Annotated in this window: 37 protein-coding genes and 1 pseudogene (1 of these 38 running past the window's edge); 24 read left to right on the top strand and 14 right to left on the bottom strand. The window is 74.6% G+C overall.

Features of this window, described 5'->3' with window-relative positions; translation table 11 throughout:
- The 3 genes from I6A81_RS14745 to I6A81_RS14735 all read left to right on the top strand — a co-directional run.
- Positions 1–962 carry the 3' portion of a glycosyltransferase family 4 protein gene (locus I6A81_RS14745; RefSeq protein ID WP_203000609.1) on the top strand. The gene continues 307 nt to the left of window position 1, outside the view, so 962 of the gene's 1,269 nt are visible here — the last part of the coding sequence; the start codon falls outside the window, past its left edge; it ends in the stop codon at positions 960–962.
- A gap of 23 nt (positions 963–985) precedes the next feature.
- A complete protein-coding gene (locus I6A81_RS14740; RefSeq protein ID WP_203000610.1) occupies positions 986–2,065 on the top strand; it encodes a lysylphosphatidylglycerol synthase transmembrane domain-containing protein in 1,080 nt (359 codons plus the stop codon).
- A 147-nt stretch (positions 2,066–2,212) separates the two neighbouring features.
- On the top strand, positions 2,213–3,121 hold the full coding sequence (locus I6A81_RS14735; RefSeq protein ID WP_203000611.1) for a sulfite exporter TauE/SafE family protein: 909 nt from the start codon (positions 2,213–2,215) through the stop codon (positions 3,119–3,121).
- 64 nt (positions 3,122–3,185) lie between these two features.
- Here I6A81_RS14735 and I6A81_RS14730 read toward each other — a convergent pair whose 3' ends face one another.
- The gene (locus I6A81_RS14730; protein WP_203000612.1) at positions 3,186–3,716 is read right to left on the bottom strand and encodes a DUF779 domain-containing protein; all 531 of its coding nucleotides are present in this window, start codon (positions 3,714–3,716) and stop codon (positions 3,186–3,188) included.
- 213 nt (positions 3,717–3,929) lie between these two features.
- Positions 3,930–5,453, bottom strand: a complete 1,524-nt coding sequence (gene adh / locus I6A81_RS14725; RefSeq protein WP_203000613.1) for an aldehyde dehydrogenase — start codon at positions 5,451–5,453, stop codon at positions 3,930–3,932.
- A gap of 294 nt (positions 5,454–5,747) precedes the next feature.
- Here adh and I6A81_RS14720 point away from each other — a divergent pair, with 294 nt between their 5' ends.
- The 5 genes from I6A81_RS14720 (at position 5,748) to I6A81_RS14700 (ending at position 10,666) form a co-directional block, all read left to right on the top strand.
- Positions 5,748–7,097: a sigma-54-dependent transcriptional regulator family protein gene (locus I6A81_RS14720; RefSeq protein WP_203000614.1), complete on the top strand. Its 1,350-nt coding sequence runs from the start codon at positions 5,748–5,750 to the stop codon at positions 7,095–7,097.
- 135 nt (positions 7,098–7,232) lie between these two features.
- Entirely contained in the window at positions 7,233–7,829 is a 597-nt protein-coding gene (locus I6A81_RS14715; protein ID WP_203000615.1) for a sulfite oxidase-like oxidoreductase, read from the top strand.
- Positions 7,830–7,908: 79 nt separating this feature from the next.
- Positions 7,909–8,673 carry a ferredoxin reductase gene (locus tag I6A81_RS14710; protein ID WP_203000616.1) on the top strand — a complete coding sequence of 255 codons (765 nt, stop codon included), beginning with the start codon at positions 7,909–7,911 and terminating at the stop codon, positions 8,671–8,673.
- A gap of 173 nt (positions 8,674–8,846) precedes the next feature.
- Entirely contained in the window at positions 8,847–9,851 is a 1,005-nt protein-coding gene (locus tag I6A81_RS14705) for an ATP-binding cassette domain-containing protein (RefSeq protein WP_203000617.1), read from the top strand.
- Positions 9,848–10,666 carry an ABC transporter permease gene (locus I6A81_RS14700; protein ID WP_203000619.1) on the top strand — a complete coding sequence of 273 codons (819 nt, stop codon included), beginning with the start codon at positions 9,848–9,850 and terminating at the stop codon, positions 10,664–10,666. The genes I6A81_RS14705 and I6A81_RS14700 overlap by 4 nt, the downstream gene beginning before the upstream one ends.
- 129 nt (positions 10,667–10,795) lie before the next feature.
- Here I6A81_RS14700 and I6A81_RS14695 read toward each other — a convergent pair whose 3' ends face one another.
- The 3 genes from I6A81_RS14695 to I6A81_RS14685 all read right to left on the bottom strand — a co-directional run bounded on the left by I6A81_RS14695 (position 10,796) and on the right by I6A81_RS14685 (position 15,990).
- Positions 10,796–13,975, bottom strand: coding sequence for a BTAD domain-containing putative transcriptional regulator (locus I6A81_RS14695; protein ID WP_203000621.1), 3,180 nt, complete (start codon positions 13,973–13,975; stop codon positions 10,796–10,798).
- A gap of 114 nt (positions 13,976–14,089) precedes the next feature.
- Positions 14,090–14,947: an MBL fold metallo-hydrolase gene (locus I6A81_RS14690; RefSeq protein ID WP_203000623.1), complete on the bottom strand. Its 858-nt coding sequence runs from the start codon at positions 14,945–14,947 to the stop codon at positions 14,090–14,092.
- A complete protein-coding gene (locus tag I6A81_RS14685; protein WP_203010209.1) occupies positions 14,944–15,990 on the bottom strand; it encodes a cyclic nucleotide-binding domain-containing protein in 1,047 nt (348 codons plus the stop codon). The genes I6A81_RS14690 and I6A81_RS14685 overlap by 4 nt, the downstream gene beginning before the upstream one ends.
- 370 nt (positions 15,991–16,360) lie before the next feature.
- Between I6A81_RS14685 and I6A81_RS14680 the strand changes: the two genes are divergently transcribed.
- From I6A81_RS14680 to I6A81_RS14660, 5 genes are all read left to right on the top strand, one after another.
- Positions 16,361–17,902: an adenylate/guanylate cyclase domain-containing protein gene (locus I6A81_RS14680; protein ID WP_238428416.1), complete on the top strand. Its 1,542-nt coding sequence runs from the start codon at positions 16,361–16,363 to the stop codon at positions 17,900–17,902.
- Between the two features lie 164 nt (positions 17,903–18,066).
- The gene (locus tag I6A81_RS14675) at positions 18,067–18,873 is read left to right on the top strand and encodes an ABC transporter ATP-binding protein (protein ID WP_203000628.1); all 807 of its coding nucleotides are present in this window, start codon (positions 18,067–18,069) and stop codon (positions 18,871–18,873) included.
- A gap of 7 nt (positions 18,874–18,880) precedes the next feature.
- Positions 18,881–21,382 (top strand): ABC transporter permease, encoded by a 2,502-nt coding sequence (locus I6A81_RS14670; RefSeq protein ID WP_203000630.1) that lies wholly within the window; start codon positions 18,881–18,883, stop codon positions 21,380–21,382.
- A 66-nt stretch (positions 21,383–21,448) separates the two neighbouring features.
- Complete coding sequence (locus I6A81_RS14665; protein WP_307874669.1) at positions 21,449–23,863, top strand: ABC transporter permease; 2,415 nt, start codon at positions 21,449–21,451, stop codon at positions 23,861–23,863.
- A 6-nt stretch (positions 23,864–23,869) separates the two neighbouring features.
- The gene (locus I6A81_RS14660) at positions 23,870–26,029 is read left to right on the top strand and encodes a sensor histidine kinase (protein WP_203000633.1); all 2,160 of its coding nucleotides are present in this window, start codon (positions 23,870–23,872) and stop codon (positions 26,027–26,029) included.
- Between the two features lie 45 nt (positions 26,030–26,074).
- On the opposite strand, the gene I6A81_RS14655 is transcribed toward I6A81_RS14660, so the two are convergent.
- Together I6A81_RS14655 and I6A81_RS14650 are read right to left on the bottom strand one after the other, a co-directional pair.
- A complete protein-coding gene (locus I6A81_RS14655; protein WP_203000635.1) occupies positions 26,075–26,515 on the bottom strand; it encodes a response regulator in 441 nt (146 codons plus the stop codon).
- Positions 26,516–26,609: 94 nt separating this feature from the next.
- On the bottom strand, positions 26,610–27,299 hold the full coding sequence (locus I6A81_RS14650) for a response regulator transcription factor (protein ID WP_203000637.1): 690 nt from the start codon (positions 27,297–27,299) through the stop codon (positions 26,610–26,612).
- Positions 27,300–27,500: 201 nt separating this feature from the next.
- Between I6A81_RS14650 and I6A81_RS14645 the strand changes: the two genes are divergently transcribed.
- From I6A81_RS14645 to meaB, 6 genes are all read left to right on the top strand, one after another.
- Positions 27,501–29,087, top strand: coding sequence for a phytoene desaturase family protein (locus I6A81_RS14645; protein WP_307874668.1), 1,587 nt, complete (start codon positions 27,501–27,503; stop codon positions 29,085–29,087).
- A 300-nt stretch (positions 29,088–29,387) separates the two neighbouring features.
- Positions 29,388–30,161 (top strand): class I SAM-dependent DNA methyltransferase, encoded by a 774-nt coding sequence (locus I6A81_RS14640; protein WP_203000640.1) that lies wholly within the window; start codon positions 29,388–29,390, stop codon positions 30,159–30,161.
- 827 nt (positions 30,162–30,988) lie between these two features.
- Complete coding sequence (locus tag I6A81_RS14635; RefSeq protein WP_203000642.1) at positions 30,989–31,978, top strand: type IV toxin-antitoxin system AbiEi family antitoxin domain-containing protein; 990 nt, start codon at positions 30,989–30,991, stop codon at positions 31,976–31,978.
- A 454-nt stretch (positions 31,979–32,432) separates the two neighbouring features.
- A complete protein-coding gene (locus tag I6A81_RS14630) occupies positions 32,433–34,340 on the top strand; it encodes a methylmalonyl-CoA mutase subunit beta (RefSeq protein ID WP_203000644.1) in 1,908 nt (635 codons plus the stop codon).
- Positions 34,340–36,667 carry a methylmalonyl-CoA mutase gene (gene scpA, locus I6A81_RS14625; RefSeq protein WP_203000646.1) on the top strand — a complete coding sequence of 776 codons (2,328 nt, stop codon included), beginning with the start codon at positions 34,340–34,342 and terminating at the stop codon, positions 36,665–36,667. Before I6A81_RS14630 ends, scpA begins: the two co-directional genes overlap by 1 nt.
- Positions 36,668–36,803: 136 nt before the next feature.
- The gene (gene meaB, locus I6A81_RS14620) at positions 36,804–37,754 is read left to right on the top strand and encodes a methylmalonyl Co-A mutase-associated GTPase MeaB (RefSeq protein WP_238428431.1); all 951 of its coding nucleotides are present in this window, start codon (positions 36,804–36,806) and stop codon (positions 37,752–37,754) included.
- A 110-nt stretch (positions 37,755–37,864) separates the two neighbouring features.
- On the opposite strand, the gene I6A81_RS14615 is transcribed toward meaB, so the two are convergent.
- From I6A81_RS14615 to I6A81_RS14600, 4 genes are all read right to left on the bottom strand, one after another.
- Entirely contained in the window at positions 37,865–40,435 is a 2,571-nt protein-coding gene (locus I6A81_RS14615) for an Hsp70 family protein (protein WP_203000648.1), read from the bottom strand.
- Between the two features lie 230 nt (positions 40,436–40,665).
- On the bottom strand, positions 40,666–43,335 hold the full coding sequence (locus I6A81_RS14610; RefSeq protein WP_203000650.1) for a protein kinase domain-containing protein: 2,670 nt from the start codon (positions 43,333–43,335) through the stop codon (positions 40,666–40,668).
- A gap of 364 nt (positions 43,336–43,699) precedes the next feature.
- A complete protein-coding gene (locus I6A81_RS14605; RefSeq protein WP_203000652.1) occupies positions 43,700–44,782 on the bottom strand; it encodes a hemolysin family protein in 1,083 nt (360 codons plus the stop codon).
- Positions 44,779–46,491, bottom strand: coding sequence for a hemolysin family protein (locus tag I6A81_RS14600; protein ID WP_203010207.1), 1,713 nt, complete (start codon positions 46,489–46,491; stop codon positions 44,779–44,781). Before I6A81_RS14600 ends, I6A81_RS14605 begins: the two co-directional genes overlap by 4 nt.
- Before the next feature lie 776 nt (positions 46,492–47,267).
- Here I6A81_RS14600 and I6A81_RS14595 point away from each other — a divergent pair.
- Positions 47,268–49,580, top strand: coding sequence for a glycosyltransferase (locus I6A81_RS14595; RefSeq protein WP_203010206.1), 2,313 nt, complete (start codon positions 47,268–47,270; stop codon positions 49,578–49,580).
- A gap of 34 nt (positions 49,581–49,614) precedes the next feature.
- Here the strand turns inward: I6A81_RS14595 and I6A81_RS14590 are convergent, their stop codons facing one another.
- Positions 49,615–50,529: a TauD/TfdA dioxygenase family protein gene (locus I6A81_RS14590; RefSeq protein ID WP_238430553.1), complete on the bottom strand. Its 915-nt coding sequence runs from the start codon at positions 50,527–50,529 to the stop codon at positions 49,615–49,617.
- 500 nt (positions 50,530–51,029) lie between these two features.
- Between I6A81_RS14590 and I6A81_RS45560 the strand changes: the two genes are divergently transcribed.
- The 4 genes from I6A81_RS45560 (at position 51,030) to I6A81_RS14570 (ending at position 55,991) form a co-directional block, all read left to right on the top strand.
- Entirely contained in the window at positions 51,030–51,902 is an 873-nt protein-coding gene (locus I6A81_RS45560) for an ABC transporter permease (RefSeq protein ID WP_203006374.1), read from the top strand.
- 236 nt (positions 51,903–52,138) lie between these two features.
- Positions 52,139–53,215, top strand: a complete 1,077-nt coding sequence (locus I6A81_RS14580) for a taurine ABC transporter substrate-binding protein (RefSeq protein WP_203010205.1) — start codon at positions 52,139–52,141, stop codon at positions 53,213–53,215.
- Positions 53,199–54,062: an ABC transporter ATP-binding protein gene (locus I6A81_RS14575; RefSeq protein WP_307874667.1), complete on the top strand. Its 864-nt coding sequence runs from the start codon at positions 53,199–53,201 to the stop codon at positions 54,060–54,062. Before I6A81_RS14580 ends, I6A81_RS14575 begins: the two co-directional genes overlap by 17 nt.
- Positions 54,063–54,452: 390 nt before the next feature.
- Positions 54,453–55,991 (top strand): NAD(P)/FAD-dependent oxidoreductase, encoded by a 1,539-nt coding sequence (locus I6A81_RS14570; protein WP_203006372.1) that lies wholly within the window; start codon positions 54,453–54,455, stop codon positions 55,989–55,991.
- A gap of 313 nt (positions 55,992–56,304) precedes the next feature.
- On the opposite strand, the gene I6A81_RS14565 is transcribed toward I6A81_RS14570, so the two are convergent.
- Both I6A81_RS14565 and I6A81_RS14560 read right to left on the bottom strand, forming a co-directional pair.
- Positions 56,305–57,234: an acyl-CoA thioesterase gene (locus I6A81_RS14565; protein WP_203006371.1), complete on the bottom strand. Its 930-nt coding sequence runs from the start codon at positions 57,232–57,234 to the stop codon at positions 56,305–56,307.
- A 131-nt stretch (positions 57,235–57,365) separates the two neighbouring features.
- A pseudogene (locus I6A81_RS14560) lies at positions 57,366–57,671 on the bottom strand (hypothetical protein); the annotation flags it as partial.

Below are 57,671 nucleotides of genomic sequence, written 5' to 3'. Positions count from 1 at the left end.
GCGTCGAATGGGTGGTGTCGTCGACGCACGGCCACGAGTACGGCTGGTCACATCTGCCCTACGGTTACTCGCTGGTACGGTCGGTGGCGGGCAAGGCTGACGTCGTCACGCACCTGACCGACGTGACACTGCGCCGGTTGCGCAAGGTCGCGCCAGCCGGTACGCGGTTCGAGCGGCTGACGGGCGGGGTCGACGTCGACCGGTTTCAGCCCGGCACCGGTGGGGCCGACATCCGACGCCGGCACGGTTGGGGCGGGCGACCTATCGTGGCGTGTGTCGCCCGTCTGGTCCCGCGCAAGGGCCAGGATGTCCTGATCAGGGGGCTCCCGTCGGTGTTGAGGAACCACCCGGACGCTCTGTTGGTCATCGTCGGCCGCGGCCGACACGAGCGCTGGCTTCGCCGGCTGGCGGCGACCGCCGGCGTCGAGCGGAATGTGGAGTTCGTCGGCGCCGTTACCGATGAGGAGCTGCCCGCCTATCTTGACGCCGCCGACGTGTTCGCGATGCCTTCACGTCCGGCCAAGCTCGGCCTGGACCTGGAGGGACTCGGACTGTCCGCGTTGGAAGCCGCCGCCGCCGGGGTGCCGGTGATCACCGGCGCGGCCGGGGGTGCCCCCGAGGTGGTCATCCCCGGTGAGACCGGCCTGGTCGTCGACGGCGCGAACGTCACCGCCGTCACCGGCGCCGTGAACGAGCTGCTGGCTGACCCGGACCGCGCGCGGCGCATGGGTGCAGCGGGGCGTGACTGGATGAGCTCCGCGTGGACCTGGGAGCACCTGGGTGGCCGGCTCGCGTCGCTGCTCGCCGGTCCGGCGGGCCAGGTCGGGTCCGCGGGCGCGGCGCGCGGGCCGTTCCCGTCCGTTCCGGTACCGGCGGACGAGCCGTCACTGGTGTCGTCCGCGCCGTCCGCCGGCTCGTCGCCGCCTGGGGCGGGGCCGGCACCCACAGAGCGGGCGCCTTAGCGATGACCGAGCCGATCTCCGCCATGACCGCCATGGCCGCGCCGACCACCGCCATGGCCGCGCCGACCACCGCCATGGCCGCGCCGACCACCGCCATGCTCGTGCCGACCACCGCCATGGCCGAGGAGGCCTCCCAGGCGCTCGAGGCCGAGCCCGAGTCCGCGCCGCCGGTCGCGAAGTCGCGCTGGTCCAAGCGCGTCATGACCGCGCTCAGCATCGTCATGCCGGCCTTCGGGGCCGTGTGGCTCGCGACGCACCACGACGAGTTGGGGGCCGCGTTCGAGGCGTGTAGACGGGCCGAAGGAAAGTGGCTGCTCGTCGCGGCCCTTGCCGCGTGCGCCACCTACGTCGCCGCCGCGGCGAGCATGAAGGGCTCGGTCGCCCACAAGCTGCCCTTTGGCCAGCTTGTCGCCGTCCAGATCGCCGGGATCCTGCCCAACACGCTGGCGCCGGCCGGTATGGGCGTCGCCGCCGTCCAGATGCGGTACCTGCTGCGGCGTGGCCTGTCGATGGCCGAGGCGGTGGCCTCCACCGCCGTGAACGCGACGGCGGGGGCGATTCCGCACGGCATCATGCTGGTCGTGCTGCTGCTCGCCGGGGCGGTCCCGCTGCCCCGGCTCGCCCTGGGGCCGATGCACCGCTACCTGCTGATCGCGCTCCCGGTGGCCGTCGCCGTCGTGGTCTGCGTGCCGAGGCTGCGGCAGCTGGCGCGCACGCTGGCGCGCCGGCTGGTCGAGCAGCGCGGCCTGCTGGTCGGCGCCGGCAGCACCAGGAGGGCCGCGCTGCTGTGGGGTGGCTCGATCGCCATCCCGATGCTGCACGCGGCCACCCTGTGCGCGGTGGCGGCCGCGCTGCACGCGCCGCTCGGCCCCGGAAAGATCATGGTGGTCTACCTGGTGGCGAGCGCGCTGGCGGCCGTCATCCCGTCCCCCGGCGGCTTCGGCGGCCTCGACGCCGCGCTCACCGCGCTGCTCACCACCGCCGGTGCCCCCACGACGACCGCGATCGCCGCCGTCCTCGGCTACCGGCTGCTCACCAACTGGCTCCCGCTGGCCCCGTCCGCCGCGGTCTGCGGCGTCCTCATCCGCGCCCGCGTCCTCTGACCACAGCGAGCGGGGCGCGCGCGTCGGCGAGGCTGCCCGGCCGGGGCGGGCGGGAGACGGGGCCGGCCCCGGACGGTCCCGTGAGCTGGGCATGTTTGTGAGCTGGGCACAAGGCGCGCGAACGGCGCGGGCCGGAGGCTGTGGGGCGTGAACGGACTCGACGCGCTGCTGACGGCCGGTGCCGGGCTGCTGGCCGGCGCCGTCAACGCGGTCGCCGGCGGCGGCACGCTGATCGCCTTCCCCGCGTTGCTCGCCGCGGGCCTTCCGGCCATCACCGCCAACATCACCTCGTCGACCGGCCTGGTCACCGGCTATCTCGGCGGGGCGCTGGGCTACCGGCGCGAGCTGGCCGGGCAGGCGGCCCGGCTGCGCGCCCTCGGCCCGCCCGCGGTCCTCGGCGGGATCGTCGGCGCGATCGTCCTGCTGATCACTCCTTCGGACGGTTTCGACCTCGCGGTGCCGTTCCTTGTCCTGGTGGCCTGCGCGCTGCTGGCCGCTCAGTCGAAGCTGTCCGGTGTCGTGGCCCGCCGCCGGGCCGCCAGGACCGCGACGGCGCCCTCGGCCGCGACTGCGACCCCGGCCGTGGCGGGTGCCTCGGCCGCCGGGCCGGCGCCGGCGACGGGGGAGCGGCCTGGCGCCGTGGCGACGGCGAGCGCCCAGGCAGCGGCGGCCGGTCCGGCCGCCGCGGCGCCGTCGGCGGTGACCTGGCCCACCCGGATCGGGGTCTTCGTCGCCGGCGCGTACGGCTCCTACTTCGGCGCCGGGCTCGGCGTGCTGCTGCTCGGCGTGCTCGGGATCCTGCTCGTCGACGACCTGCAGCGGACCAATGCCCTCAAGACCCTGCTGTCGTTCATCGTGAACCTGGTCGGCGTGCTCGTCTTCCTGGCGAGCGCCGAGGTCGCCTGGGCCTACGCCGGCATCCTCGTCGTCGCCTCGGCCACCGGCGGCGTCCTCGGCGCCCGCGTCGCCCGCCGTCTGCCCGCCAGGGCGCTGCGCGTCGGCGTCATCACCCTCGGCGTCGCCGTCGCCGTCATCCTGTTCATCCGCAACCTCTGATCCATCCGCGACCTCCGATTCGACCGCGACCTCTGCCCCAGCCCTTCCAGCGGCCTGCCGCTGGTCAGCGGGTGGGTTCGGGCGTGGTGAGGGGTCCACGGTGGGGTGGGCCGGCGGCGTCGAGGGCCTCGGTCTCGTCCTCGGTGAACAGGCGGGAGCGGGTGAGGAAGCGGTAGCCCTCGGGCGCCTCGAGGCTGAAGCCGCCGCCGCGGCCCGGAACGAGATCGATCGTGAGCCGGGTGTGCGACCAGTACGCGAACTGGGCGCCGCCGATGTAGACCGGGACGGTCACGCCGGCCGGCCCGTCGCCCGCCTGCCTTCCCCTGGCCGGCGCGGGCTCGGCCCGGCCGACCGGGCGGTCCGGGTCGGCCCAGGCCGTTGGGTCGGCGAGGCTCGCGGGGTCGTCGAGATCGAGAACGCCGAGCAGCACGTCCTCGTCGCCGACCAGGAACTCCCCGCGCGGGTAGCACATAGGCGACGATCCGTCGCAGCACCCGCCCGACTGGTGGATCATCAACGGGCCGTGCGCCGCCGTGAGCGACCGCAGCATCGCGACCGCCGCGGGCGTCGCGTCGACCCGCCGGACCTGTCCCATGACGCGCTCCTTCTCGTCGCTCTCCCTGCCTCCGTCGCCTTCGCTGTCCGTCGCGTTCGCTGTCCGTCGCGTTCGCCGCCCGGCCCACGGTGACCCGCCCGCACCCGCGCCCGGGACGCGGCCGGTGGTACCCGGAGCCGGCCGGGGTCCGTGTCCGCCGGCCGGCTCCGGGAGCCCTGGGCCGCCTGCCCGCGGCGCCGGGCCGTCCGCCGGCTAGAAGAACCCCATCGCCTTCGGCGAGTAGGAGACCAGCAGGTTCTTGGTCTGCTGGTAGTGGTCGAGCATCGCCCGGTGGTTCTCCCGGCCGATCCCGGACTGCTTGTAGCCACCGAACGCGGCGTGCGCCGGGTAGAGGTGGTAGCAGTTCGTCCAGACGCGGCCCGCCTTGATGTCGCGGCCGGCGCGGTAGGCGGTGTTCTGGTCGCGGGTCCACACCCCAGCGCCCAGGCCGTAGAGCGTGTCATTGGCGATCTTGATCGCGTCGGCGTAGTCGTCGAACGCCGTCACCGCCACCACCGGCCCGAAGATCTCCTCCTGGAAGATCCGCATCGCGTTGTCGCCGGAGAAGATCGTCGGCTGGACGTAGTAGCCGCCGGCCAGGTCGCCGCCGAGCTCGGCGCGCTCGCCGCCGAGCACCACCCTGGCGCCTTCCTTCCTGCCGATGTCGATGTAGGAGAGGATCTTCTCGAGCTGGTCGGTGCTGGCCTGCGCGCCGATCATGGTCTCGCTGTCGAGCGGGTTGCCCTGGCGGACCGCCTTCGAGCGGATCGCGGCCGCGTCGAGGAAGTCGTCGTGGATCGAGCGCTGGATCAGCGCCCGGCTCGGGCAGGTGCAGACCTCGCCCTGGTTCAGGGCGAACATCGTGAAGCCCTCGAGCGCCTTGTCGTGGAAGTCGTCCTCGGCGGCGGCGACGTCCGCGAAGAAGATGTTCGGGCTCTTGCCGCCGAGCTCCAGCGTCACCGGGATCAGGTTCTGGCTGGCGTACTGCATGATCAGTCGCCCGGTGGTCGTCTCGCCGGTAAAGGCGATCTTGGCGATCCGCGACGAGGACGCCAGCGGCTTGCCGGCCTCCACCCCGAAGCCCTGGACGATGTTGAGGACGCCCGGGGGGATCAGATCCCTGATCAGGTCCCAGAGGACGTTGATGGACGCAGGCGTCTGCTCGGCCGGCTTGAGGACGACGGCGTTGCCGGCGGCGAGGGCCGGCGCGAGCTTCCAGACCGCCATGAGGATCGGGAAGTTCCACGGGATGATCTGACCGACGACGCCGAGCGGCTCGTGGAAGTGGTACGCGACCGTGTCCGCGTCGAGCTCGGACAGCGACCCCTCCTGCGCGCGGATCGCGCCGGCGAAGTAGCGGAAGTGGTCGATCGCGAGCGGGATGTCGGCGGCGAGCGTCTCGCGGATGGGCTTGCCGTTGTCCCAGGTCTCCGCGACGGCCAGCTTCTCGAGATTGGCCTCCATCCGGTCGGCGATCCGGTTGAGGACCAGCGCGCGTTCGGCGACCGAGGCGCGGCCCCAGGCGGGCGCGGCGGCGTGCGCGGCGTCCAGGGCGAGCTCGACGTCCTCGGCGGTCGAGCGGGCGACCTCGCAGAACGTCTCGCCCGTGACCGGGGTCGGGTTCTCGAAGTACTGGCCGCGCACCGGCGGCGTGTACTCGCCGCCGATGATGTTGTCGTAGCGCGACACGTAGCTGACGGCGGATCCGGGCTGGCCCGGACGGGCAAAGACGGTCATCGCGCGTCCTCCGTGTGGAAGAGATCATCCAGCGGCCGCAGGTTAGCTCGCGCGACGTTGCAATCCCGTTGCGCTGTGTCCCTGCTGACCGTTGCGTAGCGCTCCCGCCGACAAGGCGGCGGCACATCCCCGTTCTGGGCGGTTCCGGCAGGACACCGCGCGGCGTAGTGTGACCCTCGTCATAGGTCTCTCGGTGGGGCTGTCGGCCTGGACACCTGGCGACGCGACCGCGGCCGATGACCGGCCGAGAGTCCGCGCGGGAGACGACCTCCCCTCGAGAGACGGGGATCGGGCGTGACGGATGACCTGGGATGCCTGGTCCAGCTGGCGCGTGACGCGGTGGCGGCCGGCGACGACCTGCCGGCCGGCGTCGCGCGGGTGCTCGGGCGGGAGGTCCGGCGGGCCGTCGTCGACTCGTGGACGCGGTCACGCTCGTTCGGCGTCGACCCTGAGCACAACACCCCGCCGGTCCGGCTCGCCGGCGACGGCCTGGCCGCCGCCCGCGCCGCGCACCCGCTCGCGGGCGTGCTGCCGCTGATCCGCGGCCTGCTCGTCGACCAGATCGCCGCCGACGGAATGATCGTCGCCGTCAGCGACGCGGGCGGCACCCTGCTGTGGGTCGAGGGCGACCGCGCGGTGCGCGGGCGGGCCGAGGACATGGGGTTCACCGCCGGCGCGGCCTGGGACGAGGCGCACGCCGGCACGAACGCGCCGGGCCTCGCGCTCGCGATCGACGGCCGGGCCCGGGTGGCGGCGGCCGAGCACTGGGTGCGCACCGTGCGGCCGTGGAGCTGCTCCGCGAGCGCGGTCCACGACCCCGCCGACGGCCGGCTGCTCGGCGCTCTCGACGTGACCGGCGACAGCCGCGCCGCCGAGCCGGCCGTGCTCGCGCTGATCTCCGCGACCGTCGCGGCCGCCGAGCGCGAGCTGCTGATCCGGCGCCTGCGCGAGCCGGGCCGTGACCGTCCCCAGCGGCCCGCGGGCCATCGCGGGCCCCCGCGGTCCCACGACAGCCGGACCCGCGGCGACGACGGCCAGGGCGGGGCGCGGGGCGCGGGCAGCCGGATCCGGCTCGAGGTCGCCAGCGCCGACGCCCCGGCACTGGTCCGCGCGGGCAGGCGGCTGGCGATCACGCCGCGGCACGCGGAGCTGCTGTTGCTCCTCGCGGAGCATCCCGACGGCCTGACCGCCGACGAGCTCGCGGCCGTGATCGACGAGCGGGCGCTGGACCCCGTGACCGTGCGCGCCGAGATGTCCCGCCTGCGCCGGGCCGTCGGCGCCGGGCTGGTCGGCTCCCGGCCCTACCGGGTCGTCGGCCCGCTCGAGACCGACGTCGCCGAGCTGCGCCGCCTGCTCGCCGCCGGCGACCACGCGGGCGTCCTCGACCGGTGGGGCGGCCAGCTGCTGCCGCGCTCCGCCGCGCCGGGCGTCGCCATGCTGCGCGACCGGCTGCGCGCCGAGGTGCGCGCGGGGCTGCTGCGCCGCCGTGACCCGCGCCTGCTGCTGCGCTGGGCGGACAGCGCCGCCGGCGAGGACGACGTCGGCCTCTGGGAGGCCTGCCTGCGGCTGCTGCCCCCCGGCCCTGACCGGGACCGCGCGGCCGCCCGCCTCACGCTCCTGCACCGCGAGCTGTCGGCCCGCTAGCGGCGCGCCGGGCCTTTCCGGACGCGTGGGGAATCTGGTCGGACCTCGCGTGCCGCCGGCCCCGGGCCTGTCCTATGACGGCGGACACGATCCTGGGCTCTCCCGGGGAGGCGGGGCGCGTGGTAGGTGTGGCGGATGGGAATCGTCTCGCCTGGCTTCCAGGGGCGGCGCCGGAGCGGCTCGAAGCTGCCGCCGGGCCAGTACGAGGAAGAGGACTTCCCGGTGCTGTCCGCCGGGCCGACGCCGCGCGTCCCGCTGGACCGATGGCGGTTCATCATCACGACCGAGACGGGTGAGCGGTACGGCTGGAGCTGGGACGAGTTCCAGGCGCTGCCGCAGGAGACGCCGAAGGTCGACATCCACTGCGTCACCCGCTGGTCGAAGTTCGACACCGACTGGCAGGGCGTCTCGCTGGACGTCCTGTTCGCCGACGTCGAGACGACCGCCGATTACGCGATGGTGCAGTCCTACGACGGTTACACCACGAATCTGCCGTTGGAGGACCTGCTCGACGGCCAGGCCTGGATCGCGCACAAGTACGCCGGCGAGGATCTGGATTCCGAGCACGGCGGTCCGGCCCGTCTCCTCGTCCCGCACCTGTACTTCTGGAAGTCCGCGAAGTGGGTCCGCGGTATCCAGCTCATGCTCGAGGACTCCCCGGGGTTCTGGGAGGCCGCCGGCTACCACGACCGCGGCGATCCCTGGCTCGAGCAGCGCTACCAGGGCGACTGAGGAGCAGGGCGACTGAGGAGCAGGGCGACTGAGGACAGGGCGGCCGAGGATCGGGACGACTGGGGAGCAAGGGGCATCCATGGCCGGAACGGCCCGGGTCGCGGCCCGAATGGCCTGGCGGGTGGGCCGTCTCGTCGAGATCGTCGACGAGACGGCGACCGCCCGCACGCTCGTGCTCGACGTGCCCGGCTGGCCGGGGCACCTCGCCGGCCAGCGGGTCGACGTCCGGCTGACCGCCGAGGACGGCTACCGCGCCTCGCGCGCCTACTCCCTCGCCGCGCCCGCGGCCGGCGACCGGGTTGAGATCACCGTCCAGCGCGTGCCGGACGGCGAGGTTTCGCCGTATCTGACCGAGGTCTTCACGGTGGGGGACCCGGTCGAACTACGCGGGCCGATCGGCGGCTGGTTCGTCTGGCAACCGGACGGACCGGCCGAGCCCGTGCTCCTCGTCGCGGGTGGTTCCGGGATCGTCCCGCTGATGGCGATGATTCGCGCTCGCCGCGCGGCGCGCAGCCGGGTCCCGTTCCGGCTGGTCTACTCGCTGCGCGGCCCCGATGAGGCGTACTACGCATCCGAGCTGCGCGGCCGCGGCCGCGGCCCCGGTGACGGCGGCCTCGACGTCGCGTACGTCTACACCCGGTCCGTCCCGGAAGGCTGGCGGGCAGCACCCCGGCGGATCACCGCCGGTGATCTGGCGGCGTCCGGCTGGCCCGCCGACCTCGGCCCCACCTGCTATGTCTGCGGCCCCACCGGCTTCGTGGAGACCGTCGCCAACCTGCTCGTCACCCAGGGCCACGATCCGTCCCGCGTCCGCACCGAACGCTTCGGTCCCACCGGCCGCTGAGACCGGCCGCTGAGTCCGGCCCTGACACCGGCATGAGCCAGCCGAGCATCGAGTTTCGCTCCTGCCCTGGCGCAGGGTGCCCGTGAAACCGCCCTGAGGCCGCCGTGAAACCGGCGGCTCGCAGAGTCGTTCGAGAGGGCGGCCACCGGCGCCGGCCCGGAAGGAGCAACTCGATGACGCTCGCTGTTCATGCGCGCGGCCTGGTCAAGGTGTTCGGCGATGTCCGAGCCGTCAACGGCGTCGACCTCGACATCGGCGAGGGCGAGATCTTCGGCGTGCTCGGACCGAACGGCGCCGGCAAGACGACGATGCTGAAGATGCTGGCGACCCTGCTGGCGATCGACGAGGGCGAGGCGGCCGTCTTCGGCGTCGACGTCCGCCGCGAGCCGCACCGGGTGCGCCAGCTGATCGGCGTCACCGGCCAGTACGCCTCGGTCGACGAGAACCTCACCGCGGCCGAGAACCTCTGGCTGTTCGGCCGGCTGCAGGGCCTGGGCCGCCGCCAGGCCCGCGCCACCGCCGCCGAGCTGCTCGAGCAGTTCGGCCTCACCGACGCGGCGAACAAGCGGATCTCGCAGTTCTCCGGCGGCATGCGGCGCCGGCTCGACCTGGCCGCGAGCCTCATCACCCGCCCGCCGCTGATCTTCCTCGACGAGCCGACCACCGGCCTCGACCCGCGCACCCGCGGGCAGATGTGGGACACGATCCGCGGCCTGGTCGCCAGCGGGTGCACCGTCCTGCTCACCACGCAGTACCTCGACGAGGCCGACCAACTGGCCGACCGGATCGTGGTGATCGACCATGGCCGCAAGGTCGCCCAGGGCACGCCTGACGAGCTGAAGAACTCGGTGGGCGACCTGACGCTGCACCTGCGGCTCGCGGCGGGAGCCGACCTCTCCCTCGCCGGCGACGTGGTGCGCCGCCAGCTTGGCGGGGAGCCCGTCCTCACCCCCGAGTCCGGGCAGCTGAACGTGCCGCTCGCGTCGGCCGACCACGTCGCCGACGTGCTGATCGGCCTGCGTCAGGCGGGTGTGGCGCTGGCCTCGGTGAGTGTCGACAAGCCCACGCTCGACGAGGTCTTCCTCGCGCTCACCGGCCACGACGCCGGCGAGACCGAGCGGCCCGACCCGCGTCCGCAAGCGATCCCCGCGCAGGCTCCCGAGAAGGTGACCCGATGAGCACGATCACGATCGACGCCTGGGCCGCGGTGGCCCGCACCCAGGCCCGCCCGAGCGCCGCGGACACGTTCCGCCAGACGTTGGCGATGGCCTGGCGGGCCACCAAGAAGATGCGCCGCAACCCGGAGCAGTTCTTCGACGTGACCCTGCAGCCCATCCTGTTCACGGTGATGTTCGCCTACATCTTCGGCGGGGCGATCTCTGGTGACGTGAAGAGCTATCTGCCGCTGATGATCCCCGGCATCCTCGCGCAGACCGTGCTGACCTGCTCGATGGCCACCGGCACCCAGCTCCGTGAGGACATGGACAAGGGCGTCTTCGACCGGTTCCGGTCGCTCCCGATGGCCCGGATCTCGCCACTGGCGGGCCCGATGGTCGCCGACCTGCTCCGCTACACCATCGCGGCGACGATCACCTTCCTCATGGGCATCGCGATCGGCTACCGCCCGGGCGGCGGCGTTCTCGGTGTGCTCGGCGCGATCCTGCTGGCGGTCGTCACCGGGTGGTCGCTGGCCTGGGTGTTCACCTGCCTCGGCACGGTCGCGCGCAGCGCCCAGAGCGTCCAGGGCATCTCGATGCTGATCATGTTCCCGCTGACGTTCCTGTCGAACGCGTTCGTGCCCGTCGACACCCTGCCGGGCTGGCTGGCCGCGTTCGTCCGGGTCAACCCGGTGTCGCACCTGGTCTCCGCCGACCGGGACCTGGCCAACCACGCGGAGCTGACCGCGCAGGTCGGCTGGACGCTCGTCGCCTGCGCCGCCGTGATCGCGATCTTCGCGCCGCTGTCGGTGCGTCTCTACAAGCGGCACCTGTGAGCCGAACCCGCCCGATCCCGGGGGCCTCGCCGAGCCGGCAGGGCCTCCGGGAGCCGGCGCGGCGACGGACTGAACTCGCCGACGGGGTGAACCGGACGACGGAGTGAACCCGGGACTGGCGCGGGCGGCTCAGCCGAGCTGGTCGACGACGCGGCGCGCCTCGTCGACCAGCTCGGGCCCGCGCGCCTCGCCGTACTCCGCGCGGATCGCGGCGATCCGGCCGGGTGCCCGCTCCTCGGCGCGGAGCGCGATCCGCTCCCAGGACATCGTCGGGACCATGCGGTTGTAGGCGAACCGCTCGGCGAGCACCAGCAGCCGGACCGCGTCCGCCGCGGGCATCGCCGACCGCAGCAGCCCCCAGGCGCCGAGGGCGAACAGCGCCATGCCGCACACCGGATAGTCGAGGTGCGGCCGGCCCGGCTCCAGGGCGCACGACGTCCGGACGCGGCAGGCCCGGAACAGCTCCGCCCCTTCGGCGGCCTCGGCCTCGCCGGTCGCGTGGTAGGCGAGCGCGGCCAGCAGGCCCGCGTCGCCGAACAGCGTCCAGGGCTCCACGCCGGTCGTCACGTGGCCGGGGATGCACAGGGCGTGCATGCGCGCCGCCGAGGTCCGGTACGCCGCGAGCCCGGCGGCCGGGTCTCCCCGCGCCAGCGCGAGCTCCCCGACCCCGATCCCATGCGCGAACACGCCGCCGAACAGGCCGTCGGGCTCCTTCAGCGTGGCCACCTGGTCGAGCCGGTCCGCGGCCTCGTCGAGGCGTCCGGCGGCCAGCGCGCTCAGTGCCAGGAGCGAGTGGAGCTGGATCAGGTCGTCGAGCGCGCCGAGGCGGTCGAGCACCGGTATCGCCGCGTGGGCGTGCGGCACGGCCGCGGCCGGATTGCCCTGCTGCATGTGGAGCCCGGCCAGATGGGCCCGCAGCAGCGCCGCCTGCCACGGCCCGTCGGTCGGCGGCCCCATCAGGGCCAGCGCCCGCTCGGCCGCGTCGATCGCCTCGGCGGGGTCGCCGACGTTCTCGAGCAGATGGCTCTTCCACTGCAGGGCCGCCGTCGCCACGCACGGGTCCGCCGAGCCGGCCAGCGCGTCCAGCCGGTCCCGCAGCCGCTGACCTGGTACCGGCTCCCGGGCGGGCGAGGTCTCCTGCGTGAGCAGGAGCACCCTGACCACGGCGTTGACCCGGCGGTCGCCGCCGCTGTCCGTCCCCAGCCGGACGAGCAGGTCGCGGATGGGACCGATGCTGTCCGCCGCCCCGATCATCGCGTTCTGCAGGACGACCGCGAGGGCGGCCCGGGTGCAGTCGGCGAGTTCCGGCGGCGGCTCCCAGCCCGACACCGCCTCACCGGTCGCGCCGGCCAGCGCGGCCACCCTGAGGTGCTCGCCCCTGACGGACCACAGCCCGCCCAGGCCGAACAGCAGCTGGACCGCGGCCCGAGGGTCGGCGGCGGCGAGCGCGCGGCGCAGCTCGTCCGCCAGATTGGTCTCCTCGGCGGCGAGCACGTCGATGGCCGTGAACTGGGCCGGGCTGAACAGCTGCTCCGCCGCGGCGCGGGCATAGCGGACCGCCCAGGCGAGCCGCGCCGCGTACGCCTGATCCTGTTCGCCTGACTCGCCAAGACGCAGGCGGCCGAACTCGCGCACCGTCTCCAGCATCCGGTAGCGCACGCCGGCGGTCGTCTCGACGACCGTCAGCAGCGACTGGTCCACCAGCGCCTGCACCGCGGAGAGCGCGTCCGGGCCGAGCACCACCTCGGCGGTGGCGAGGGTGGCGCCGTCCTGGAAGACCGACAGCCAGCGCAGCGCCCGGCGCTCGGGCTCCGCCAGCAGGTTCCACGACCAGTCGATGACGGCGAGCAGCGTGCGGTGCCGGTCGGGGGCGTTCCTGAGCCCACCGCGCAGCAGGGCGAACCGGTCCGCCAACCGGCGGCGGATCTCCTCGACGGACATCACCCGCGCCTTGACGGCCGCCAGCTCGATCGCCAGCGGGAGCCCGTCGAGGCGGGTCACGAGGTCGGCCACCGCCTCGTCAGGGAGCCGGACGTCGGGCCGCGCCGCGACGGCCCGCTGCCGGAACAGCTGGACGGCCGCCGCATGGCCGAGCACGTCGAGGGAGTAGACATGCTCGGCGCTGATCGCCAGCGGCGTCCGCGACGTGGTGACCACCCGCAGGTCGCCGGTGGTGGCCACCAGGAAGGCGACCAGGTCGGCCACCGCGTCGACGAGATGCTCGCAGTTGTCGAGGATCAGCAGGCTGGGCGCCGCGCCGAGCTGCTGGGCGATCCGCCCGCGCGCGTCGGCGCGCTGCTGGGGGGTCATCGTCCGGCGCCCGTGCACCGAGTCGCGGACCCCCAGCGCCGAACCGAGCTCGCCGATCAGGTCCTCCGGCGTCGTGACGCCCACCAGGCCCACGAAATGCACCACCGGGTGCTCGGCCGACCGGCCGAGCGCGTGCGCGAGCCGAGTCTTGCCCAGGCCGCCGGCGCCCACGATCGACACCACCCGGGAGGTGCTCAGCAGCGCGCGCAGGCGCCGCAGGTCATCGTCGCGCCCGACCAGCGGGGTCGTCTCGTGGTGCAGGCCCTCGCGCACCGGCCTGTCGAGGTGCAGCAGCTCCCGGTACACCCGGTCGACCGGATCGCCGGGGCTGGCCCCGAGCCGCTCGCGCAGCTCGGCCCGGTACCGCTCGTACCGGTCCAGCGCCGCGCTCGTGCCGCGCGCCGCCGCCTCGCTGCGCAGCAGGCAGGCCAGCACCGCCTCGTCCGACGGGTCCCGGCCCGCGGCCTCGGCCAGCGGCGGGAGGGCGGCGGCGTGCTCGCCGGCCAGGCTCAGCGCGCGGCCCAGCAGCCCGACGAGCTCGGCGCGGCGCGCCGCGGCGTCGCGGTGCAGCCCCGCCAGCGGGCGGTCGTCCCCGTCGGGCGGCGCCACCAGCGCCTCGGTGAGCGCCAGTGCCTCGGTCGCCGCGTCGCGCGCCTCGGCGAGATCACCGGTCGCGAGGCCGCGGCGCGCCCGCGCGGCCAGGTCACGCAGCCGGAAGGCGTCCACCTGGTCGGGCGGGACGCCAAGCCGGTAGCCCTGGCCATCCCAGACGACCGAGTCGGGCCCACACTGGGTGCGCGTCCGCGAGACCAGGACCTGCAGCGCCTTGCCGGCGTTGCCCGGGGACTCCTCGCCCCAGACCGCCTCGACGAGGCGTTCGCTCGCCATCACCTGACCGCCACCGGCGACCAGCGCGGCGAGCAGCGCCCGTGGGCGTTCGCCGACCACGGGCTGGCCGCGCCAGCACACCCGGTCGAGCACGGACAGGACGATCGCCACCCACCCAGGGTAGGGAGAAAGTGCCGTCCGGCGGCGACCACGTGCCGGTCGGCACCGACTGGCCGGCCGTGACGGCCGGTCGGCGGGCCGATCGTGACGGACGGGCGGGCGCGGTCAGCCGGCGTGGACGGGGGCCGCGGCCGGCTGGTCACACCGGATCACGTCGCCCTCCCTGCCGAGGCTCACCGTCAGGCCGTCGGCGTCCTCGGCGGTGAGCCTGGCCGCGAGCGCGTCGAGGTCGGCGTCGGTCCGGCCGGGGGAGTGGTGGATCAGCACCAGCGCCCGTACCCGGCACGCCCGCGCGAAGCGGATCGCGTCGTCGATCGTCGAGTGCCCGTAGGCGTCGGCCGCCGTCCGCTCGCCGAACCCGTTCGAGGCGTCGTGCAGCAGCAGGTCCGCGCCGTCCGCCAGCGCGAGCGCGGCCCTGGTCGGCCGGCCCGCGAGCGCGTGGTCCGGCAGGTAGGCGAGGCTCGCCCCGTCCGCGCTGACCCGGTAGCCGAAGGTGCGCCCGCCCTTGTGCGGGACCTCGGCCGCCGTGACCGTGAACCGCGGCGGAGCGGTGAGCCGGCCCGGGCGCGCGAGCCGGGTGTTCCAGTGGCCGCGCAGCCCGGAGATCTCGATCGGGAAGCTCGGCGGCGACATCGACCTGGCCAGCAGGCTGGCCGCGCCGCGCCCGCCCTGCGCCGGCACCCGCAGGTCGACGCGCGCGTCCGGCCGGTCCAGGCAACGCGTGAACGGCAGGCCCTGGGTGTGGTCCCAGTGCAGGTGCGTCAGCAGGATGGTGCCCTGGAACGGCGCCGGGCCGAGCAGTTCGTCGAGGTTGCGCAGCCCCGTCCCGGCGTCGAGCACCAGCGCCGGGGACGGCTCGCCCGCCGCGGTGAGGGCCACACAGGAGGTGTGACCACCGTAGCGGGCGAACCGCTCGCCGGGCGCCGGCGTCGATCCCCTGACTCCGAGCAGGTGCACGTTCACGCGGTCACCGACTCGCGGCGCGCCGCCGGGATCGCCGCCGGCCGGGGGCCGGTCCCGCCCGACGCGCCGTTCCCCTCCTCGCGGCGGTGCCCGCGGGCCAGCTCGGCCAGCGCCGCGAGGTCGACGGCGTCCCTGCCCGCCCTGGCGACCCGCACCGCGGTCAGGGCGGTCAGGGTCGCCGTGCGCAGGCCGCCCTCGAGCAGGGAGCGCTCGCCGACGATCGCGCCGGGCCCGACCTCGGCGATCCGCGCGCCGTCGACGTCGACCCCGAGCACCCCGTCGAGGAGCAGGAACAGCGCGTCACCCGGCGTGCCCTGCCGGACCAGCTCGGTGCCGGCGGCCAGGTTGTCGACCTGGGGCCGCTGGCCGGCCCGCATGATCCGGTGGGACAGCTCCCGTTCGAGGGCCGTCTCGGCGGCGACCACCAGCGCCGGCGAGTCCTCGTCCCCCCAGGGGGTGTGCCGCCACGAGGGCTGCGAGGTCCAGCGTGCCCAGTCGGTGATGCCCGACTTGAGCACCAGGTGGCCGTCGGCGTCGTAGACCCAGTGCCGGGGGAAGGCGCTCGCGCCGACCAGGTCGTACTCGGCCCGCCCGTCGGCGAACAGGGTCAGCGACAGCGTCGACCAGGTGACCGGGCTCTGCAGCCGGAAGTACGGCGGCCGGGAGGTCTGCCGCGGCAGCGGCAGCGCCGTGCGGCCGCCGCCGGTCTGCGTGAACCGCACCCAGCCGTCCCCGACGACCGGCTCGGCCCGCAGGTCGGGCATGGCGACGCCGGCGAACGTCGCGCCGAGCCCGCCGAGGCGAACCGTGGTCGCCCCGGTCACCGCGCCGCCCGTGTAGCGGAACGCCAGCACCTCGCCGTCATCCCCGAAGGTCGCGGCGGCCGACAGCCGGTTGGCGAACCGGAACCGGTCCGCGCGGCGCAGCGCCTCGACGTCGTCGACCTGGGCCGGCAGCGGCTCGTCATAGTGGCTGACCCCCAGCGAGAAGGGCAGCTTTCCGAATCCCCGGATCGCCTCCGAAGGAATCCAGGACAACGACATGACACTCGACTCGACCACTCGCGTTCCCATCATGCCCTCCGAAAGGAATTGTGTGGCGGGCCTTTTCCGGAACTCCCGCCGACCGGCTGACACCGCCAGACGTTACGGACGCGGCAATGCGCCGCCGAGGGCGTCAACCGCTTGCTTCCCGGGTGGCAGCACCCCGCGAGTCGGGTGCTGCCAGCGCGGGCGGGCCACCCGCGGCCCACTGAGCTGGGAAAACCCGGCAAGGCGCCCACGGTGGCTGGGGTCAGGCGGCCGGCCGCCGCCATTCTGTGCGGCCACCCCCCGGGCCACCGGGTGCTAGCACGCCAGAAGAACCGTGCTGATCTCCTTGGCGCCGCGGGCCGAATCCGGCTGAATGTTCGACATGGAACCGATCACGGTGCTGCTCGCCGATGACAACCTCATCGCGCGGGAAGGTATTCGCGCCCTGCTGGCCATCGACCCGGCCGTGCGGGTCGTCGCGGTCGCGGCCGACCGTGACGAGCTGGTCCGGGCGGCGTTCGAGCTGCGACCGCAGGTCGTCGTGACCGACATCCGGATGCCGCCCACCTTCCAGGACGACGGGATCGCCGGCGCCAAGGAGGTCCGCCGCCGGCACCCGGGCACGGGGGTGGTGGTGCTGTCGCAGTTCGACGACCCCGAGTACGCGATCGCCCTGCTCGCCGACGGCGCCGCCGGGTTCGCCTACCTGCTCAAGGACCAGGTGGGCGACTCGGACCGGCTCTCGAGGGCCATCCGGGAGGTCGCGGCCGGCGGCTCCATGCTCGACCCGCAGATCGTCGCCACGATGCTCTCGCCGGTGACCCGGCGCGGGGAGCTGACGGCCGAGCAGGAGGAACTGCTCGCCGACGTGGCCGCCGGCCGGCCGGTGAAGGCGATCGCGGCCGCGCGTGGCGGCACCCCGGAGGCGGTGAACGGCGAGATCGAGGAGATCTTCCTGCGGCTGGCCGAGGGCGCGAGTGCCGGGCGGCGCGGCGCGCTGCGCCGGCTGCGGCTGCTGCACACCGCGCTGCTGCGCCGCGAGGAGCAGGGGGAGACGCTGTCCCGGCTGCTCCCGTCGGGGCTCGCCGAGAAGCTGCGCACCGACACCGGCGCCGCCACCGGGCGCACCGAGCGGCTCGACGTCACGGTGCTCATCTCGGACGTGCGCGGCTACTCCACGATCGCGGAGTACACCGACCCGGCGGTGCTGGCCGGCCAGCTCAACGCCCACCGCCGCGAGATGAACGCGGCGATCCTCGGCCACGGCGGGACGGTGATGCAGTACGTCGGCGACGCGGTGATGGCCGTGTTCGGCGCCCCGTTCGCGCGTCCCGACCACGCCCTGGCGGCCTGCCGCGCGGCGAGCGCGATGCACGACCGGCAGGCCAGCCTCGACAACGCCTGGGCCGGGGACGGCCTGGAACCGTTCGGGCTCGGCATCGGCGTGTGCAGCGGCCCGGTGGCCGCGGCCCTGCTCGGCAGCGAGGAACGGCTGGAATACACCCTGGTCGGCGACACGGTGAACCTCGCCCAGCGGTTGGGCGACCTCGCCCGGCCCGCCGGGATGACGGTTATCAGTGATGCCACCGCCGCCGCGCTGCGCGGGCATCGGGAGTTCGACGTCTGGGAGATGCCCGCGCGCACGGTCAAAGGTCGCACCACCCCGGTGCGCCCGTTTCAGCTGCGCCCGCCGGACCTCGGCGGGAGTTCCCTCGCCTCGGGGCCGACCGACTTTCCACGCTTGGTGGAATGCGCCCCGCCGGTCGATGCGCCCGTGGGAGATTCCCTGGTCGTGGGGACGGTGGACGCCCCGGCTGGGCTCGCCGTCAGGCCGGTCGTCGGGGCGGGCGCGAGGGTATCCGGCCGCGGCCGCCGGTGGTGGCCCGCCCGCGGCCGGAGCGATGTCCGAGCGCGCGATGAGTAGCCTGTCGCGGCCATTCCTCGTGCGGCTGTCAGCGGGCCGTCTCGCCGCGGCCAACGACACTCGGACGACGCGGTCGCACCCGAGGAACCGAGCTAACGGAAACCGCCGGCGGGTCGCCGGCGGAAAGGAATGCCGGCGCACGCCGGCCAGGGGAAGGAACTGACGTGACCAGTACGGACCTGCTCGGCGGCGCGGGTGGGCCGGAGCCCGGCGCCGGTACCGCCGCCGCTGTCGGCGGCGCCGTTCCCAGCACGCCCACCGCGGCCGATCTCGGGGGGGTCGCGGTGGGCGGCGGGGACGCGGCGCCGGTCGTACGGCTGCGGGGCGTGCGGCGCACCTTCGATGCCGATCTCGCGCCGGTGCGGGCGCTGCGCGGCGTCGACCTGGACATCGCGGCCGGCGAGTTCGTCGCCGTCACCGGCCCGTCCGGGTGCGGCAAGTCGACCCTGCTGAACGTGATCGCGGGCCTGGAAACCATCGACGACGGCACCGTCGACGTCGTCGGCGAGCGGATCAGCGAACGCGACCCCGACTGGCTCGCCCGGTTCCGGCGGCACCACGTCGGCATCGTCTTCCAGTTCTTCAACCTCATCGACGGCGTGTCCGCGCTGCAGAACATCGTCCTGCCGGCGTCGATCGGCGGGATGCGCCGGCGCGCCGCCGAGTCCAGGGCCCGGGACCTGCTCGACCTGCTGGGCCTGGCCGACCGTGCCGACCAGCTTCCGTCCATGCTGTCCGGTGGCCAGCGCCAGCGGCTGGCGATCGCGCGGGCGCTGGTCAACTCCCCGACGCTGCTGCTGGCGGACGAGCCGACCGGCGCGCTCGACAGCGAGGGCGGGCTGGAGATCCTCGAGCTGTTCCGCCGGCTGCACGCCGACGGCCAGACGATCATCGTGATCACCCACTCCGCGGACGTCGCGGCCGGCGCGCGGCGCGTCGTGCCGATGCGCGACGGCCGGATCGTCGACTGAGACCGCTATGACCACGAAGCAGAGGTCCGATCGAGCCGCGGACAATGCGCCCGGCCCAAGGCCGCGTGGCGTCACGGGCCCGGTGGCCGGCCTGTGGCGCCCGGTCTGGGCGTGGCTACGGCTGGACCTGCGGCGGCGCTGGCTGTCCCTGCTCGCGCTCGCGCTGCTGGTCGCGCTCGCCACGGGCACGGTCATGACCGCCGCGGCCGGCGCCCGCCGCGGCGCCTCCGCCCTCGACCGGATGCTCGACGTCACGCTGCCCGTCACGCTGATGCCGGTGCCGGGCGGGCCTGGCGGGCCCGGCTTCGACTGGGAGGCCGCGCGGCGCCTGCCCGGCGTGGCGGCCGTGGGCACGTTCCTGGCGTCCGGCACCTTTTCCATTGAAGGCCACCCCGGGGTGGAAATCGGCGGCGTGCCCATGGACACCGAGATCAACCGGACGGTCGAGCGCCCGGTCGTCCTGGCCGGCCGGCTCGCGGACCCGGCCCGGGTGGACGAGGCGGTCGTCAGCTCACGCTTCCTTGAGCACTCAGGGCTGTCGGTGGGGGACACCGTGACCGCGATCCTGCCGACCCCGGCCGAGACAGACGCCATGTTGGCCAACAACGGTCCGGCCTCGGTCTCGTTCTCTGGTCCGCGCCAGCGGCTCACGATCGTCGGCGTTGTCCGCTCCTTCTGGTGGTTCCACGACGATCCGGCCTACCTCGGCGGCATCCAGACCACCTACGGGTTCACCGAGGCCTACCGGGAGAACCTGGTCGGCACCGGCGACCAGGCCTTTGTGGTCGGCCTGGTCCGGCTGCGCGACGGCGCCGCCGGGATACCGGCCTTCCAGGCCGCGCTCGACCGGCTGGCGAAACACCCGGTCGACGCCTTCGACATCGTCAAGGAGGCGGCGGACTACCGGGCCACCACCACCTTCGAGGCCGGCGCGCTGGCCGCGTTCGCGCTGGCGGCCTACCTCGCCGCCGTGGTCCTGGTCGGGCAGGCCGTCGTCCGGTTCGTGATCGGCGCGACCGCCGACCTCGGCGTGCTGCGCACGCTCGGTCTGACCACCCGGCAGGCCACCGTCGCGGCCGCGGCCGGCCCCGTGCTCGCCACCACCGCCGGGGCGCTTGCCGGGGCCGTCGCGGCGGCGGCCGTCTCGCCGCTGTTCCCCATCGGCTCCGCGGCGGACGTCGAGCCCAGGCCGGGCTTCGACGTCGACCTCGCGGTGCTTGCCGCGGTGGTAGGCGTGACGGTGCTGCTGGTCGCCGTGGCGGCGACCACGACGGCGTTCGCCGCCTCGGTGCGCGGGATCCGGCCCGCGCGGCCACGCGGGTCGGGGTTCGCGCGGCTGGCCTACCGCGCGGGCCTTCCGGCCCCGGTGCTGACCGGACTACGGTTCGCGCTCGAACCGGGCCGGGCCGGTGCCGCGGTGCGCCCGGCGCTGGTCGGCGCGGTCGTCGGCGTCCTCGGCGTGCTGGGCTCGCTGACATTCCAGAGCGGCGTCGCCGACGCGGCGGCCAACCCCGCCCGATTCGGGCAGAGCTTCGAGGTTGGAAGCGTCGTCGGCTGGGGCGGCGAGGACTTCGCGCCGGCCGACGACATCAGGCGCCTCGTGGCCGCCGACCGCGACGTGCTCGCGGTCAACGACACGCTGGTCGACGTCGCGACCGTCGAGCGCCGGCCGGTGACGCTGTTCAGCCTCGACCCGGGCACCGGCCGCCCGCTGTCGGTCCCGGTGCTGTCCGGCCGCCTGCCGGCGACCCCGGGCGAGATCGTGCTGGCACCCGGCGTCGCCAGCCGGGCCGGCGCCAGGGTGGGCGACATCGTCACCGTCACCGGGCGGAGCCTGGCGGACGGCAGGCCGATGCGGGTGACCGGGCTGGCGTTCGTCCCGCAGGACTCGCACACCGACTACAACCAGGGCGGCTGGGTGAGCGCGGCCGGCTATCGCGCGCTGTTCCCGGACGGCTTCAAGTACCACGAGTTCCACGTCGAGCTGCGGCCGGGCGCCAGCGCGCCGGCCGTGCGCGACCGGCTCAACGAGGCCGCCGGCGCCGGCGACGTCTTTTATGTCCTGACCGACGAGCTACCGATCGACGCGATGAACCGCTTCTTGGGCATCGCCGCCCTGCCCCGCCTCCTCGGGGCCTTCCTGGGTGTGCTCGCCGTGGGCACGGTCGGGCATGCCCTGTTCGTCGGGGTGCGCCGCCGCCGGCACGAGGTCGCGGTGCTGCGCGCCCTGGGCACCACCCGCTGGCAGTCGCGGGCGATCGTGCTGACCCAGGCCGCCGTCATCGTGCTCGTCGGCCTGGCCGTCGGCGTGCCGGTCGGCGTCCTGCTCGGCCGCGCGCTGTGGCGGGCGATCGCGACGAGCACTCCGCTGATCTACGTGCCGCCCCTCGCGACGGCCGCTCTCGCGCTCGTCGTCCCGGCCGTGATCGTCACCGTGGGTGTCCTGGCGTCCGTTCCTGCCCGGCGCGCGGCCCGCCTGCGCGTGCCGGACGTCCTGCGAGCCGAGTGAGCGACGATGACAATCAGAACTTCGGAGGCGGCCACGGATGGGCGCACGCGGGTCGGGGGTAGTCCGGTGGCGCGCGTCTGGCGGCCGGTCTGGGCGTGGCTGCGGCTCGACCTGCGGCGCCGCTGGCTGTCCCTGCTCATGCTCGCACTGCTGGTCGCGCTGGCCACCGGCACTGTCATGACCGCCGCGGCCGGCGCCCGCCGCGGCGCCTCGGCGCTCGACCGGATCCTCGCCGTCACGTCGCCGGCCACGGTGGCCGCCGTGCCGAACGAGCCCGGCTTCGACTGGGAGGCCGTGCGTCGCCTGCCCGGCGTGGAGGCGGTGGGCACCATCCTGCTCACCGGCAGCTATGCCATCGAAGGCCACCCGGAGATCGAGGTTCTGTCTCCCGCGATGGACGACGAGACCATGCGGACGGTCGAACGCCCCGCGGTGCTGGCCGGCCGGCTCCCCGACCCGGCCCGGGCCGACGAGGCCGTCGTCAGCCCACGCTTCGTCGAGACGACCGGGCTGTCGGTCGGCGACACGGTGACGGCGCTCCTGCCGACGCCCGCGGCGACCGACGCCGCCGCCCTGAACGAGGAGCCGATCTCCTACACGGGCCCGCGCCAGCCGCTCACGATCGTCGGTGTCGTCCGGTCCGGCTGGTGGACGCGCGAACCCCAGGACTCTCCTGGCGGCCTCGGGACCACCTTCGCGTTCACCGAGACCTACCGGGAGAACCTGGTCGGCGCCACCGGTGACGCGGCCATCGTGAACGCCATGGTCCGGCTTAGCGCCGGCGCCGCCGGGATACCCGCGTTCCAGGAGGCGCTCGACCGGCTGGCGACCCATCCCGTCGAGACCCTCAACGTCGTCGAGGACCAGCGGAAGTTCCGCGAGACCACGACGTTCGAAGCCGCGGGGCTGGCCGCCTTCGCGCTGGCGGCCTACCTCGCCGCGGTGGTCCTGCTCGGGCAGGCCGTCGTCCGGCTCGTGATCGGCGCGACCGCCGATCTCGGCGTGCTGCGCACGCTCGGTCTGACCACCCGGCAGGCCACCGTCGCGGCCGCCGCCGGGCCGGTCCTGGCCACGGCCGCCGGGCTGCTCGCCGGGGCGGGCGCGGCGGTGGCCGTCTCGCCGCTGTTCCCGCTCGGCTCCGCGGCGCTGGTCGAGCCCGAGCCGGGCGTCGACCTCGACGTTTCGGTGATCCTCGCCGTCTCGGGCGTGACGCTGCTGCTGGTGGCCGTCGCGGCGACCACGACGGCCTTCGCCACGTCGGTGGGCGGCGTCCGGCCGGCCCGGCCGCGCGGATCCGCGGCCGCGCGCCTGGCCTACCGCCTCGGCCTCCCGGTCCCGGTGCTGACGGGCGTGCGGTTCGCGCTTGAACCGGGCCGGGCCGGCGCCGCCGTCCGGCCGGCGCTGGTGGGCGCGGTCGTCGGCGTCCTCGGCGTGGTGGGCTCGCTGACGTTCCAGGCCGGTGTCGCCGACGCGGCGGCCAACCCCGCCCGGTTCGGGCAGACCTTCGCGGTCGTGAGCATCGTCGGCTTCAACGACCGCGACTTCGGGCCGGCCGACGACGTCGTGCGCGCCGCGGCGGCCGACCCCGACGTGGTCGCGGTCAACGACACCCGGGTCGGCGTCGCGACGGTCGAGCGCCGGCCGGTGACGGTGTTCAGCCTCGACGAGGTGGCCGGACGCCCGTCGTCGGTCCAGGTGCTCGCCGGCCGGCTGCCGGCCACGCCGGGCGAGATCGTGCTGGCGCCCGGCGTCGCGCGTCGGACCGGCGCCAGGGTGGGCGACGTCCTCACCGTGGCCGGGCGGGACCCAGCGGACGGCACGCCGATGCGGCTGACCGGGCTGGCCTTCGTTCCCCAGGACCCGCACACCACCTACGACGAGGGCGGCTGGGTGAGCGCGAGTGGCTACCACGCGCTGTTCGACGGCGGCTTCAAGTACCACGAGGTCCGCGTCGAGCTGCGGCCCGGGGCCAGCACGCTCGCCGTGCGTGACCGGCTCAACGAGGCCGTCGGCGCCGACGACGCCTTCTTCGTCGTCGGCGACGAGCTCCCGCTTGAGGCGCAGGACCGCTTCCGCGGCGTCGCCGTCCTGCCGCGCTTTCTGGGAGCCTTCCTGGGGGTGCTCGCCGTCGGCGCGGTCGGGCACGCCCTGTTCGTCGGGGTGCGCCGCCGCCGGCACGAGGTCGCGGTGCTGCGCGCGCTGGGCACGACCCGGTGGCAGGCGCGGGCGATCGTGCTGACCCAGGCCGCCGTGATCGGGGCCATCGGCCTGGCCGTGGGCGTGCCGGTCGGCGTGCTGCTCGGCCGCGCGCTGTGGCGGGCGGTCGCGACGAGCACTCCGCTGATCTACGTGCCGCCGGTCGCGGCGCTCGCGCTGGCGCTCGCCGTGCCGACCGCCGTCCTCGCGGTGGGTCTGCTGGCGTCCGTTCCGGCCCGGCGCGCGGCCCGCCTGCACGTGCCGGACGTCCTGCGAGCCGAGTGAGCGACGATGACCGGCCCCACTCCGAGTACCACGCCAGCCGTCGGCGTGCCCGTCGCCCGCGGCCTCTCCGGCGTTGCCACGCGAGCGCTGGCGTGGCTGCCCACCCTCCTCCTCCTGGCGGCGTTCGCGGTGGCGCTCGCCGGGCCGCGCCTCGTCGGCACGGCGGACGCCCCGCCACTGGCCGGTGACCAGCCGCTCGACGACGCCGTGCGCACGGTCGGGCTGGCCTCGATCGCCAGCTGGGCCGTGCTCGCCGTCGTCGCCCGGTCCGCCCGGCCGCGCCGGCTCGCCTGGGTCGCCGCGGTGGTCGCCGCCGTCCAGGCCGGCGCGCTGCTGGAACCGCGGCTGGCGGCCTTCGCGGTCGCGGTCTGGGCGCTCGCGCTGGCCGTCCCGTCCGACGGCGCGCTCGTGGGCGTCGGCCGGCTCGGGTTCGCGGGCCTGCTGGCCGCCGGGGCCACGGCCGTCGCCGTCGTCGTCGCGCCGGGCTCGGCGGCGTACGCGCCGGCGCTGGCTGCCCTGGCCGCCCTCGGCGCGCTGTATGTGGCGGCCTGCCACCTGGTGCTCGTCAACCTGCACAGCCCTCGGACCGACGGCTCGGCACGCGGCCAGGCCGGGGCGGGTACGGGCAGCAGGACCAGGTGGGCGCTGCTGTGGACCGGGGCGGGCACGGTCGTCGCCGTCGCCGCCGCGGCGGTCGTCGGCGCCGGCAGCCTGCTGCTGGATCTTCCGGCCGACCCCGCGCCGGCGGTGCTCGCCGCCTGGGTGCTGGTGCCGTTCGCCATGGCGGCCGGGGCGCATCCCCGGCTGGCCCGGTACGGGCCGCGCGCCTTCGTCGAGGGCGTCACCGTCGCCGGGCTCGCGGTGGGCGTGGCCGTGGTCTACCTGGCCCTCGTGCTCGGGCTCGGGCGCCGGCCCGGCGCCGGCGAGCGGGAGATCCTCACGCTCTCGCTGCTGGCGGCCTTCGTATGCGCGGTGCTCGCGCTGCCCGCCCGGTCCTGGCTGGCCGGCGTCGCGGACCGCGCGGTGCGCGGTGCCGCGCTGCCGCCGGACCGGCTGCTCGCGACGTTCGGCACCAGGATGACCAGGTCCGTCCCCATGGATGAGCTGTTTCTGCAGCTCACCGAGCTGTTGCGGGCCACCCTCGGGCCGGCGGGCGCCGAGATCTGGACGGGTGGTGACGGCACGCTGGCCCGGATGGTCAGCCTGCCCGAGCGGCCCGCCGCCCGGCTGACGCTCGGCGACCGCGAGTGGGCCGTGGTCACCAGCGCCAGGACCGGCGGCAACACCTGGATCGCGATGTGGCTGCCCGGCCTGCGGGCCGGCGACGAGCTGGTGCGTGTCGCCCCGATCACCCACCTGGGCCGCCTGCTCGGGCTGCTGGTGGTGCGCCGGCCGCCGTCGGCGGGCCCGTTCACCCCGGCCGAGGACCGGGTGCTGGTGGAGCTGGCCCGGCAGGTGGGCCTCGCGCTGCACAACCTGTCGCTCGACAGCGCCCTGCAGGAGTCGCTGGAGCAGCTGCGGGAGCGCAACGCCGAGCTGGTCGCGTCCCGGGCACGCATCGTGACCACCGCCGACGCCGCTCGCCGCCGCCTGGAACGCGACCTGCACGACGGCGCCCAGCAGCACCTCGTAGGCCTCTCGGTGAAGGTGGGGCTCGCGGCGCAGGTCGCCGAGACCAACCCGGCGGCTCTCGGCCCGCTCCTGACCGGCCTGCACGCGGACGTCCGCTCCGCGGCGGGGGCGCTGCGGGAGCTGGCGCACGGCATCTACCCGCCGCTGCTGCGCGACCACGGCCTCGCCCCGGCGCTGCGGGCGGCGGCCACCAGAGGCCCGCTGGACTGCTTCGTCGAGGCAGGCCCGGACCGCTACCCGCCTGACCTGGAGGCCGCTGTCTACTTCTGCTGCCTCGAGGCGCTGCAGAACGCCGGCAAGCACGCGGGCGCCGACGCCGAGGTGATGATCACTGTGATCGCCGAGGACGGCGCGATCCGGTTCGAGGTGGCCGACGACGGCGCCGGCTTCGACCCGGCGGCGACCGCTGGCCACGGGTTCGAGAACATGCGCGACCGGGTGGGCGCCTTCGGGGGAAACGTCCAGGTCGAGTCGTCGCCCGGCGCCGGTACCCGCGTGCGCGGCAGCGTGCCGCTGCCGGCCCGTGAGCAGTAGCCGCCCGTGAGCGGTAGCGGGGCCCGCGCCCGGTGGCCGGGCTCCCTACCGGTCGCCGAGCTCGCGCTGGCCGTGGCCCGCGACGGCGCCCCTCAGCGTCCGTGGGGTCAGCTCGTCCTTGCGCACGTAGCCGACGGCGCCGCACGCGGCGGCGCCGGGCGGAAGATCCTCGACGCCGTACGACGACATCAGCAGCACGGCGGCCGACGGGTCGCCGGCGACGATCCTGCGGGTCGCCTCGACCCCGTCGATGCCCGGGAGGTGCACATCCATCAGCACGAGGGCCGGGCGGATCCGCCCGGCGAGCTCGACGCCCTCCTCGCCGGAGGCCGCCTCGGCGACCACGGACCAGCCAGGCAGCGCCCCGACCAGGTAGCGCGCGACCTCGCGGAACAGCGCCTGGTCGTCGACGACGAGCACCCCGAGGGGCGCGCCGGCCGAGCTGGCGCTGGCCGCGGCGGCGAGGTCGGCGTCCGGTGTCCGCATACGGCCATGGTCCGCGCCGCTGTGACCAGGGACAAGGAAGCCAGCCGCCGCGCCGGGAGGGTGCCAGCACCCCCTGGGACGCCGGCCGCGAGACCTACCGGGCGGCCAGCCGGTTGGGGCCGCGGTCCTCGGCCAGGTAGATGAGGACCGCCTTGACCCGGCGGTTCGTGTCCGCCTCCGCCGCGAGGCCCAGCTTGGCGAACAGGGTGTTGATGTGCTTCTCGACCGCGCGCTCGCTCAGGTACAGGGCCGCGCCGGCGGCGGCGTTGCTCTTGCCCTGCGCGATCTGCGCCAGCACGGCGTGCTCCCGCTCGGTGAGCGTGGCCAGCGGAGAGGCCTTCGGCGCCGCCCGCGCGGCCACCAGCGCCTCCACGACGGCGGGGTCGACCACGGACCGGCCGGCCGCCACGGCGCGCACCGCGCCGGCCAGCTGTCCCGGCTCGCCGACCGCGTCCTTCACCAGGTACGCCCGCCCGCCGCTGCCGTGTTCGAGGAGATTCAGGGCGTACTCGGGGTCCGCGTACTGGGACAGGACGACGACACCGACCCCCGGGTGGCTGGCCCGCAGCTGCGCGGCGGCGCGAATGCCCTCGTCGGTGTTCGTCGGCGGCATCCGCACGTCGGTCACCACCACGTCCGGAGCGAGCTCCGCCACCGAGGCCAGCAGGGAGTCCAGGTCCGCGCAGGTCCCGACGACCTCGAGACCGGGCTGGCTGTCCAGCATCCCGCGCACGCCCTCGCGCACGATCAGGGAGTCGTCGGCAAGCACGATGCGCAGTGACACACCCGCAGACTACCGAAAGACGATCACGCTCTGGTGTCTCTGTCCGCTCGGTGACGAGGCCCGGCCGGTGACGCGGCCCGGCCCAGCCCTGGCGCGGGGCGTGCCGCCTCGGGTGGGCCCGGCTCGGGCCGTTGGCAGGGCGTCGTCCACTGGAACGAACCGGGATGGGGCGTGGGAGAGTGTGCCGCGGGAGCGGCGGAGGTGACGGGCGTGCTGGCCCAGGGTGACGGAACACGGGCGGGGGACCGGCCGGTGGACGTCGACGCGGTCGTCGTGGGCGCGGGACCCAACGGCCTGGCGGCGGCGGTGACGCTCGCGGAGGCCGGGTGGCGGGTTCTCGTCCTGGAGGCCGCCAGCCAGCCCGGCGGCGGGCTGCGCACGGAGGAGCTGACCCTTCCCGGCTTCCGGCATGACGTCTGCGCCACGGTCCTGGCGCTGGCCGCCGCGTCGCCGGCGCTGCGTGCCTACGGCGCGGACGCGGCCGGGGCGGACGCGCCCGGGGCCGCCGCGGGCGGCCAGGCCGGCCCCGGCGGGCTGGCCGGTCCGGCCGGCCAGGCCGGCCCGCCGGTCCGGTGGGCCCACCCGCCGGTTCCGCTCGCCCATCCGCTCGACGGCCGGGCGGCCGCGCTCCTGCGGCGCGACGTCGCCGCGACGGCCGCCGGGCTCGGCGCCGTGGCCGGCGGCGGGCGGCTGGCCGCCGACCCGGCCGGGTGGGCGAGGCTGCTCGGTCCGCTCGTGGCGGCCGGGCCGCGGCTGACCGACGGGGTGCTGTCGCTGCTGGACCTGCCGCCGGCGGCGCCGTTCGCGCTGGCCCGGTTCGGCGTGGTCGGCGTGTGGCCGGCGACGGCGCTCGCCGGGGTGGCGCTGCGCGGCGACGCGGCCAGGGCGCTGCTCGGCGGCCTCGCCGCGCACTCGATGCTCGACCTGGGCCAGCCGATGACCGCGGCGTACGGCCTGCTCCTGGGCGTGAGCGCCCACCAGGTCGGCTGGCCGGTCGCCGTCGGCGGCTCGCAGTCGCTGGCCGACGCGCTCGTCGCCCGGCTGCGGGCGCTCGGCGGCGAGCTCGTCACCGGCCACCCGGTGACGAGCCTGCGGGAGCTGCCACCGGCGCGGGCGGTGCTGCTCGACCTCACCCCCCGCCAGGTACTGCGGATCGCCGGCGACGAGCTGCCGGCGCGCTACCGCGCCGCGCTCGCGCGCTACCGGTACGGCCCGGGGGTGTTCAAGGTCGACTGGGCGCTCGACGGCCCGGTGCCGTGGCGGGACGAGGCGGTGGCCAGCGCCGGGACGGTGCACCTGGGTGGCACCCTCGCCGAGGTCGCCGCCGCCGAGCGCGCCGTGGCCCGCGGCCGGCACCCGGAGCGCCCGTTCGTCCTGTTCGTCCAGGCCACGGCCGCCGACCCGACCCGGGCGCCGGAGGGCAGGCACACCGGCTGGGCATACTGCCACGTCCCGCTCGGCTCGACCGTGGACATGACCGCGGCGATCGAGGCCCAGGTCGAGCGCTTCGCCCCCGGCTTCCGCGACCGGATCCTCGCCCGCCACACCATGGGCCCGGCGGCGCTGGAGGCGCACAACGCCAACGAGATCGGCGGCGACATCGGCGGCGGCACCGCCGACCTGCGCCAGCTCGTCGCCCGGCCCGTCCTGTCCCGCCATCCCTGGGCCACCCCGCTGCCCGGCGTCTACCTCTGCTCCTCCTCCACCCCGCCCGGCGCCGGTACCCACGGCATGTCCGGCTACCACGCCGCCCGCCTCGCGCTGCGCCGCGCCGGGGTGGCTGGCTGACCCCGGGGCAAGCCTGATCCATGTCCCCGGACCGGGCGTCCCCGGACCGGGCCTCCCCGGACCGGGCCTCCCCGGTCCGGGCCCGGTCCGGGGCCGCGCCGGACCGGCGCCGCGGCGGCCTGCTCGCCGCGCTGACGAACGACCGGGGCAGCCGAACTCGTCCGCGCCCGTGGATCCGCGCCGGTGTGATCCGGCCGAGGAGGACTTCCACGCGGCCCTTGGTCAGGCGATCCTCGGTGGCGCGGGAAGCCGGCCGAAAATGGGGTGCGGGCCGCCGGGGCCGCTGGCAGGCTTGCCGGCATGGCCGAATTGCCCGGTGGATGGGACCCCGCCGAATACGGGGACCGGCTCGCGGACGTCTATGACGATTGGTATGACGACCTGGAGCCGGCGATGCCGGCCGCCGTCGAGATGCTCGCCGGGCTGGCCGGGGACGGCCCGGCGCTGGAGCTGGGAATCGGCACGGGCCGCGCCGCCCTTCCGCTGGCGGCCGCCGGGGTGAAGGTCGTCGGCATTGACGCGTCCGAGCGGATGGTGGGCCGTCTGTGGTCAAAGCCAGGTGGAACGGACATTTCCGTGACGATCGGCGACTTCGGCGACCCTGTCGTTCTGGCTGAGGCGGCCGGACCCTTTGGCGGTTTCCAGCTCATCTACGTCGTCTTCAACACGTTCTTCGCGCTGCCCTCGCAGGAGGAACAAGTGAGGTGCTTCGCCGCGGTCGCCGGTGCCCTAGCGCCCGGTGGCGCCTTCGCGATGCGCGCCTTCGTCCCTGACCAGTGTCTCTTCCCGAACGGCACGCGGTTCGGCGTGGAGGCAATCGCCGGCGACGAGTCCAAGCTGATCGCCACCGTGCACGACCGCAACTCCCAGACGGTCCGTGGCAACCACATCGTCGTTGGTCCCCGTGGCATCGAGTCCTACCCGGTCAACCTCCGCTACGCCTTTCCCGCCGAACTCGACCTGATGGCCGCGCTCGCCGGCCTCACCCGCGCGTCCCGGCACGCGGACTGGGCCGCCACCCCCTTCACCAGCACCAGCCCCGCCCACGTCTCCGTCTGGCGCAAACCCGCCTGACACGCGCGTAGCGTCCTGACCGGTCGGGGGAGCGCCCCTTCCCGCCCGGTCCGTGCCGCCACCGCCTCCATGCCTGGACGATCTAGGTGCCTCAACTGTCTCCGCGCCTGAACGTCTCCGCGCCTGGGCCGCCTCGTCGAGCGTCCCGGGCACCGCCCGGCTTCCACGCCTCGACGCGATCCGACGCGGCGGACCGCCCCGATCGTCCCTGCCCCAGCACCTCGCGGACCAGATCATGATCAAATTGAGTCATGGCCTCTGGACTTTCAGGCCGTCCCCCATGAGATCTGGTGCCGAATAGGCCAGCATCCGCCACCAGAAGCCATGCCCAGATCTCATGCGTAGCGGAGCCGGGCAGGCCTCCGCCCTGTCCGGGCCGCTCGTCGGTTCGGGTCGCCCGGACGTTCGGCATCACTTCAGAACGTCCGATTGAGTCAGGGCCTCTGGGGCCGGGCCGTCCGCCCATGGCCTCTGGTGCCGAATGGGCAGGTATCCGCCACTACAGGTCATGCGCCGATCTTCTGGCTCGGGGTGCGAGGCGCCGCAGCGTTGGCGGCGGTCCGTCGTGTGCTTTGACCAGACGCCGCCAACCTGGCCCAGCTCCGGTCGAGCCTCGACCTCCGAGTCGGCCTGATCCTTGGATGTGGGTGGTACCTCAAGATCTAGCGGTGGCCCAGGAGGCCGCGGCCCGGCCCAGTGTCACGAAGGGCGCGGTGCCGGGGCCAGGTTGTCCACAGGCTGGTGGGCTCGGGCTCGACAACGCGGTGCGCTCAGGGGACCGTGGCGCGGTGCGTCGCCGATCTTCCTTCTACCCGGCCACCGCCGAGATGCTGCTCGCGGGACGGGTGGCCCGCGCCCAGAACGGCGCGATCACTTACCGGCAGGCCCTGGAAGCCGGCCTGACCCGGGAACAGATCCGACAGTTCGTCGCGCGTGGCTGGTGGTATTCACCCTGCCGTGGCAGTTACGTGATCCGCGCGGCCGCCGGGGCGGCGGACAGCGAGGGCGACCTGCGGGCCAGGGCCCAGGCCGCCCCTGCCGGACGACCGGGCGCCGTCATTGGCGGGATCACGGCGGCTCGGCTTCTCGGGCTTTGTTCCCATGCCCTGCCGCCGCTGACCGCTGACGAGCCGGTTCACCTGCTGGTCGCTCGACGTGGCGCGATCCACCCGGCACGGGGTGTCCGTATCGGGTTCGCCGTGCTTCGCGCGGATGAGGTCGCTACGGCGTGCGGCCTGCCGGTGACGGCACCGGTCCGCACGCTGGCCGACCTCGTTCTCGGCTGCGCGGATCGAGGCGAGGCGGTCAGCTTCATGGACGCGGCCCTGCGGTCCGGCTGTCTGGACGGACTCGACGTGGTCCGAGCCGCCGCGGCGGGTCGACCGGGTCGCAGCCGGGCGGAACAGTGGTGGTCCCTGGCTGACGGACGGTCCGAGTCCGTGCTGGAAACCCGCACGCGTCTGGTTCTCGTGAGCGGCGGCCTTCCGCCGGAGCAGTTGCAATGGCTGGTATGTGACAAGGCTGGCGTTCCGGTCGCGAGAATCGACCTCGCCTACCCGAGCCGTCGGGTGGCGGTGGAGGCCGACGGTGCGCGCTTCCACGGCGGTGTGATCCATGGTGGTGTCCCACGTGGCGGGGCGAATGCCGGAATTGGGGCACTCGACCGGGTCGAACCAGTCTTCCGCGATCGAAAGCGCCAGAACGCTCTCAGTGGCCTTGATTGGACGATTGTGCGCGTCACCTGGTCCGATGTTCTGGAACGGCCGTCGGAAGTGATCGCGGATGTCCGCGGCGCCCTGAACCGACGAGCGGCCTAGACGAGGGCCGGCATCTCCCCTCGTCTACGCATGGGATCTGGCCATGGCCTCTGGTGGCGGATATCGGCCTGTTTGGCACCGCAATCCATGAGGGGACGGCCCGGCGGCCCCAGGAACCATGACTCGATTCGATCAGGATCTGGGCGGCGAGGCGTTGGGACAGTAGCGATCGGGACTGGTCCGCCGAGTCGGATCTGTCGAGGTATCGGATCGTGTCGAGGTAGTCGATGTATAAGGCCGGACAGCGGCCGAGAAGCTTGGCCCGGCTCCGGTCTTGGCCTGGTCCGGCCTTGGTCCTGGCCCCGGTCCGGTTCCCGATCCGGGTCCGGGTCGGGGCCTTCGGTGGCGCTGGGACGAGCCGTTCTGGGGCCGTGGGATCCGGCTTTCTTCGCAAGCGGTTGTGACTGAGAGTACAATCCGGGTTCCTTGGGGCCTGGGACTCTACGATCCGGTCATGACCGTTCCCCCGGCCGAGTTGGAGCTGGCCGCGCTGTTCCCGCAGGCGTCGCGCGAGGCCTGGCAGAAGCTGGTGCTCGCGGTGCTACGTAAGTCCGGAGCGGCCGGTGAGCAGGCCGATCCGGCCGACGTCGAGGCGCTGCTCGCGACCGCGACCTACGACGGTTTCGCGATCAGGCCGCTGTACACCGCGGCCGACGGCGCGCCCGTCGACTCCGGCGTACCTGGTCACGCTCCGTTCGTCCGTGGGCGGCGCGCGGCGGGCGCGGTCGGCGGCTGGGACGTGCGTGCCCAGCACACCCACCCGGACGCGAAGACCACCGCCGAGGCCGCGCTCGCGGACCTGGAGGGCGGCGCGACCTCGCTGTGGCTGCGCCTCGCCCCGGCGGGCGGCATCGCCGTCGAGACGTTGCCGGACGTGCTGCGCGACGTCTACCTGGACCTCGCGCCGGTCGTGCTCGACACCGGCGGCGACGCCGTCACGACGACCGCCGCGTCCGACGTGCTGCTCGCGCTCGCGGCGGCCCGGGGGGTGGCCCCGTCGGAGCTGGTGGGGACGCTCGGCGCGGACCCGCTCGGTTTCGTCGCCCGCACGGGCGCCGCCGGCGACACGGTCACGGCCCATCTGGACGAGGCGGCGCGCCTGGCCGAGCGGGTCGCCGCCAGCTATCCGGGAGTCCGGACGTTCGTCGTCGACGCGACGCCGTACAACGACGCCGGCGGCAGCGACGCGGAGGAACTGGGCGCGTCCCTGGCCACCGGCGTGGCCTATCTGCGCGCGCTCACCGGCTCGGGCTTCGACGTCGCCGGGGCGCTCGGTCAGCTGGAGTTCCGCTACGCCGCGACCGCGAACCAGTTCTCGACGATCGCGAAGCTGCGGGCCGCCCGGCTGCTGTGGGCCCGGGTCGCCGAGGTCTGCGGCGCGGCCGAGCCCGACCGGGCGCAGCGCCAGCACGCCGTCACCTCGGCGGCGATGATGACGCGGCGCGACCCGTACGTGAACCTGCTGCGCACCACGATCGCCGCGTTCGCCGCCGGCGTCGGCGGCGCCGACGCGATCACCGTGCTGCCGTTCGACGCCCGCCTCGGCCTGCCGGACGACACCTCCCGCAGGCTCGCCCGCAACATCCAGGCGCTGCTGCAGGACGAGTCCAGCCTGACCCGGGTGATCGACCCGGCCGGCGGCTCCTGGTACGTCGAGGCGCTGACGGCCGAGCTCGCCGAGGCGGCCTGGGCGTTCTTCACCGAGATCGAGCGCGCCGGCGGGATGGCCGCGGCGCTGGCGAGCGGGCTGGTCGGCGAGCGGGTCGACGCGACCTGGGCGCGCCGCCGGGAGGACCTGGCGCTGCGCCGCGCGCCGCTGACCGGCGTCAGCGAGTTCCCGAACGTCGCGGAGACGCTGCCCGCGCGGGCCCCGGCGCCGGCGCCGGGCCTGACCGGCGGGCTGCCGGTCCGGCACTACGATGAGGACTACGAGGACCTGCGCGCCCGCTCCGACGCGCACCTGGCGGCGACCGGCGCCCGGCCGGTGGCCTTCCTCGCGACGATCGGGTCGCTCGCGACCTTCACCCCCCGGGCGACCTTCGCCGCGAACCTCTTCCAGGCCGGTGGGTTCGACACCCCGAACGCGGGTCCCGGCGACGACCCGGCGGCGATCGCCGCCGCGTTCGCCGCCTCGGGGGCGAAGGTCGCCTGCCTGTGCTCGTCGGACAAGGTGTACGCGGCCGGCGCCGCGCCCGTCGCCGCCGCTCTCAGGGCCGCGGGCGCCACCCACGTCTGGCTCGCCGGCAAGCCGGGGGAGCGGGCGGACTCGGACGCGGCGGCCGGGGTCGAGGGCTACGTCTTCACCGGCTGCGACGCCGTCGACGTCCTGCGCACCGCACTAGCGAAGGCCGAGGTCGCCTGATGCCCAGCAAGGACCTGATTCCCGACTTCTCCGGCGTCGAGCTCGGCCTCGCGGCACCTGCGTCCGGCGCTGACAGCGCCGCTCTCGCGCACCAGGAGGCGGACAGCGCCGCTCTCGCGGAGCAGGAAGCTCAGTGGCGCGCGGCCGTCGAGGCGGCGACCGGAAAGGACGTCGACGCGCTGACCTGGGACACCCCGGAGGGCATCGAGGTCAAGCCGCTCTACACCGCGGCGGACACCGCGGGCCTCGACTTCCTGGGCACCTACCCGGGGATCGCGCCGTTCCTGCGCGGGCCGTACGCGCCGATGTACGTTACCCAGCCGTGGACGATCCGCCAGTACGCCGGCTTCTCGACGGCGGCCGACTCGAACGCCTTCTACCGGCGTAACCTGGCCGCCGGTCAGAAGGGCCTGTCGGTCGCGTTCGACCTGCCGACGCACCGGGGCTACGACTCCGACCACCCGCGGGTCACCGGTGACGTCGGCATGGCGGGCGTCGCGATCGACTCGATCTACGACATGCGCCAGCTGTTCGACGGCATCCCGCTGGACAAGATGAGCGTGTCGATGACGATGAACGGCGCGGTGCTGCCGATCCTCGCGCTCTACATCGTCGCGGCCGAGGAGCAGGGTGTCGCCCCGGAGCAGCTCGCCGGGACCATCCAGAACGACATCCTCAAAGAGTTCATGGTCCGCAATACGTACATCTACCCGCCGAAGCCGTCGATGCAGATCATTTCGGACATCTTCGCGTACAGCTCGCAGAAGATGCCGAAGTTCAACTCGATCTCCATCTCCGGCTACCACATGCAGGAGGCGGGCGCGAGCGCGGACCTGGAGCTCGCCTACACGCTCGCCGACGGCGTGGAGTACATCCGGGCCGGCCTCGCCGCTGGCCTCGACATCGACGCGTTCGCCCCGCGCCTGTCGTTCTTCTGGGCCATCGGGATGAACTTCTTCATGGAGGTCGCCAAGATGCGGGCCGCGCGCCTGCTCTGGGCGCGGCTGGTGCAGCAGTTCGGCCCGAAGAGCGACAAGTCGCTGTCGCTGCGGACGCACTCGCAGACCTCCGGCTGGTCGCTGACCGCCCAGGACGTCTTCAACAACGTCGCCCGCACCTGCGTCGAGGCGATGGCGGCCACCCAGGGCCACACCCAGTCGCTGCACACCAACGCCCTGGACGAGGCACTGGCGCTGCCGACCGACTTCTCCGCCCGCATCGCCCGCAACACCCAGCTGCTGCTGCAGCAGGAGTCCGGCACCACCCGGGTGATCGACCCGTGGGGCGGCTCCTACTACGTCGAGCGGCTCACCTACGACCTGGCCCGCAAGGCGTGGGGCCACATCGCCGAGGTCGAGGAGCGCGGCGGCATGGCGGCGGCGATCGACGCCGGCATCCCGAAACTGCGGATCGAGGAGGTCGCGGCCCGCACCCAGGCCCGCATCGACTCGGGCCGCCAGCCGCTCGTCGGCGTCAACAAGTACCGCCTCACCGGCGAGGAGGACATCGAGGTCCTCAAGGTGGACAACTCCGCGGTGCGCGCCGAGCAGCTCGCCAAGCTGCGCCAGCTGCGGGCCGACCGCGACCCGGCCGCCGTCGAGGCGGCCCTGGCCGCGCTCACCCGCGCCGCCGACGAGGCGCAGGCCGGCACCCGCGCCAGTGGGCTGGACGGCAACCTGCTCAAGCTCGCGGTCGACGCCGCCCGCGCGAAGGCGACCGTGGGCGAGATCTCCGACGCGCTGGAGAAGGTCCACGGACGGCACGCGGCGCAGATCCGTACGATTTCCGGCGTGTACCGCGACGAGGCCGGGCCGTCGCCCGAGATCGGCCGGGCGCGCGCGTTGGCCGCCGCGTTCGAGCAGGCGGAGGGTCGTCGTCCCCGCATCCTGATCGCCAAGATGGGCCAGGACGGCCACGACCGGGGGCAGAAGGTCGTCGCCTCCGGCTACGCCGACCTCGGCTTCGACGTGGACGTCGGCCCGCTGTTCCAGACGCCGGCCGAGGTCGCCCGGCAGGCGGTCGAGGCGGACGTACAGGTCATCGGCGTCTCGTCGCTGGCCGCCGGCCACCTGACGCTGGTGCCGGAGCTGCGGGCCGAGCTGGCAGGGCTCGACCGCGCCGACATCCTGGTGACCTGCGGCGGCGTCATCCCGCCCCAGGACTACGACGCGCTGCGCGCCGCCGGCGCCGCGGCGATCTTCCCGCCGGGCACGAGCGTCGCGCAGTCCGCCGTCGAGGTCCTCGCCATCCTCGCCACCCAGCTCGGCCACGACCTGGGCGACCCGACCGGGGACGTCGACGCGGCCGAGGACGCCGGCGCGGCCTGACCGGGTGACCGACTCCGAGACGACCGAGGCCCGCGCTCCCGTGCCGCGGCCCGTGCCCGGCCCCCAGCCGGCCTCGGCCCGCCGCCCCGTCGACGTCGACGCCTACGCCGACGGGGTGCTCGCGAACAACCGGACGATGGTCGCGCGGGCGATCACTCTGGTCGAGTCGAGCCGGGCCGACCACCGGGAGGCGGCGCAGCGGCTGCTGGTGAAGTTGCTGCCGCACACCGGCAAGGCCCGTCGCATCGGGATCACGGGTGTCCCCGGCGTGGGCAAGTCGACGTTCATCGACGCGCTCGGCTCGATGCTGACCGCCGCGGGCCACCGGGTCGCGGTGCTCGCCGTCGACCCGTCGTCGACCCGCACCGGCGGCAGCATCCTCGGCGACAAGACGCGGATGGCGGCGCTGTCCGCGGACCCGGACGCGTTCATCCGGCCGTCGCCGACGGCCGGCACGCTCGGCGGCGTCGCGAAGGCCACCCGTGAGGCGATCGTCATCATGGAGGCCGCCGGCTACGACGTTGTGCTCGTGGAGACGGTCGGTGTCGGCCAGTCGGAGACGACGGTGGCCGACATGGTCGACACGTTCCTGTTCCTGACGCTGGCGCGCACCGGCGACCAGCTGCAGGGCATCAAGAAGGGCGTGCTCGAGCTCGCCGACGTGATCGCGGTGAACAAGGCCGACGGTCCGCACGAGATCGACGCGCAGCGGGCCGCCCGCGAGCTCGCCGGCGCGCTGCGGATGCTGCGCGCCCCCGACGACGGCTGGCGCGCCCCGGTCCTGACCTGCTCCGCGATGGAGAAGAAGGGCCTGGACGAGGTGTGGGCGCAGGTCGTCGCCCACCAGGACCTGCTCGACGCCGCCGGGCTGCTCGCGGCCAGGCGGCGTCGCCAGCAGGTCGACTGGACGTGGGCGATGGTGCACGACCGGCTGCTGGCCGACCTGCGGGCCCACCCGGCGGTCCGCGCGCTCGCGCCCGACCTGGAGCGCCGGGTCCGCGACGGCGCGCTGACCCCGAGCCTCGCCGCCGACGCGATCCTCGCCGCCTACGCCGAGCCGGCCGCCCAGCGCGCCGAACCGGACTGAGCCCGGGCTGGCCGCCCGCCGGCTCCCCGAAAGGCCGGAGGCGGCTGGTCAGGAACCAGCCGCCTCCGTCAGTCAGTCCTCGTCAGCCGGTCCTTGTCAGTCGGTCCTTGTCAGGCGGTCACGGGTCCCACGCCCTGGGAGAGATCGTCGAGGCGGGCGAGGTTGTCCTGCGTCGTCTTGTCGGAACGGCCGACGTAGCCGGTCTGCTGCGTGATCGTCTGTGCGTTCTGCAGGTAGTAGCGCAGGTACGCGACGGTGGCCGGGTCATGCAGCGCGTCGAGGCGGGCGTACACGAACAGCGGCTTGCAGAGCGGGACGTAGGCTCCGGTGCCGGCCGTGATGGCGTTCGGCGGGGTGCAGCCCTCGCCGCCGTCGACGAGCAGGCCCTTCAGCTGGTCGCCGAAGGTCTGGTATGTCGGGAAGTCGAGGAATCCGAACGCGTTGGGGTCGTTCGCCACGGTCTGCGCGATGCCACCCAGGTCCTTCGGGGTGTAGGTCCGGCCCTGGTCCTTGGAGCCGCTGATGTTGGAGTTGAACACCTGCGCCTGCACGCTGTCGGGCTTCGGCCCAACAAAGTTGATCGGCTCGTTTGGCCACGACTTGTTGATGTCGCTCCACTTGGTGACGGTCGAGCCCGCCCCCCACACCTTCTTCAAGGTGTCGAGGTTCATGCAGCCCACCCAGGTGTTCGCCGGGTTCACGATGATCGGCAGGGTGTGGTGCGCGATCTCAAAGGCGACCACCTCGTCCTTGCAGGCCGGGTCGGCGGCGAACTTCGGGTCCAGCTCGTAGGACGCGCCCGCGATCGCGACCTCGCCGGAGCACAGCTTGCCGAAGGCCTGGTCGGTGTCGGTCACGTTCGGGTCGAACGAGACCGACACGTTCTTCTCCTGCTGGCGGAAGTCGGTGAACGCGCGCTGGCTGATCGGCGCGACCTCGTCCGAGTCCGCCACCCGGACCAGGTTGCGAGCCGGGTCGGGAGTCGGCGTCGTCGGCGGACCGGACGACGCGGTCACGGTGGGCGCGACCGTCGGCTCCGCCGTTATGATCTTGTTGTCGTCGCTTGAGTTCGTCAGCGTCAGCCCGAGCGCCGCGCCGCCAGCCACGAACACCACCGCCGCGACCGCGGCGGCGATTCCGCCGCGGGTGCGCAGCGACGCGACCGCGCCCGGGCGCCGACCCCCGCTGTCCCGCCGCCGGCCGCCGGGCGCTGGCCCGCCGCCGGCCCCGCCGGCCCCGTGCTGGCCCTCTCTGCCGGCGCCGGCCGCGCCGCCCGCGCCCCACGCGTAGGCCGTCTGATGGGCGCTCATCGGCGCGTCACCCGTGGGGCGCGGCCCGCCGGTGGTGGCCGCCGGGAACCCCTGGTAGGCCGCGGTGACCAGCGCGGTCGCCTCGCCGTCGCCCGACCCCGCGGCGCCCATGGGCGCCCCGCCGGCGTACGACGGCGGCCCGGCGTACGCGCCGCCCGCCGCCGACGGCGCGCCGGGGTACGGGCCCGAGGGCGGCAACGACACACCAGGGAAGGACCCCGCCTCCGGTGGCTGGGAGGTCGTCGGGCCGATCAGCGCGGTCGCGGGGCCGCCGGCCGCCAGCGCCGCCTGCTCGGCCATCCCGGCCGCGAGCAGCGCGGCGCCGAGCGCGAGATCCTCGGCCGGAGGCTGCTCGTAGCGCCCGGCGCCGGGCAGCCCGGCCCGGACCAGCCGGCCGACCAGCGGCATCCGGGTGAGGCCGCCGTAGAGCAGCACCGCCGACAGCTGCTCGGCCGTCGCCGGCACCGAGCGCACGGTGCGGGTCAGCGCCCGCACGCTGTCCTCGACGGCCGGGGTGACCAGCCGCTCCAGCTCGTCGCGGCGCAGCGTCACCCAGGTGAACACTCCGGGCAGCGTGACCGGGATGGACGCCTCGTCGTCGGCGGCCAGCGTCTCCTTGGCGGCGATCACCTCGGCGCGCAGCCGGCCGAGCGCGGTCGCCGTCGCCTGGTCGGAGCGGTCGAGCGTTGCCGGGTTCTGCCCGGCCGCCGACAGCACGTGCTCGAGCAGGACGGTGTCGAGGTCGAGGCCGCCGGTGTGGGCGAACCCGGTCGGCGAGCCGACGACGTCGGCGCCGTAGTCGGTGACCGAGAGCACGGCCGCCTCGCACGAACCGGCGCCGAGGTCGTACACGGCGATCAGGTCGGCCGGGCGGCCAGGGGTCCTGCTGGTCGCGCGCCTCGACAGCACCGCGCCGAGCGCCTCGGCGGCGGGTGCCGCGACGACCGGGATGTCGAGCGTGTCCAGCCGGTCGAGCGCCTCGGTGAACAGCTCCCGGCGCCGGGAGTTCCAGCTCGTCGGATGGGTGACGACGACCTGGTCGGGCTTGGCGCCGCGGGCCTCCGCCGCGGCCGCGATCACTCGCTCCAGGAACCGGGTCAGCAGGCCCTCCGGGGCGTATGCCCCGCCGCCGACCATGATGGGGCTCGAGTCACCGATCCGGCGCATGAAGGCTTCCGCGGAACGCGCCGGGTCGGCCAGCGCGCGCCGCGCCGCGGCGCGGCCGAACATGACCGTCCCGGACGTCGGGAAGTACAGAACCGTCGGTATCGACGGGCCTCCCGCGATTGTGAGTATCTGCGGCCAGTCACCGTCGGAGACGGCGACGACGGTGTTGGCCGCCCCGACGTCGATGCCGAGCTGGTAGCCCATGGCTATCCCCTGTGCTTCCTGCCGTGCTTCCCCGGAACGCGCCCGTGCCCCTCGTGTGCCGAGCGTCGCCCGCGATTCCTGGTCAGCCGTCCTTATTGAGTGAGTAACACCCTCAGGCGCCCTCGCCGGCGCCGCGGCCCTTGGACGGGCCTTCCTACTCCCACTTCAGCGGCCGACGAGATCCTGGTCCCGCCGTTGTCGGGTATTCGCCACCTGCCGCACACGCTCCCTCAGCCCGCGCAGGGGTCCTGGTAGGCGAGGTCGGTGACGCGGTCGTTCCACTCCTGCTCGTCGATCCGGTTCGCCGGGTTCTGGCAGGCGACGGCCACGAGCTGCGCCGGGTCGGTCGTCCCGACCGCCGGCGTGCCGGCATCCTCCTCGGGCACGCTGAGCAGCCGCGTCCCGGTCCCGTCCGCGGCCAGGTCACGGCGCGCCTTCTCGCTGTCGAGCGTGAACCCGGCGGGGGACGGGGATGCGAGGTCCCAGCCGAGCAGCGTGCCGTCCGCCTCGGCGCTCGCCAGGTAGCCGGACCCGACGGGCACGACGTCGACCACGGCGGAACCGCGGCCACGCAGCTCGTTGACCTGCTTGGGGCTGGCGGGGTCGGCCAGGTCCCAGACCCGGACCGTCCCGTCATCGCCACCGGTGACCAGCCGCTTGCTGTCGGGGAGGAAGGCGACGGCGTTCACCTGTTGGCTCTGGCCCGCGGTCTGCCCTCGCTCGACCGGATCGGCCGGGTTGGTGATGTCGAACAGGGTGGCCGTGCCGTCTACCTCGGCGACCGCGAGCATCCGCGCGTCCGGGCTGATCGCGATGTCGGTGACGATGCCCGGGATGCGCCGATAGCCGACGTGGGTCGGCGCGGCCGGGTTGGACAGGTTCCAGATCTCGATGTCCTGGCCCCGGTTGGCGATGGCCAGCAGCTTCCCGTCGCCGGACACCGACAGCTGTAGCGGCTGACTGACCTGCCCGGGGATGTCGCCGACCACCGTGGGGGCGCCCGGGTCGCCGAGCGTCCAGGTGTGGCCGACCGCCCCGGCGGTCACCAGGCCGGCGTCGGGCAGGAACAGCGGGCCGGCCGCGTCCGGCGTGCCACTGCCCGCCGGCAGCGCGACGTCGGCGACCTGGGTCGGGCTCGCCGGACTGGACAGGTCCCACAGCCGCAGGTGGCCGTTGGTGTCGGTGGCCGCGGCGAACCGGCCGTCGGCCGACAGCGCGCCGCCGGTGTAGGCCGCGGCGGTGCCCGGCAGGTCGACCCAGGAGGCCGCGGCGAACGAGGCGACCATCGCCCGCTCGGCGTCGGCCGTCGGCTCGATCCGGTAGGCGGCGAGGCTGAGCCGCGCGGCCCGCTCCGGGTCGCTCGCGCGCAGGGCGTCGGCCTGCTGGGCCAGCGCGGTGGACAGCTCGGCCCGGCGCGCCGCCGACACGTCGCCGTTCCCGCCGCCACCGCCGCCGGACAGCGCCAGCGGGACGCCGACGGCGACGGCGCCGAGTACCACCAGCCCGGCGACGACCAGGGCCACCCGGCGCCGGCCGGATCCGCGGGCCCCGTTCCGGCTCTCCGGCACCGGCAGGTCCGGCCGGGACGGGGGCGCCTGGCGGCTGACCGTCGGCCCCGCCGGACCGGATGGTGGCGTGGACCAGGGGCGGAAGGGGGCCTGCTCGGACGCCGGCGTGGGGGAGCCCGACGCCATCGAACCAGGTGCCGGCGGGCGTGGGGGCGGCGGCAGCGGCGGGCCGGGGGCCGGCCCGCGCGCTGGCCCCGGAGCCGGCGTGCCTGGAATCGGGGCGCCGGGGGCGCGCGAGCCTGGCGTGGTCGGCGCCGGCGGGGCGCCGGAGGCGGTCGTCGCCGCCCGGGGAGCTCCCGGCGGCGGGGTGAGCAGGCCGGTGGCGGCCGCCCGCGACCCCGAGCCGGGCGCGCCGCCGCTGACGGGGGCGTCGCCGGTGCCTGAGGGGCGGCCGCGGCCGAACCGCCGCCGCCGCCCGCCGTCCTTGCCGCCCCGGCCTTCGGGCGGCGTCGGCTGGGCCGCGCTGCCCGGGTCCGCCGGCAGGCTGGTGCCGCTCATCAGCGCCATCCGCAGGGCCTCGGCGGTGGGGCGCCGCTCGGGCTCCTTGCGCAGCGCCGCGTCGACGAGCCCGGCGAGCTCAGCGGGGACGCCGGTGATGTTCGCGGGCTCGTAGAGGATCCGGTAGAGCAGCGCCTCGATCCGGCCCTCGCCGAACGGCGGCCGGCCCGTGGCGGCGAAGACGGTGATGGCCCCCCAGGCGAACACATCCGCCGCGGAGGTGACCGGGGAGTCCAGGATCTGCTCGGGCGCCATGTATCCCGGGGTGCCGATGGCGTGCTTCGTGGTGCGGCTGAACTCGCCGGATCCCTCGAAGTCGCGCGCCAGCCCGAAGTCGATCACCTTCGGGCCGACCGGGGAGAGCAGCACGTTCGCCGGGGTCAGGTCGCGGTGCACGATGCCCGCGGCGTGGATCGCCGACAGCGCGGTCGCCACCGACAGCGCCAGCTGCTCCAGGTCGGCCGGGCGCATCGGGCCGCGGCGCGCGACCATCTTCGACAGCGTCGGGCCCTCGACGTACTCCGTCACCAGGTAGGGCGACGGGCCGTCGGGGTCGGCGTCGAGGACCGCGGCGGTGGTGAACCGCCGAACCCGGCGGGCACTTTCGGCCTCGCGGCGGAACCGGCTGCGAAACTCCGGCGCGGCGGCCAGCTCAGGCTTGATCACCTTGATGGCGACAGCCACGCCGTCTGCGCCGCGACCAAGGAAGACGGTGCCCATTCCGCCTTGGCCGAGCCGGCCGACGATCTGGTAGTTGCCCAGCCGGCGCGGGTCCGTGGCGTTCAGCGGGGCGGGCGCGTTGCCCTGCACCGGGGGTGGAGTCGATCCCGCCACCGGTTCCTCCCCGTTGCTTGCCGGTCGTGTTGAGATGACGACGCGCGTCGATGTCGCGCCCGCCGGACGCCGTGGCACTGGGTGCGCCGGTTCCCGTGGACGGCGCCGCCGCCTGCCGGAACAGGCGCGCCACCGACCTAGGCGGCACGATCCCACACGCTACGCCGCCCCGTCCGCGCCGGGTACCTCGATTTCCTTGATACCTGGCAGATGACGCTCATCCGACAGCGCACGTGGACGCGGGTGGGGGCCGGCCCTGGGAACACCGCGACCGCGTCGGGGCCGGTCGTTCCCGGCGCGCCGAGGCGGCTGGAAGCGGGGCTGGAAGCGGGTAGCCGCGCCTATCCGCTTCCAGCGCGGCCGGTCAGCTCGGGCGGGGCGTCGCCGGGGCGGCCACGAGGCGGGGCGGGCGCCGCGCCGCCTCGTCGCGGATCTCGCCGACGAGCTCCTCCAGGATGTCCTCCAGCGCGACCAGCCCGAGCGACTCGCCCTGCTCGTCGACCACCTGGCCCAGGTGGGCCCCCGAGCGCTGCATCGTCGCGAGCGCCTGGCGCAGCGTCGCGTCCTCGACGACGTGGGTCAGCGGCCGCAGCCACTTCGCCGCGACCGGCGACGCCCGCCGCTCGGGCCGGGTCTCCAGGATGTCCTTGAGGTGCAGGTAGCCGATGAGCCGGCCGGCGAAGTCGTGCACCGGGAAGCGGGTGTAGCCGGTGCTCGCCGCCAGCTGCTCGATCTCGCGCGGCGTGATGTCGGTGGGCACCGTCACCAGGCCCTCCCGGGGCAGCAGCACGTCGCGCGCGGTCCGCTCGTCGAACGCGAGCGCGCCACTGACCAGCCCGTGCTCGTCGGCCTCGAGCAGGCCCTCCCGGCGCGACTCGTCGACGAGGCCGGCGACCTCGTCGCGGGTGAAGACGCTCGCGACCTCGTCCTTCGGCTCGATCCGGACGAGGCGCAGGCAGGCGTTGGCGACCCAGTTGAGCGTGAAGATCACCGGGCGGAGCAGCCAGACGAAGCCGGCGAGCAGCGGCGTGAGGACGAGCACGGCCCGGTCCGGCATGGCCAGCGCGATGTTCTTCGGCACCATCTCGCCGATCACCACGTGCAGGAAGGTGACCAGTCCCAGCGCGATCACGAACGCGACCGGGTGCAGGGCCGCGCTGGGCAGGCCGACCGCCTCGAACGGGCCCTCGATCAGGTGGGCGATGGTGGGCTCGGCGAGCGCGCCGAGCCCCAGGGTGCAGACCGTGATCCCCAGCTGCGAGCCGGCCAGCATGAGCGAGACGTGCTCCATGGCGCGCAGTGTGATCCTGGCCGCCCATGACCCCTCCGCCGCGAGCGGCTCGATCGCCGTCCGCCGCGCCGAGATGAGCGCGAACTCCGACCCGACGAACAGGGCGTTCGCCAGCAGCAGGAGCACCGTCAGCCCGAGCTTGACCAGGTCGCTCATCGCCAGCCCTCCCGCCCGAGGCGGTCGACGGCCGGCCCGCCGAAGCTCAGGCCGCGCGGGTCCCGCCCGCCCGGCCTGAAGCCACCTTTGGCCTGGCCGCCGGCCTCGCCGGCGCGGAACAGGGACCGTCCGTGGTCACCGGCGGCGTGCTGGCCGGTGCGGCCGTGCGCGCGCGGTGGGTGGGCCGGCGGCAGCGGCCGGCGGGCGTCGACCACCGTGTCACCCTCCGCGAGCCCGTCGTCCGCCTGGCGGTCGCCGGAGCCCTCCGCGCCGGCGCGCGGCTGCCCACCGGGACGCCGCCCGTTGCCGGACGGGTGCGTCGCGACCGGTGACCGGTCGTCGTCGGCGACCGGGTCGTCCTGCCCATGGGCGCCGTCCGGGTCGTCGGGCCCCGCGGCGGCGCGGGAGCGGCCGGCGGCCGGCGGGTCCACCCGGACGCGGTCGACGCGGCGGCCGTCCATCCGCTCGACGGTGTAGCGGACGCCGGCGATCTCGACGGTGTCGCCGGCCGCCGGGATGCGCCCCAGCGCGGCGGCCATCAGCCCGCCGAGGGTCTGGTACGCGTCGTCGGTCGGCACGTGGACGCCGGTCAGCTCCTCCGCCTCCTCCGGGCGCAGCAGGCCGGACAGCGCCCAGCTGCCGTCGCGGTGGCGGACGGCGCGCGGGCTCACCCGGTCGTGCTCGTCGACGACGTCGCCAACGATCTCCTCGATCAGGTCCTCGACGGTCACCAGGCCGTCGGTGCCACCGAACTCGTCGACCACGATGGCCATCTGCAGCCCGCCGGCGCGCAGCGTCTCCAGCAGTGGCTCGAGCGGCAGGCTGGACGGGACGGTCACCGTGGGCGCCATCACCGTCCGTACCGGGGTCTCTGCCCGGGCGTCCTCCGGCACGGCGACGGCGTGCTTGATGTGGACCAGGCCGACGACGTCGTCGCTGTCCTCGCCGAGCACCGGGAACCGGGAGTGCCCGGTGCGCCGGGTCAGCTCGACGACGGCCGAGATCGGCTCGTCGGCGCTGATCGAACGCATCCGGACCCGGGGGGTCATCACGTCCTGAGCGGTCCGGTCGCCGAACAGCAGCGAGCGCTGCACCAGCGTCGCGGTCTCCCGGGCCAGCGCGCCGTGCTCGGCGGACCTGCCCACCAGGGAGAACAGCTCCTGGGCGGTGCGCGCCGAGGCGAGCTCCTCGCGCGGGCTGATCCCGAACCGGTGCAGCAGCACGTTGGCCGCGCCGTTCAGAAATTTGATCATGGGCAGGGTCGCCTGGGTGAAGCCGCGCTGGAAGCGCTGCGTGCCCTCCGCGGTCGCCAGCGGGCGGGCAAGCGCCACGTTCTTCGGTACCAGTTCGCCGAAGACCATCGTCAGCGCGGTCGCCAGGATGAGCGCCAGCACCACGGCGAACTCGTCGGCCAGGCCCTCGGACACGCCGAGCCAGCCGAGTGGGGTGTCGATGAGCTCCGCGAGGGCGGGCTGGGCGAGATAGCCGATGCCCAGGTTCGTCAGGGTGATGCCCAGCTGGGCACCGGAGAGCTGGGTGGACAGCGTGCGCAGCGCCTTGAGCGTGCCGCGCGCCCCGCGGCCGCCGGCCTCGGCCGCGCGCTCCACGCTCGCCCGGTCGACCGTGACGAGCGCGAACTCGGCCGCCACGAACAGCCCACAGCCGGCGAGCAACAACACACCCAGCAGGAGAAGGAGCGCCTGGGTCATCTTTCGACCTCCGCGGGCGCTCCCACACGCAAAGGTCGGTTCGGACTACAGCCGGTATCGCCCGAGGCGTTCATGATCCCTTCCGTCGTCGTCCAGCGTGGCGCAACGGCCGTTCCTCGGCCACCTGACTCAACGCATGACACACCATCACTGTTGCCCGGGTCGGGCGCGTGGCATGTGGTGTCCGCGATGAGGTGGCCCGAGGAGCCGCCGGTGAGGGGCGGCCCACGGGCCGTGGGCCCGGATGCCGCAAGTGATCACGATATGTCAGCCCGTCGGGCAGCGCCATGCCTCAGGCCTCCGCCGAGGCGCGTGGGCGCCCTCGCGGACCGTCGCGCTGTGCGGGGTTACCCTCGTTGATCTTCTGTGCTGTTACCTTCCGTGATGACTATGAAACTGTGTGCTCGGAAGGGGTGGGCATGGCTGGCCGACGAGCCAACCGGGACGGAGCCGCCCGTCGGACCGACCGGGCCACGGCCCCCCAGGACGCCTCAGACCAGGGCGCCTCGGGTCAGGGTATCTCCAGCCGAGGCACCTCAGACCGGGGCGCGACTGGCCGGGGCGCGACTGGCCGGCGTGGCGGGGCCGGACGCGCGACCGGCGCCCGCGTCGCCGACCCGGCGGGCAAGGGCCCGCCCGCCCTCGGACCGGCCGACACGGACCAGAAGTCCCCGGCGGACCCGGGGGCGGCGGCCGCCCAGGAACGGGAAGCCGCTCCCGGCGCGCCGGTGAACCGTCCGGTCGCCGTGCCGTCGCCGCGCCGCGCGGAGCCGGCCGTGGCACCCGCCGGCCCCGCCACGGTCACGGACGCGGCCGCCACGGTCACGGACGCGGCCGCCACGGTCACGGACGCGGACCCGCCGGCCGCGGGCGCGGCCAGCGCGCCCGAGGGCACGGTGGCCAGCCGCGTGGTGAGTGACACCACCGTGGACGACGGCCGTGTGGGCGACGGTGCCGCGGGCGGCGGCGTCGTCGGCCCGGCGGGCGCCGGGACCGGCGACGCGGCACCGGCCGGCGCCGAGGAGCCAGGCGCGGCGGGGGCAGCCGCGGCCACCGAGCCAACCACCGGCGCGGGCACGGACGCCGGCCTGCAGGTGGGGACCGAGGTCGCGGCGCCGGTCCGGGTGGGGTGGCACCTCGCGCCGGAGGGGCGGACCGCGGCCGGCGTCGTGGCGCCGCTCGCCGGTGGGGCGCTGGTCTTCACGGGCGCCACCTACCTGGGCTGGCGGGCCGGCCACCTTGGCGGCACGGGGGTCACCGGCGTGATCTGCTTCGTCGCCGAGCTCGCGCTCTACCTCGTGCTCACGGCGCTGGCGGTGTGCGCGGGCCGGGTGAACCGGGGCTTCGTCCGGCGCCCGCCGTCCCCGGCCGGAACCCTGGACGTGTTCGTCGTCCTGCGTGACGAGCCCCTCGGCGACCTGGACCGGACCCTGCGTTCGGCCCACGGCATCACCTACCCGCACCGGGTCTACCTGCTCGCGGACACCCGGGTCGCGGACGGGGGCGCCGGTGACGGCCCGGCCGGTGGTCGTCGGGACGCTGGTCGTCGGGACGCCGGCGTGGGCCTCGGCGGGCCCGGCCGGGGGACAGCCGGGGGCCGCGGCGGCTGGCGGTCCGTCGAGGCGCTGACCCGCAAGCTCGACGTCACCTGCCTGATCCGTTCCGACGGCCCACCGAGCCGGCCCGGCCTGCTCAACGCCGCGCTGGCGCGTACCGACGGCGACGCGATCCTCCTGCTCGACGCAGGAGACGTCGTCACGCCCGACGCCGCCCATCAGCTGCTCGGCTACCTGCGCGACCCCCAGGTCGGACTGGTCGCCGGGGCGTGGCGCGCGGGCCCCGCCGGGCAGGGGCCGCTGCCGGACCGGCCCGTCCCCCGGCTGGCCCAGCTGGTCGCCGCGGCGCGGGACCGCGACGGCGCGGTCGGCGGCGCCGGCGGCGGCACGCTGTACCGCCGGGTCGCGCTCGAGACCGTCGACGGGTTCAGCGAGCGTGGCGGGACCGAGGAGCCCGGCACCTCCTATCAGCTGCACACCGCGGGCTGGGCGAGCGTGCAGCACCCTGATGTGATCATGGTTCGGGCCGCCCGCTCGACGGCCACGGCCGCCCGGCTGACCGTCCTGCGCGCCGTCGACCGGCTGCGCATCCTGCTGTTCGACAACCCGCTGGCGAGGCGTGGGCTCACCGGCTGGCAGCGGGCGCACCATCTCGCCGACGCGGCCCTGCCGCTGCTGGCCGCGCTACAGGCGGGGGTGTGGCTCGGGCCGGCGCTGGTGGTCCTCGGCGGCGGGCGGCTGGCCACCGGCACCGACGCCGGCGAGTGGTGCGGCTTCGGGCTGCCGTACCTGGCCGCGGCCGTCGTCTTCGGCCTCACGGTCACCGGCCTCGGCGGGCACGGCCCGGCGGCGGCGCTCACCGGCTGGCTGGTATCGATCCCGCTGTCGGTGCTGGCGCTGGCGCGGGTCACCATCGTGGGCGGCCGAGGCAGGCTTGACGCCGCCCCGGACGTGACGCCGTCGGCGCTGGTCGAGAACCCGCTGCCGATCGTCGCCCCGTCGTCGGCCCCACCGCCGCCCGTGGTCGCGAAGGCGGCCGGGCCGTCGGGCCGCGCGGTGGCCGGGCGCGCCGGGCCCGTTGGGCCGGCCAGGCGGCCCGCGGGGTCCGGCCGGCCGGTGGCGAGGCGGTCGCCCGGCGGCCCGGGCCGGCCCGGCCGCCCGGGCACGTTCGGCCCAGGTGGCCGGTTCGGCGCGCTGGGACGGTGGCGCCCGCGCGCGGCGACGGGCCCGCGAAGGACCCGGTGGCGCGGGCCGGCGGCCGGGCTGACCGCGGACGGCTGGACGCCGCTGCTGCTGCCCGTCTCGCTGGGCGCGGCCGGGCTCGCCGCGGCGGTGCTCGTCGCGGTGGTCCGGCCGGACCGCGCCCTGGTGGCGGTGCCGCTGTGGGCCGGAGCGGTGCTGCTCGCCGCCGCCGAGCCCGCGGCGGCGGCCTGCGGCGCCGACTGGTCCAGGCGAGCCGCCCGCCGCTGGCTGCGGGCCGCGATCGCCGCCGTCGTCCTGTTCACGACCGTGGTGATGATTCTGTTGGGCTGACCGGGGCGCGCCGGCCCGCGGGCCGACCGGTCCGCTACGCGGCGGCCCGCGGGTCCGCCGGACCGACCGGCTCGTCGCCCCTGATGGTCACCCGGTGCATGAGCCGGTTGAAGTCGCCGTAGTCGAAGGTCGCGTAGTGCGCGGTCGAGCGGTTGTCCCAGAACGCGACGTCACCGTCGGACCAGCGGTGGCGGATCTGGATGTCGGGCCGGGTGAGGTGGGCGAACAGCAGGTCGAGGATGCCGCGGCTCTCGGCCGCCGAGACGCCGACGATCCGGGTGGTGAACGCCGGGCTGACGAACAGCCCGCGCCGGCCGGTCACGGGGTGGACACGGACCACCGGGTGCTCGACCGGCGCGAGTGACCGGATCCGCTCGCCGTCCCACAGGTTGCCCTCGCCGCCGCGCGCGGCGAGGTAGCCGGAGAACTCGGCCGACCCGTCGTGCAGCGCGGTCAGCTCGTCCACGAGCCGGCGCACCGGCGCGGAGAGCGAGTCGTAGGCGGCCTGCAGGTCCGTCCACAGCGTGTCGCCGCCGTGGGCGGGCAGCCGCACGGCGCGCAGCACCGAGCCGAGCGGCGGGCGGCGCACGAAGGTCACGTCGGTGTGCCACTCGTCCGACCGGCCGCCGCCCTGGCCCTCGAGCTCCCACAGCTGTGGGTGCGCGTCGTCGAGCGGGGCCATCACGGGGTGCGACGAGGTCAGCTCGCCGAACCGGCGGGCGAAGGCGATCTGGCTGTCCGGGTCCAGCCGCTGGCCGGGGAAGAAGAGCACCTTGTGGGCGACCAGCGCGGCGCCGATGGCCCCGATGGCCTCGTCCGGGAGATCGGCCGCGAGGTCGATTCCGCGTACCCGCGCGCCGAGTGTCGGCGTGACCGGCTCGAGGTCCAGCGCCGCCCTGGTGGAGCCGGCGGGCATCGTGGAACGGCTGGGTGCCGGCGCGGTGAGCATGGGCGGCAGGTTAGCCCACTTTGTCGACCTGATGCGTAGGTATTGACGCCGGTTCGTCCCGCTCGTCATACTCGCCCACCATGACCAGGCCAGCCGCGGTGCCCTCCCCGACGCGCGGGACGCGCGTTCGCGGCGCCGCGGCCCGGCACGCGTTCGTGCCGTGGTTGGCCAGGCACGGGTACGTCGACCTGTGCCGGGTGACGCGTATGCGCTGTCCTTAGGCGCGTCGACCCTTAGGCGCGTCGACGCGCCAGCGCGCCGGGCAGGGCCGACCGCCCCGCCCGGCCAGCGGCGCGTCCGCGCCCGTCGCGCTCCCCGCCCTCGCGGCCCGGCTCCTCATCCGGGGCGCCGCGCCGCCGCGCCGTGTCCGCCGCGCCGGCGCCGAGCCGACAACCGCCGAGATCGAACCGACAGCGAGCCGAGACCGAGCCGGCCGACCCTGGTCGCGCCGCGGGCGGTCACGCCCTGCCGCCCCGTCGCCGCCCAGGAGGACCAACACCGTGGCCGTCACCGACAGCCGAGGCGCCGCCGAGACCAGCGCCGCGCCGCGCCCGGCCGCCGGGCCGCCCGATGACGGGCGCCGGCGGCTCGGGGTGCCGTGGCGGGCGCTGACCGTGCTCGGGTCGACGGCGTTCCTCGTCGGCGTGTGGTGGCTGGTCGCGGCGCTGCGGATCTGGGACCCGGTGTTCGTCCCGTCGCCGGCCGCCGTGGCCGACGAACTGGTCAGGACCTCCACCGTGCACGACGGGATCCGTGGCTACAGCGGGCACCTGCTCCACGAGCACCTGTGGGTCAGCCTGCGCAGGATCCTGCTCGGATCGGCCATCGGCGCCGCCATCGGCGTTCCGCTGGGCCTGCTGGTCGGCGGCGTGCGGGTGGCCAGGTGGGCGCTGGAGCCGGGGCTGACGTTCCTTCGCCAGCTGCCGCCGCTGGCCTACTTCAGCCTGCTGATCATCTGGCTGGGGATCGACGAGAGCCCGAAGGTCTGGCTGCTGGTGATCGCCGCCATGCCGCCGGTCGCCGTGGCCACGGCGACCGCCGTCGGCGGGGTGCACCGCGACTTCGTCAACGGCGCCCGCTCGCTCGGCGCCAGCCGCTGGCAGGTGACCCTGCACGTGGTGCTGCCCGCCTCGCTTCCGGAGATCTTCACGGGCATCCGGCTCGGCGTGGGCGTCGCCTACACGTCGGTCGTCGCGGCCGAGACCGTGAACGGGGTCCCCGGCATCGGCGGCATGATCCGGGACGCCCAGCGCTACAACCAGACCGACGTGGTCATCCTCGGGATCATCGTCCTCGGCCTGTCCGGGATCGCGCTGGACGCGATCCTGCGCTGGGTCCAGAACCGGGCCACCCCCTGGCGAGGCGTCGCGTGACCGGCGCGGGCATCTCCGGTGCCGGGCAGGCCGCCTGAAGGACCGCCCGCCTGAAGGACCGCCCGCCTCGCGGCGCGTCCTCCCGCGCCTTCGTCCGCCTCGTTCCCCGGCCGCCCCCGCCCGGCGCCGCCCGGTCCCGGGGGGCGCGCCGCCGCTATTACCACCAACCCCACCGGATTCATGGAACTTCTCCGCGCCGCCTGGCCGGAGGCAATCCCCGAAAGGACGAGACAGCGATGCGACTCGGTAAGGCCATGGGCCACAGATGGCTGGCGGCGACGGCCGCCGCCGCGCTGGCGGTGACGCTGGGCGCCGCCGCCTGCTCGTCGGACGACGACTCGTCCTCGGACGGCGCCGGCCGGCCGGCCGGCGCGCCCAGCGAGATCCGGATCGCCTACCAGGCGATCCCCAACGGCGACCTGATCGTCAAGCACGAGGGCTGGCTCGAGGCCGCCCTCCCCGGGACGAAGATCACCTGGACGAAGTTCGACTCCGGTGGTGACGTGAACACGGCCGTCATCGCGGGCTCCGTCGACATCGGCCTCGCGGGCAGCAGCCCCGTCACCCGCGGCCTGTCCGCCCCGCTGAACATCCCCTACCAGGTCGCCTGGATCCACGACGTGATCGGCCCGGCCGAGTCGCTGGTGGTCCGTAACGACGCCGGGATCACCGACGTCGCGGGCCTGGCCGGCAAGAAGATCGGCACGCCGTTCGCGTCGACGGCGCACTACAGCCTGCTCGCCGCTCTCGAGGAGGCCGGCGTCGCCCAGAGCGCGGTCACCCTCGTCGACCTCGAGCCACCGGACATCCTGGCCGCCTGGACGCGTGGCGACATCGACGCCGCCTACGTCTGGTCGCCGACGCTCGACGAGCTGAAGAAGACCGGCACCGTGCTGACCGACTCGGCGAAGCTCGCCGCCGCGGGCTACCCGACGTTCGACCTCGGCGTCGTGACGAAGAAGTTCGCCGAGGCGTACCCGGACGCGCTCGCCGAGTGGCTGCGCCAGCAGGACAAGGCCGTCAAGCTGATCGACTCCGACCCGGCGAAGGCCTCGGCCGCCATCGCCGCGGAGCTGAACATCACCCCGGACGAGGCGCTCGCGCAGACCAAGGGCCTCGTCTTCCTCACCGGTGACGAGCAGCTCGGCGCCGAGTACTTCGGCACCCCGGCCGCGCCGGGCAAGTTCGCCGACGGCCTGCTGGGCGCGGCCGAGTTCCTCAAGACCCAGGCCGCGATCGACGCGGTGCCCACGCTGGACACCCTGCGGGCCGGCCTCGGCGTCGAGGACCTGGACAGTGCCTTCTCCGGCTGACGACCCCCGTCCGCTGGGCCACGCCGTGGCCGGGGCGACCGCCCCGGCCACGGCCGGGCCCTCGGGCGAGGCCAGGCGCGGGGCGGCGGTCTCGGTGACCGGGGTCAGCCAGTGGTTCGGCCGCCGGGGCGCGCGCCGCCACGCGCTCGACGACGTGTCCCTGGAGATCGAGGCCGGCGAGTTCGTCTGCCTCATCGGCCCGTCCGGGTGCGGCAAGAGCACCCTGCTCAACCTGGTCGCCGGGTTCGTCGCGCCGACGACGGGCACCGTCGCGACCGATGGCGCGCCGGTGACCGGGCCGGGCGCGGACCGCGGGGTGGTGTTCCAGCAGCCGCGGCTGTTCCCCTGGCTGTCCGTGCGGTCCAACGTGGCGCTCGGGCCGCGGCTCGCGGGCATGCGGCGGGCGGACCGGCGGCGGATCGCCGACGAGGCGCTGGCGCTGGTCGGCCTGTCGGACGTGGCCGACCGGCCGCCGTACGAGCTGTCCGGCGGTATGCAGCAGCGCGCGGCGATCGCCCGGGCGCTCGGTGGGCGGCCCCGGGTGCTGCTGATGGACGAGCCGTTCGCCGCGCTCGACGCGCTCACCCGGGAGCGGCTGCAGGACGAGATCCTGCGGGTGTGGGCGGCGACGGGGACGACGGTGGTCTTCGTCACCCACAGCGTCGAGGAGGCCGTCTACCTGGGCACTCGGGTGGTGGCCTTCAGCGCGAGGCCTGGTCGGGTCATCTTCGACGAGCTCGGCGGTTTCGGCGCCCGGACTGACCGGGAAGACCTCCGTTCGGAGCCAGATTTCGTCACGTTTCGTGACCGCGTCCATCGGGTGATCAGGACGGCGGCCGGAGGCTGACCCGCCGCGGCGGGCCGCGCCGGCCACTGACCTGGGCACGGGCGCGGCCGCCGGCCGTCCCGGCGACCGTGCGTGGCGGGGCGGACCCGTGCGATTCGCCGTCCTGTCGGCCAGTTACAGTGTGCGCGAAGCGGATAACCACGTCCGCCACCCTCCTTAGTCCCCGCGACTTCTGGAACTAGAAGCGGAGTCAACGATGCGTGAGCGGCTCGCCCTCCCCAGGGCGATACGCCCCCACCGCTGGCATGCTGCGCACGCCGCGAGGGACACTGCCGTCGGCTCCGTCACGCCGAGTGATCAACTGTGGGTCGCTCATGCACCCGCGGGTGCACCGGCGGCGCGACCGGCGTCGTCGCCCTCGTCATACACCCAAGGAACGGCTGAGTCTTGATGTCGGAAAACGTAGACGTCGTCGTCATCGGAGCAGGGCCGGCGGGTCTGACCGCCTCCTACGAACTGCACCGGTACGGGATCCCCTCGACGATTCTCGAGGCCGACACCCAGGTGGGTGGCATCTCCCGGACCGTAGAGCGTGACGGCTGGCGGTTCGACATCGGTGGCCACCGGTTCTTCTCGAAGGTCCAGCGGGTCGAGGACTTCTGGCACGAGATCCTGCCGAAGGAGGACTTCCTCCTGCGGCCGCGCAAGAGCAGGATCTTCTACCAGGGCAAGTACTACGACTACCCGATCAAGGCCGTGAACGCGCTGCAGAACCTCGGTCCCAAGGAGGCCGCGGTCTGCATCGCCTCATACCTGCGCGCCCGGGTCAGCCCTCCGAAGGACCAGACGGACTACGAGAGCTGGCTGGTCGCCCGCTTTGGCTGGCGGCTCTACCGGACGTTCTTCAAGACCTACACCGAGAAGGTCTGGGGCGTCCCGGTCAGCGAGATGCCGGCCGACTGGGCCGCGCAGCGCATCAAGAGCCTGAACCTCGGCAACGCGATCCTCAACGCGGTCAAGCCGAAGACCAACCAGAAGGAGATCACCTCCCTCATCGAGGAGTTCGAGTACCCGAAGTACGGCCCCGGGATGATGTGGGAGGTCTGCCGCGACAAGGTCGTCGCGCAGGGTTCCAAGGTCATCATGGAGACCAAGGTCACCAAGATCCGGCACGAGAACGGCAAGGCCTACGAGGTCGTCGCCGCGCGTGCCGACGGCGGTACCGACGTCTACCCGGCGACCGAGGTCATCTCCTCGATGCCGATCTCGCAGCTCGTCGAGATCATGGACCCGCCGGTGCCGCCGCGGGTGCTCAAGGCCGCTCAGGACCTGCGCTACCGGGACTTCCTCACCGTCGCGCTCGTCGTGCCGTCCAGCGCCGTGTCCTGGACGGACAACTGGATCTACATCCACGACCCGAGCGTGCGCACCATGCGGATCCAGAACTTCGCCTCCTGGTCGCCGTACCTGGTCAAGGACGGCCGCAACGTGCTCGGCCTCGAGTACACGGTGTTCGAGAACGACGCCGACTGGACCGCGTCCGACGAGACGCTCATCGAGCAGGGCAAGCAGGAGCTCGACCGGCTCGGCCTGGTCAAGTACCGGGACATCGAGGACGGCTACGTCGTCCGCCAGCCGAAGGCGTACCCGATCTACGACGACCGCTACCAGGCCAACGTCGACGTCATCCGGGGCTGGCTGACCGACTACGCCGGCAACGTGCACCCGGTCGGCCGTAACGGCATGTTCCGGTACAACAACGCCGACCACTCGATGTACACCGCCATGCTCACGGCGGAGAACATCGCCAAGGGCACGGAGCACGACGTCTGGACGGTCAACGTCGAGGAGGAGTACCACGAGGAGAAGGCGTCCTCGTCCGGTGCTTCGAAGCCGGCGGGCTCGCTCGGCACCGGCCGCGACGCGCCGGTGCTGCCCCGCAAGGTCCTCGACGCCGCCCGCTCCCGCGTCGGCGGCACCTCCCGCTGAGGCGGTCGGCTCAAGGCCGCCCAGGGGCGACCATCCGGACCTCCCAGATCGGCTCCGCGAGCTCCGCCGATCCGGCAGGAACCCCGGCTCCGCCGTCGGGGCGCTGGGCGGCCCCGACCAGCCTGGTACCGGGGTAGGCCTGAGAACCAGAGGTTCCCCCTGCCTCAGGTAGGTGCCCTGGTTGCGGACCAGCGGAGGCCTGGGTGTTCGGCGGCGTTACGTCTCGGACCCGGCGGCGGACGCACGGAATGTATGGCTCGGCCCTCGGCGCGCAGTGCGTGCCGAGGGCCGTTGGCTTTCCGGGGGTCCCGGATCAGCGGGAGTGCCGGTGCGGGCGGGCCAGGGCCTCCTGGACGACGCTGGCGACCAGGCGGCCGCTGGTGTCGAAGAACTCGCCGACGGCCAGGCCGCGGCCGACGGACGCGGTCGGGCTTGCCTGGTCGAACAGCAGCCATTCGTCGGCCCGGAACGGGCGGTGGAACCAGACCGCGTGGTCGAGCGACGTGAGCGCCATGCCGCTGGCCATGCCGCCGTGCGGCCCGAGGATGGAGTGCGACAGCGTCAGGTCCGACATGTAGACGAGCGCGCAGGCGTGCGTGTGCTGGTCGTCCGGCAGTTTCTCGGTGACCCGCAGCCAGGCCCGCATCCGGGCGGGGGCGGGCTCGCTGGAGAACAGCGCGTCCGAGTCGACGGGCTCGCCCTCCCCGGAACCGGTGACCACCCGCACCTCGAAGCCACGCCGGGTCCAGGCCGCGCGCCGCTGCTCGGCGCGCTTGTCGGTGTCGTAGGGGTCCGCGTGGTCGGAGTCAGCTGGCTTGCGGCCGTCGAACAGCGGCTGGCCGTCGGGCGGCGACTGGACGCGTGGCGCGGGCCGCTGATGCTCGATCGGGCTGTCCTCGTGCCGGTGGAACGAGGCCGAGAGGACGAAGATCGCTTCATCCCGCTGGACGGCGGTGATCCTGCGGGTGGTGAACGACTTCCCGTCGCGGATGCGGTCGACCTGGTAGTCGATCGGGATGGTGGTGTCGCCGCCGCGGATGAAGTAGCTGTGCAACGAGTGCACCGGGCGGTCGGGGTCGACGGTCCGCGTGGCGGCCACGAGCGCGTGCGCGGCTACCTGGCCCCCGAACGCCCGCAGGGGGGCGCCTTCGTGGCTGATTCCCCGGAAGAGGTCAGGCTCAGGCTGTTCAAGGGTGAGCAGGTTCAGGAAGGAGCCTGCTCCGTCGGTGACCGCCGTGCCCACATCGACCTCCGCCACATCCGCCGCGCCGCCCGCCGCCAGGCTCGGCTGGCCCGACGGCCGGCGTCACCCGGACCGGTTGGCCCGGTGCGGCCTGGGCGGCCCGCCCGTGATCCGCCAGACGTTCCCCGACGTTACTCGTCCGGTCCCGCCAACCGCTCAGGATCAATGCCCTGGTGGGCCGTGTTCTGGGTCGCTTTGGGCCCGGCCGCGCCGTCTTCACCGGCCCTGTCGTCACCGGCACCGGTGGCTCCGGCCGCGTCGGTGCCACCGGCCGCGTCGGCCTGCCTGGCCGGCCCGTTCGCGAGCCGGCGGGCATCTTCCTCGAACCGTTCGGCCTCGGCCACCGGCTCGGTGCCCGCCGGGTAGCGGCTCAGCCTGGCCTCGACGGCCGCCCTGGCCTGGCGCAACGCGTCGTCGAGGCCGCCGCCGGCGTCGTC

This window comes from Frankia nepalensis (assembly GCF_016786325.1).
Classification (GTDB): Bacteria; Actinomycetota; Actinomycetes; order Frankiales; family Frankiaceae; genus Pseudofrankia; species Pseudofrankia nepalensis.
Note: the sequence above shows the minus strand (reverse complement) of the source record. Positions and strands in the feature narration are given on the sequence as shown.

Excerpts from the sequence above, each read along its gene's own strand:
- I6A81_RS14740 (WP_203000610.1), top strand. The coding sequence starts at position 986 with ATGACCGCCATGGCCGCGCCGACCACCGCCATGGCCGCGCCGACCACC.
- I6A81_RS14730 (WP_203000612.1), bottom strand. The coding sequence starts at position 3,716 with ATGGGACAGGTCCGGCGGGTCGACGCGACGCCCGCGGCGGTCGCGATG.
- adh (WP_203000613.1), bottom strand. The coding sequence starts at position 5,453 with ATGACCGTCTTTGCCCGTCCGGGCCAGCCCGGATCCGCCGTCAGCTAC.
- I6A81_RS14715 (WP_203000615.1), top strand. The coding sequence starts at position 7,233 with ATGGGAATCGTCTCGCCTGGCTTCCAGGGGCGGCGCCGGAGCGGCTCG.
- I6A81_RS14710 (WP_203000616.1), top strand. The coding sequence starts at position 7,909 with ATGGCCGGAACGGCCCGGGTCGCGGCCCGAATGGCCTGGCGGGTGGGC.
- I6A81_RS14705 (WP_203000617.1), top strand. The coding sequence starts at position 8,847 with ATGACGCTCGCTGTTCATGCGCGCGGCCTGGTCAAGGTGTTCGGCGAT.
- I6A81_RS14700 (WP_203000619.1), top strand. The coding sequence starts at position 9,848 with ATGAGCACGATCACGATCGACGCCTGGGCCGCGGTGGCCCGCACCCAG.
- I6A81_RS14685 (WP_203010209.1), bottom strand. The coding sequence starts at position 15,990 with ATGTCGTTGTCCTGGATTCCTTCGGAGGCGATCCGGGGATTCGGAAAG.
- I6A81_RS14680 (WP_238428416.1), top strand. The coding sequence starts at position 16,361 with ATGGAACCGATCACGGTGCTGCTCGCCGATGACAACCTCATCGCGCGG.
- I6A81_RS14670 (WP_203000630.1), top strand. The coding sequence starts at position 18,881 with ATGACCACGAAGCAGAGGTCCGATCGAGCCGCGGACAATGCGCCCGGC.
- I6A81_RS14660 (WP_203000633.1), top strand. The coding sequence starts at position 23,870 with ATGACCGGCCCCACTCCGAGTACCACGCCAGCCGTCGGCGTGCCCGTC.
- I6A81_RS14655 (WP_203000635.1), bottom strand. The coding sequence starts at position 26,515 with ATGCGGACACCGGACGCCGACCTCGCCGCCGCGGCCAGCGCCAGCTCG.
- I6A81_RS14640 (WP_203000640.1), top strand. The coding sequence starts at position 29,388 with ATGGCCGAATTGCCCGGTGGATGGGACCCCGCCGAATACGGGGACCGG.
- I6A81_RS14635 (WP_203000642.1), top strand. The coding sequence starts at position 30,989 with ATGCTGCTCGCGGGACGGGTGGCCCGCGCCCAGAACGGCGCGATCACT.
- I6A81_RS14630 (WP_203000644.1), top strand. The coding sequence starts at position 32,433 with ATGACCGTTCCCCCGGCCGAGTTGGAGCTGGCCGCGCTGTTCCCGCAG.
- scpA (WP_203000646.1), top strand. The coding sequence starts at position 34,340 with ATGCCCAGCAAGGACCTGATTCCCGACTTCTCCGGCGTCGAGCTCGGC.
- meaB (WP_238428431.1), top strand. The coding sequence starts at position 36,804 with ATGGTCGCGCGGGCGATCACTCTGGTCGAGTCGAGCCGGGCCGACCAC.
- I6A81_RS14615 (WP_203000648.1), bottom strand. The coding sequence starts at position 40,435 with ATGGGCTACCAGCTCGGCATCGACGTCGGGGCGGCCAACACCGTCGTC.
- I6A81_RS14605 (WP_203000652.1), bottom strand. The coding sequence starts at position 44,782 with ATGAGCGACCTGGTCAAGCTCGGGCTGACGGTGCTCCTGCTGCTGGCG.
- I6A81_RS14600 (WP_203010207.1), bottom strand. The coding sequence starts at position 46,491 with ATGACCCAGGCGCTCCTTCTCCTGCTGGGTGTGTTGTTGCTCGCCGGC.
- I6A81_RS14590 (WP_238430553.1), bottom strand. The coding sequence starts at position 50,529 with ATGCTCACCGCGCCGGCACCCAGCCGTTCCACGATGCCCGCCGGCTCC.
- I6A81_RS14580 (WP_203010205.1), top strand. The coding sequence starts at position 52,139 with ATGCGACTCGGTAAGGCCATGGGCCACAGATGGCTGGCGGCGACGGCC.
- I6A81_RS14570 (WP_203006372.1), top strand. The coding sequence starts at position 54,453 with ATGTCGGAAAACGTAGACGTCGTCGTCATCGGAGCAGGGCCGGCGGGT.